This is a genomic window from Wolbachia endosymbiont (group A) of Andrena fulva (assembly GCF_964026815.1).
Taxonomy (GTDB): domain Bacteria; phylum Pseudomonadota; class Alphaproteobacteria; order Rickettsiales; family Anaplasmataceae; genus Wolbachia; species Wolbachia pipientis.
Map to the genome: position 1 here is coordinate 1,207,801 of NZ_OZ034701.1, position 57,671 is coordinate 1,265,471.

Annotated in this window: 52 protein-coding genes and 3 pseudogenes (2 of these 55 only partly in view); 27 read left to right on the forward strand and 28 right to left on the reverse strand. The window is 36.1% G+C overall.

Annotation, left to right across the window (positions count from 1 at the left end):
* A protein-coding gene (locus AAGD84_RS06125; RefSeq protein WP_022626354.1) for a hypothetical protein crosses the window boundary here: on the forward strand, window positions 1-696 show its 3' portion. Its footprint begins 99 nt before the window's first position; the window shows 696 of its 795 coding nt (coding positions 100-795); its start codon lies off the left edge, out of view; its stop codon occupies window positions 694-696.
* A gap of 68 nt (window positions 697-764) precedes the next feature.
* A complete protein-coding gene (locus AAGD84_RS06130) occupies window positions 765-1,427 on the forward strand; it encodes a hypothetical protein (protein WP_010082435.1) in 663 nt (220 codons plus the stop codon).
* Here AAGD84_RS06130 and AAGD84_RS06135 read toward each other — a convergent pair.
* Entirely contained in the window at window positions 1,424-2,920 is a 1,497-nt protein-coding gene (locus AAGD84_RS06135; protein ID WP_341817954.1) for a proton-conducting transporter membrane subunit, read from the reverse strand. The genes AAGD84_RS06130 and AAGD84_RS06135 overlap by 4 nt on opposite strands.
* 89 nt (window positions 2,921-3,009) lie before the next feature.
* Between AAGD84_RS06135 and AAGD84_RS06140 the strand changes: the two genes are divergently transcribed.
* Window positions 3,010-3,144, forward strand: coding sequence for a hypothetical protein (locus AAGD84_RS06140; RefSeq protein ID WP_341810678.1), 135 nt, complete (start codon window positions 3,010-3,012; stop codon window positions 3,142-3,144).
* 156 nt (window positions 3,145-3,300) lie between these two features.
* Here AAGD84_RS06140 and AAGD84_RS06145 read toward each other — a convergent pair whose 3' ends face one another.
* From AAGD84_RS06145 to AAGD84_RS06165, 5 genes are all read right to left on the reverse strand, one after another.
* Window positions 3,301-3,672 (reverse strand): holo-[acyl-carrier-protein] synthase, encoded by a 372-nt coding sequence (locus AAGD84_RS06145; protein ID WP_010082456.1) that lies wholly within the window; start codon window positions 3,670-3,672, stop codon window positions 3,301-3,303.
* Complete coding sequence (gene proS / locus AAGD84_RS06150; protein ID WP_022626352.1) at window positions 3,669-4,937, reverse strand: proline--tRNA ligase; 1,269 nt, start codon at window positions 4,935-4,937, stop codon at window positions 3,669-3,671. The genes AAGD84_RS06145 and proS overlap by 4 nt, the downstream gene beginning before the upstream one ends.
* Before the next feature lie 102 nt (window positions 4,938-5,039).
* A complete protein-coding gene (locus AAGD84_RS06155; RefSeq protein ID WP_265038383.1) occupies window positions 5,040-5,585 on the reverse strand; it encodes a hypothetical protein in 546 nt (181 codons plus the stop codon).
* On the reverse strand, window positions 5,582-6,193 hold the full coding sequence (locus tag AAGD84_RS06160) for a hypothetical protein (RefSeq protein WP_341817955.1): 612 nt from the start codon (window positions 6,191-6,193) through the stop codon (window positions 5,582-5,584). Before AAGD84_RS06160 ends, AAGD84_RS06155 begins: the two co-directional genes overlap by 4 nt.
* Window positions 6,194-6,605: 412 nt before the next feature.
* Entirely contained in the window at window positions 6,606-6,743 is a 138-nt protein-coding gene (locus AAGD84_RS06165; protein ID WP_341817956.1) for a hypothetical protein, read from the reverse strand.
* A 208-nt stretch (window positions 6,744-6,951) separates the two neighbouring features.
* On the opposite strand from AAGD84_RS06165, the pseudogene AAGD84_RS06170 reads away from it, so the two are divergent.
* The 4 genes and pseudogenes from AAGD84_RS06170 (at window position 6,952) to AAGD84_RS06185 (ending at window position 10,890) form a co-directional block, all read left to right on the forward strand.
* Window positions 6,952-8,207 (forward strand): annotated as a pseudogene (locus AAGD84_RS06170) (IS4 family transposase).
* Between the two features lie 155 nt (window positions 8,208-8,362).
* Window positions 8,363-9,222 (forward strand): IS630 family transposase gene (locus AAGD84_RS06175; RefSeq protein ID WP_341817957.1). Its coding sequence is split into 2 segments (ribosomal slippage): window positions 8,363-8,687 and window positions 8,687-9,222, totalling 861 coding nucleotides; the frame shifts between segments, so codons are not numbered across the junction.
* Between the two features lie 377 nt (window positions 9,223-9,599).
* Window positions 9,600-10,127: a c-type cytochrome gene (locus tag AAGD84_RS06180; RefSeq protein WP_264722921.1), complete on the forward strand. Its 528-nt coding sequence runs from the start codon at window positions 9,600-9,602 to the stop codon at window positions 10,125-10,127.
* Window position 10,128: 1 nt separating this feature from the next.
* Window positions 10,129-10,890, forward strand: a complete 762-nt coding sequence (locus AAGD84_RS06185; RefSeq protein ID WP_264722922.1) for an alpha/beta hydrolase — start codon at window positions 10,129-10,131, stop codon at window positions 10,888-10,890.
* Window positions 10,891-11,065: 175 nt separating this feature from the next.
* Here the strand turns inward: AAGD84_RS06185 and trpS are convergent, their stop codons facing one another.
* From trpS to AAGD84_RS06210, 5 genes are all read right to left on the reverse strand, one after another.
* A complete protein-coding gene (trpS, locus tag AAGD84_RS06190) occupies window positions 11,066-12,064 on the reverse strand; it encodes a tryptophan--tRNA ligase (protein WP_006280207.1) in 999 nt (332 codons plus the stop codon).
* A gap of 17 nt (window positions 12,065-12,081) precedes the next feature.
* Entirely contained in the window at window positions 12,082-12,651 is a 570-nt protein-coding gene (locus AAGD84_RS06195; RefSeq protein ID WP_264722924.1) for a nucleotide exchange factor GrpE, read from the reverse strand.
* A gap of 61 nt (window positions 12,652-12,712) precedes the next feature.
* Window positions 12,713-13,699 carry a polyprenyl synthetase family protein gene (locus AAGD84_RS06200; RefSeq protein WP_010962840.1) on the reverse strand — a complete coding sequence of 329 codons (987 nt, stop codon included), beginning with the start codon at window positions 13,697-13,699 and terminating at the stop codon, window positions 12,713-12,715.
* A 10-nt stretch (window positions 13,700-13,709) separates the two neighbouring features.
* Window positions 13,710-14,030, reverse strand: coding sequence for a 30S ribosomal protein S16 (gene rpsP / locus AAGD84_RS06205; RefSeq protein ID WP_006279266.1), 321 nt, complete (start codon window positions 14,028-14,030; stop codon window positions 13,710-13,712).
* Window positions 14,031-14,431: 401 nt separating this feature from the next.
* On the reverse strand, window positions 14,432-16,240 hold the full coding sequence (locus AAGD84_RS06210; protein WP_265038007.1) for a peptidylprolyl isomerase: 1,809 nt from the start codon (window positions 16,238-16,240) through the stop codon (window positions 14,432-14,434).
* Between the two features lie 331 nt (window positions 16,241-16,571).
* Between AAGD84_RS06210 and AAGD84_RS06215 the strand changes: the two genes are divergently transcribed.
* Complete coding sequence (locus AAGD84_RS06215; RefSeq protein ID WP_010082495.1) at window positions 16,572-17,174, forward strand: cell cycle transcriptional regulator TrcR; 603 nt, start codon at window positions 16,572-16,574, stop codon at window positions 17,172-17,174.
* A gap of 199 nt (window positions 17,175-17,373) precedes the next feature.
* Window positions 17,374-18,777: a transcription termination factor Rho gene (rho, locus tag AAGD84_RS06220; RefSeq protein ID WP_007549497.1), complete on the forward strand. Its 1,404-nt coding sequence runs from the start codon at window positions 17,374-17,376 to the stop codon at window positions 18,775-18,777.
* A 166-nt stretch (window positions 18,778-18,943) separates the two neighbouring features.
* Here the strand turns inward: rho and AAGD84_RS06225 are convergent, their stop codons facing one another.
* Window positions 18,944-19,420: an RDD family protein gene (locus AAGD84_RS06225; RefSeq protein ID WP_006279800.1), complete on the reverse strand. Its 477-nt coding sequence runs from the start codon at window positions 19,418-19,420 to the stop codon at window positions 18,944-18,946.
* 22 nt (window positions 19,421-19,442) lie between these two features.
* Entirely contained in the window at window positions 19,443-19,973 is a 531-nt protein-coding gene (locus tag AAGD84_RS06230; protein ID WP_341817958.1) for an RDD family protein, read from the reverse strand.
* Between the two features lie 145 nt (window positions 19,974-20,118).
* On the opposite strand from AAGD84_RS06230, the gene icd reads away from it, so the two are divergent.
* The 5 genes from icd to AAGD84_RS06255 all read left to right on the forward strand — a co-directional run bounded on the left by icd (window position 20,119) and on the right by AAGD84_RS06255 (window position 24,864).
* Window positions 20,119-21,537, forward strand: a complete 1,419-nt coding sequence (icd, locus tag AAGD84_RS06235) for an isocitrate dehydrogenase (protein ID WP_010082497.1) — start codon at window positions 20,119-20,121, stop codon at window positions 21,535-21,537.
* Window positions 21,538-21,606: 69 nt separating this feature from the next.
* Window positions 21,607-22,152 (forward strand): hypothetical protein, encoded by a 546-nt coding sequence (locus AAGD84_RS06240; RefSeq protein WP_341817959.1) that lies wholly within the window; start codon window positions 21,607-21,609, stop codon window positions 22,150-22,152.
* Window positions 22,137-23,438: a group II intron reverse transcriptase/maturase gene (gene ltrA / locus AAGD84_RS06245; protein ID WP_338476458.1), complete on the forward strand. Its 1,302-nt coding sequence runs from the start codon at window positions 22,137-22,139 to the stop codon at window positions 23,436-23,438. Before AAGD84_RS06240 ends, ltrA (AAGD84_RS06245) begins: the two co-directional genes overlap by 16 nt.
* An 11-nt stretch (window positions 23,439-23,449) precedes the next feature.
* Window positions 23,450-24,484, forward strand: a complete 1,035-nt coding sequence (locus AAGD84_RS06250; RefSeq protein WP_341817960.1) for an ankyrin repeat domain-containing protein — start codon at window positions 23,450-23,452, stop codon at window positions 24,482-24,484.
* Window positions 24,485-24,567: 83 nt separating this feature from the next.
* Window positions 24,568-24,864 carry a hypothetical protein gene (locus AAGD84_RS06255; protein WP_341817961.1) on the forward strand — a complete coding sequence of 99 codons (297 nt, stop codon included), beginning with the start codon at window positions 24,568-24,570 and terminating at the stop codon, window positions 24,862-24,864.
* 85 nt (window positions 24,865-24,949) lie between these two features.
* On the opposite strand, the gene ppdK is transcribed toward AAGD84_RS06255, so the two are convergent.
* Window positions 24,950-27,676, reverse strand: coding sequence for a pyruvate, phosphate dikinase (gene ppdK / locus AAGD84_RS06260; RefSeq protein WP_341818173.1), 2,727 nt, complete (start codon window positions 27,674-27,676; stop codon window positions 24,950-24,952).
* Window positions 27,677-28,547: 871 nt separating this feature from the next.
* Here ppdK and ltrA (AAGD84_RS06265) point away from each other — a divergent pair.
* Window positions 28,548-30,023 (forward strand): group II intron reverse transcriptase/maturase, encoded by a 1,476-nt coding sequence (gene ltrA, locus AAGD84_RS06265; protein ID WP_264707109.1) that lies wholly within the window; start codon window positions 28,548-28,550, stop codon window positions 30,021-30,023.
* A gap of 145 nt (window positions 30,024-30,168) precedes the next feature.
* Window positions 30,169-31,014, forward strand: coding sequence for an Rpn family recombination-promoting nuclease/putative transposase (locus AAGD84_RS06270; RefSeq protein ID WP_341818174.1), 846 nt, complete (start codon window positions 30,169-30,171; stop codon window positions 31,012-31,014).
* 106 nt (window positions 31,015-31,120) lie between these two features.
* Here AAGD84_RS06270 and AAGD84_RS06275 read toward each other — a convergent pair whose 3' ends face one another.
* Window positions 31,121-32,476, reverse strand: coding sequence for a phosphomannomutase/phosphoglucomutase (locus AAGD84_RS06275; protein WP_264339459.1), 1,356 nt, complete (start codon window positions 32,474-32,476; stop codon window positions 31,121-31,123).
* Between the two features lie 127 nt (window positions 32,477-32,603).
* Between AAGD84_RS06275 and AAGD84_RS06280 the strand changes: the two genes are divergently transcribed.
* The 3 genes from AAGD84_RS06280 (at window position 32,604) to AAGD84_RS06290 (ending at window position 35,966) form a co-directional block, all read left to right on the forward strand.
* Complete coding sequence (locus tag AAGD84_RS06280; RefSeq protein ID WP_341817962.1) at window positions 32,604-34,688, forward strand: hypothetical protein; 2,085 nt, start codon at window positions 32,604-32,606, stop codon at window positions 34,686-34,688.
* Window positions 34,689-35,197: 509 nt separating this feature from the next.
* Window positions 35,198-35,461, forward strand: a complete 264-nt coding sequence (locus AAGD84_RS06285) for a hypothetical protein (RefSeq protein WP_007552904.1) — start codon at window positions 35,198-35,200, stop codon at window positions 35,459-35,461.
* Window positions 35,451-35,966, forward strand: coding sequence for an IS110 family transposase (locus AAGD84_RS06290; protein WP_065095460.1), 516 nt, complete (start codon window positions 35,451-35,453; stop codon window positions 35,964-35,966). Before AAGD84_RS06285 ends, AAGD84_RS06290 begins: the two co-directional genes overlap by 11 nt.
* Window positions 35,967-36,318: 352 nt before the next feature.
* On the opposite strand, the gene tsaD is transcribed toward AAGD84_RS06290, so the two are convergent.
* The 4 genes from tsaD to AAGD84_RS06310 all read right to left on the reverse strand — a co-directional run bounded on the left by tsaD (window position 36,319) and on the right by AAGD84_RS06310 (window position 40,545).
* Window positions 36,319-37,326, reverse strand: coding sequence for a tRNA (adenosine(37)-N6)-threonylcarbamoyltransferase complex transferase subunit TsaD (gene tsaD / locus AAGD84_RS06295; protein WP_006280520.1), 1,008 nt, complete (start codon window positions 37,324-37,326; stop codon window positions 36,319-36,321).
* A 140-nt stretch (window positions 37,327-37,466) separates the two neighbouring features.
* Window positions 37,467-37,598 carry a hypothetical protein gene (locus tag AAGD84_RS06300; RefSeq protein WP_255407355.1) on the reverse strand — a complete coding sequence of 44 codons (132 nt, stop codon included), beginning with the start codon at window positions 37,596-37,598 and terminating at the stop codon, window positions 37,467-37,469.
* Between the two features lie 203 nt (window positions 37,599-37,801).
* Window positions 37,802-38,257 carry a hypothetical protein gene (locus AAGD84_RS06305; RefSeq protein ID WP_264722837.1) on the reverse strand — a complete coding sequence of 152 codons (456 nt, stop codon included), beginning with the start codon at window positions 38,255-38,257 and terminating at the stop codon, window positions 37,802-37,804.
* A gap of 1,151 nt (window positions 38,258-39,408) precedes the next feature.
* A complete protein-coding gene (locus AAGD84_RS06310) occupies window positions 39,409-40,545 on the reverse strand; it encodes a cysteine desulfurase family protein (RefSeq protein ID WP_264722838.1) in 1,137 nt (378 codons plus the stop codon).
* 155 nt (window positions 40,546-40,700) lie between these two features.
* On the opposite strand from AAGD84_RS06310, the gene AAGD84_RS06315 reads away from it, so the two are divergent.
* Window positions 40,701-41,399 carry an alpha/beta hydrolase gene (locus AAGD84_RS06315; RefSeq protein ID WP_182319401.1) on the forward strand — a complete coding sequence of 233 codons (699 nt, stop codon included), beginning with the start codon at window positions 40,701-40,703 and terminating at the stop codon, window positions 41,397-41,399.
* Window positions 41,400-41,637: 238 nt separating this feature from the next.
* On the opposite strand, the gene AAGD84_RS06325 is transcribed toward AAGD84_RS06315, so the two are convergent.
* On the reverse strand, window positions 41,638-42,312 hold the full coding sequence (locus tag AAGD84_RS06325; protein ID WP_065106727.1) for an ABC transporter ATP-binding protein: 675 nt from the start codon (window positions 42,310-42,312) through the stop codon (window positions 41,638-41,640).
* Window positions 42,313-42,351: 39 nt separating this feature from the next.
* Complete coding sequence (locus tag AAGD84_RS06330; protein WP_012673221.1) at window positions 42,352-42,819, reverse strand: HesB/IscA family protein; 468 nt, start codon at window positions 42,817-42,819, stop codon at window positions 42,352-42,354.
* Window positions 42,820-42,866: 47 nt separating this feature from the next.
* Here AAGD84_RS06330 and AAGD84_RS06335 point away from each other — a divergent pair, with 47 nt between their 5' ends.
* The 3 genes and pseudogenes from AAGD84_RS06335 to tnpC all read left to right on the forward strand — a co-directional run bounded on the left by AAGD84_RS06335 (window position 42,867) and on the right by tnpC (window position 46,608).
* Window positions 42,867-44,066, forward strand: a complete 1,200-nt coding sequence (locus AAGD84_RS06335; RefSeq protein ID WP_065106726.1) for a deoxyguanosinetriphosphate triphosphohydrolase — start codon at window positions 42,867-42,869, stop codon at window positions 44,064-44,066.
* On the forward strand, window positions 44,066-45,148 hold the full coding sequence (gene ribD, locus AAGD84_RS06340; RefSeq protein WP_015589162.1) for a bifunctional diaminohydroxyphosphoribosylaminopyrimidine deaminase/5-amino-6-(5-phosphoribosylamino)uracil reductase RibD: 1,083 nt from the start codon (window positions 44,066-44,068) through the stop codon (window positions 45,146-45,148). Before AAGD84_RS06335 ends, ribD begins: the two co-directional genes overlap by 1 nt.
* 112 nt (window positions 45,149-45,260) lie before the next feature.
* Window positions 45,261-46,608, forward strand: a pseudogene (gene tnpC, locus AAGD84_RS06345) (IS66 family transposase).
* 143 nt (window positions 46,609-46,751) lie between these two features.
* Here tnpC and rpe read toward each other — a convergent pair.
* Entirely contained in the window at window positions 46,752-47,432 is a 681-nt protein-coding gene (gene rpe, locus AAGD84_RS06350; protein WP_264722842.1) for a ribulose-phosphate 3-epimerase, read from the reverse strand.
* Window positions 47,433-47,534: 102 nt separating this feature from the next.
* Window positions 47,535-47,963 carry a zinc-ribbon domain-containing protein gene (locus AAGD84_RS06355; RefSeq protein ID WP_007549510.1) on the reverse strand — a complete coding sequence of 143 codons (429 nt, stop codon included), beginning with the start codon at window positions 47,961-47,963 and terminating at the stop codon, window positions 47,535-47,537.
* A 75-nt stretch (window positions 47,964-48,038) separates the two neighbouring features.
* Between AAGD84_RS06355 and dapD the strand changes: the two genes are divergently transcribed.
* Entirely contained in the window at window positions 48,039-48,869 is an 831-nt protein-coding gene (gene dapD, locus AAGD84_RS06360) for a 2,3,4,5-tetrahydropyridine-2,6-dicarboxylate N-succinyltransferase (protein WP_264722843.1), read from the forward strand.
* Between the two features lie 6 nt (window positions 48,870-48,875).
* On the opposite strand, the gene AAGD84_RS06365 is transcribed toward dapD, so the two are convergent.
* Together AAGD84_RS06365 and AAGD84_RS06370 are read right to left on the reverse strand one after the other, a co-directional pair.
* Window positions 48,876-49,160 carry a DUF2610 domain-containing protein gene (locus AAGD84_RS06365; RefSeq protein ID WP_007549418.1) on the reverse strand — a complete coding sequence of 95 codons (285 nt, stop codon included), beginning with the start codon at window positions 49,158-49,160 and terminating at the stop codon, window positions 48,876-48,878.
* Entirely contained in the window at window positions 49,161-49,532 is a 372-nt protein-coding gene (locus AAGD84_RS06370; protein WP_077188297.1) for a hypothetical protein, read from the reverse strand.
* Between the two features lie 101 nt (window positions 49,533-49,633).
* Here AAGD84_RS06370 and AAGD84_RS06375 point away from each other — a divergent pair, with 101 nt between their 5' ends.
* Window positions 49,634-50,683: a class I SAM-dependent methyltransferase gene (locus AAGD84_RS06375; protein ID WP_007549412.1), complete on the forward strand. Its 1,050-nt coding sequence runs from the start codon at window positions 49,634-49,636 to the stop codon at window positions 50,681-50,683.
* Window positions 50,684-51,140: 457 nt separating this feature from the next.
* Here the strand turns inward: AAGD84_RS06375 and terL are convergent.
* The 3 genes and pseudogenes from terL to AAGD84_RS06390 form a co-directional block, all read right to left on the reverse strand.
* Window positions 51,141-52,591: pseudogene (gene terL, locus AAGD84_RS06380) on the reverse strand (phage terminase large subunit).
* Between the two features lie 637 nt (window positions 52,592-53,228).
* Complete coding sequence (locus AAGD84_RS06385) at window positions 53,229-54,803, reverse strand: penicillin-binding transpeptidase domain-containing protein (protein WP_341817963.1); 1,575 nt, start codon at window positions 54,801-54,803, stop codon at window positions 53,229-53,231.
* Window positions 54,758-55,597, reverse strand: a complete 840-nt coding sequence (locus AAGD84_RS06390) for a polysaccharide deacetylase family protein (protein WP_010962787.1) — start codon at window positions 55,595-55,597, stop codon at window positions 54,758-54,760. The genes AAGD84_RS06385 and AAGD84_RS06390 overlap by 46 nt, the downstream gene beginning before the upstream one ends.
* 122 nt (window positions 55,598-55,719) lie before the next feature.
* Here AAGD84_RS06390 and AAGD84_RS06395 point away from each other — a divergent pair, with 122 nt between their 5' ends.
* Window positions 55,720-57,228, forward strand: coding sequence for a YifB family Mg chelatase-like AAA ATPase (locus AAGD84_RS06395; RefSeq protein WP_213863007.1), 1,509 nt, complete (start codon window positions 55,720-55,722; stop codon window positions 57,226-57,228).
* Window positions 57,229-57,311: 83 nt separating this feature from the next.
* Window positions 57,312-57,671: the 5' portion of a hypothetical protein gene (locus AAGD84_RS06400; RefSeq protein ID WP_265038075.1), read on the forward strand. 105 nt of this gene lie beyond the right edge of the window; only the first 360 of its 465 coding nucleotides appear in the window; its start codon is at window positions 57,312-57,314; the stop codon falls past the right edge of the window.

Below are 57,671 nucleotides of genomic sequence, written 5' to 3' on the forward strand. Positions count from 1 at the left end.
TCAGATCAAGACATAACCCTAGAAAAAGGAAAGGAGTTGTTAAGTGGCATTTATGAAGCAAATTTTAAGCTAAACAAGACAATCAATATAGCTACTTTGCCAAAAATTGGCTATCATATGCTAAATGGTGAGCTTGTTGTACGTAATCATATTACGGAAGAGGAAGTAAAGATTCCTGGAGATTTTCATTACCTTAAAGTCGTAAAATCCGATCATGATAATTATAAATTAACGTTTTGTAATTTTTTAGGTAATGAGTTTTTTGAATATAAAAAGTATGATCCACAATATTCTGGTATTTCAGATGAATATAAATTTGTGGATTTTGGTAGTGTAAAAAAGACTCATAATCTAAAATTTAAGGAATACATTGGTCATGCACCTAAATTTTTTGCTGCAGAAGGGCCTATTGAGCCTGGATCCCAAAACCATGTAATTGATCTATTTGAGCTAGTCAAAAGTGGTAAAGGTAGAAAAGTGGGAACCTTTGCTGATGAATTTGGTTATTTTGATGATCAAAATAAATTACATTATTATAATTATCACAAAAGTGTAGAAAGTAATACTTATGATCCTGAAAATTTCAGTGTAAAAATGATAAATATAGATGTGAGCAAAATCGATAAATTCTACCTCATTGCAGAACAAGGTGATATAATCATTCATCCTATTTGGGAAAATTTAGACATATTTTAAAGTTTTTTTTAGAGTATCTAAGCTTATTGTTATTATAATGATCCGATTAGGTCTGGTAGTATTGTGTTATGGAAGATAAATTGCTTGAATCAGTAAAAAACAAAAGTTATTTCAGTAAAGCAGTCGAATGGTACTGCCATAGGTATCTGTTTTGTGTAGCAGAAAGATCTTGGATGGCATTAATAGTATCGCTTCTCCTAGTATGCTTATGTTTATTAACATTAAACATATACCTGTTATTTCCTATTAAAAAAGATTTAAATTTTGTGAAGTATATGAACCACACAGAAGATGAGTTCTCTGCAATGCATAAGCTTAGTTTCAGTAAAAAGGAAGATGAATACACTTCCACAGCGAGGTACTTAATAAGTAAATACATTGAAATATACGAGTCCATTAAGATCGTTGAACCGAAGTACCAAGAAAATTTTATAAGAAACAATTCTATACATAAAATCTATCAAGGCTTTCAGGAAAAAACGAATAATGAAGCTGGTAATTTGTCTTTATCTAAAAGAAAAATCGCCAACATAAATGTAATAACATTATCTATTGATCGATCGACCAAGGACTTAGTTACATTTGCTGGAAATGCTACTGTAGTTTTTACAACCGAGCAAAATAAGGAGGATACTGTGGAGATTAGCTTCACTTTGTCGAATATAAAAGCAACTCTGGCTGGTATAATACCATTTAAATTTATTGTTAATGGTTATAAATACAGATTTTAAAATATTACTTGGTAGCTAAAAAAAATAACCAAAGTGCACATAGCAGTAATAACTGGAGGTAAAACTAGAAGAATTGGTGTTTTTTTAATAAAGTAATTCTGAGAAGGTTTTAAGAAAAAGGCGTTGTAAATTATCGGTAAAAAGTACAGAGCGTTGAGTATAGTACTAACAATTAACACTAGAGTTACAAACACAGAAAGTATTACATTGCCAGAGTTGAAAACAGCTTGAAAAATGAGAAATTTACCCCAAAAAGTCGGAGCAGGCGGCACCCCTATCATAGACAATGCACCTATAGCAAATGCTGTCATGCTAATTGGCATACTGCGTCCTATACCGTAAATCTTATCTATATATTTCTCACCTGCTCTCGTTATTATTGCTCCGGCAACGAAAAACAAAGTGATTTTTGCAAATGCGTGGCAAACTAATTGAAAAATTGCAACCCTCATGCTGAGATCACTAAAAATTGAAGCGAATAATATAATATACGACAATTGAGAGATGGTAGAGTAAGCAAGCAATTTCTTTAATTCTTTTTGCTTTAGTGCAATCAATGATGCAGTAATAATAGTAAATCCAGCAGTGTACGGAAGCCACCCTCCAGCAAACCAATTTTGCTGCACAAAACGTTGCATGTTATCGACGCCGAAAGTGTATAATATAACTTTTATGATGATGAAAACTCCGGATTTCACAACAGCAACAGCATGCAGTAGTGCGCTTACAGGAGTTGGTGCAACCATTGCTTTTGGTAACCAAAAATGCATTGGCATTAATGCAGCTTTTCCTATTCCGTAAATCAGCATAGCAAAACACACTGCAATGAAAGTGATGAGTGAAGTATCAAATTTGAATATTCCACCGCTTACAAAGTCTAAAGTATGAAATTCATTATATAAAAGGCCTATTGCAGGAAAAAACAATACCAAAGAAGAGAAAAATAGCACGCCAAAGTAATAGCGTCCTGCAATCATTGATTCATTTGTTGAGTTGTAAGTAACCAGAGGGCATGTACTAATAGTTAGAAGCTCATAAAAGACAAATGTAGTGAGCAAGTCTCCAGAAAAAGCAATAAACATTGCACAGCTAATCGATATTGAAAAAAAGCATAGAAAACTTGAGTGATTGCTATCAGCATAGTTATTCTGCATATAACATATTGCATATACACTGGTTAGTATCCATAAAAACGATATTAATAAACTGAATACTACTCCAGTAGACTCTAGCTTTAAACTAATGTGCAAATTATTACCAAAATCCATGAGAATAAATTGAGAATGATCACCATATACCCAATATAAAGTGCACAGACACGTATACGTAAACAGAAGTACAGAAGAAGTGACAGTAATACTATTGTTCACTCCGGGCCATTTACCAGTAAAAAAAATAGCTAACCCACTCAAAAGTGGAATCAATGCAGTAATTAATAAATAATTCTCGGTAATTGAAAATGGTAAGGAAAGAGACGTTAAAACACAGTCCATTAAATAATTCATCTTTTTGTTTAGGTAAAGCTAGAATTATACTAAAATCATAGAAAAACCGCTATGTTTTTTTGGCAAACTAGTTGTTTGTGTATGCTATAGCTATACTGCGATTCATTCCACAACTGTACGAACATTTGTTTTTGTTAAACACAACAAAGATGTCATCCCAGTGCCCTGACTACTTGGATCCAGGAAAGTTTGCTTGTGAGCAAGCAAACTAGCATAGAAAAACGTTTTCGATGAGATTGCAGAAAACCAGTGTCTGGGCACTGGGATGACAAAGGAGGACAGTGTCAAGCACTGACCATTTGCTGTGCAGTTTACCTTTAAAAATGAATGTTCATACAGTAAGCCATAAGATGACAAAAGAGTAAACTTTATCTGTGTGAGCTATAGACGCAAATTACAACAAATGCAGTAGCGTAATCTCCATCGTCACTTAAAGAAAGATGAATTTTGGAGATAAAATCCTTGCTAACGGTAAGATATGGCTTGCCTCTTACATCATTGTATATTTCTATATCTTTCATTGTAATACCCTGACCACTACCTCGTGCTTTAACAAAAGCTTCTTTTGCTGCAAAGCGTTTAGCAAAATACCTTGCTCGCATTTCTTGACTATTATACTTTCTACTTAGCTCTATTTCCTTTTCAGTGTAGATTCTATTGAGAAATTTTTCCCCGTATTTTTGTAATATTCTCAATATTCTTGGTATATATACTATGTCAGTGCCGATACCGTGTATCATTTTGCGCTAAAGTGATTTATTGCTTCCTCAATCTGCATTTCCTTTACCTCTCCAGTTGCTCTATTTTTTACTTCAACTATATTTTCACTTACTGCTTTCTTTCCGACAATTATTTGCCACGGCAAGCCTATCAGATCCATTCTAGAAAATTTTACTCCTACACTCCCTTCCGTATCATCGTAAAGCACTTCATCGCTCTTCAAAGCTTTGTATATTTTATCTGCAGCCTCCGTTACTTTCGTTTGTAAATTGATTAAACCAATTCTGAAAGGAGCTACCTCCTCCGGCCAGATAATTCCCTTATCATCATGAAAAGCTTCTATTATCGCACCAACAAGTCTTGAAACCCCAATGCCATACGAACCCATATGTATATTGACATTTTTTCCATCTTGAGAAGTAACACTTGCCTTCATAGGCTTTGAATATTTGTCGCCAAAATAAAAAATATGCCCTATTTCAATACCTTTACTAACATTTAACTGCTCTTGTGATATGGGGCAAGTCTCAGGATCATGCATATCATCTGCAACTGCGTATATACTCTTTAAACTTTCAATATCTTCACTCTCTAGTAGTTCAGAAAATTTATTGTCATAATATAAAGTGCTCTCACCAGTGTTTGCCAATATATGAAACTCGTGGCTCAAATTTCCTCCAATTGGCCCCGTATCAGCTCGAACTCCAATTGGAGTAAATCCCATGCGTTTGAAGATTTTTATGTAAGTTTTGTACATCAAATTATATGAATTCAGTGCACCTTCGTAATCTACATCAAAACTGTATGCATCCTTCATCAAAAATTCCCTGCCCCTCATAACACCATAACGTGGTCTTACCTCATCACGGAATTTCCATTGAATTTGGTATAAACAAAGTGGCAAATCTTTGTAACTTTTTACCACATCTCTAATTAAATCAGTTGCTATCTCCTCATGCGTTGGACCAAAAAGCATATCTTCCTCATGCCTATCCTTTATGCGTAGCATTTCCTTACCGTAATCATCGTAACGCCCTGATTCTCGCCAAAGACTTGCTGGTTGCACACAAGGCATTAATGCTTCAATAGCACCGGATTTGTTCATTTCATCTCTGATAATATCTTCAATATTCTTAAGCACTAAGAGACCAAGTGGTAACCACGTATAGATGCCAGATGCTATCTGCTTTATTAAACCTGCACGCAAAGAATATTGATGGGAGATAATTTTAGCATGGGCAGGCTTTTCCTTTAGAGTTGGCAGGTAATATTTGGATAAACGCATATAATAGATCTGATTGTATTAAGTAATCTTAATACAATCAGACCTGTAGGTAAACTTATTTTGAAAAGGAAGGGAAGTGCATGGCTGACCATTTCATAGTTATCATAGTCCTTGTACAACATTTTCCTTTTGGCATCGTAACGCTTTTCCACCAAACTGTGCTATGCGATCCTCAACAGAAAGAGGAGGTGAATCTTGCACCTCATTATCCACTGAGTCAACATTATTTACTTGTGGTGAATCAACACACGAACTTGGCGGTACCGGTGACTCCTCTGTTTCTTGTTCAGGATGTATCGGAGATGTGGCTCTAGATCCTATACCACTGTCAAGACCCCCGCTTCCTTCTTCCTTGCTTGATGGGGAATTTGTGTGTTTTGTCTGCTCCTCTTTTTCCTGCTCTATCTCTTTCTGTTTGTCTTTGCTTTCATCTGTAGTCCAATCTGAATCGCTAATAGAATCAGAATGCTCACTTTCACTATCTGAGAATCGCATGACTGTTACTCTCTCCTTAAGTCTCTTTGTCCAATCTGAATCATTATCATCCGACTTCTTTCTCTCTGCTTGCTCCCTATCTATTCTTGCAGCAAACTCTTCTGGTGTTTCTTTTTTGTCAGTGCCCCCACTACTTTCTAATTTTGCTTTCAATTCATTTGTAAAATTTTGTTGCTGCTCACTCTTTTTAACGTAGTACCTCCTCTTATCTGTTCAAACAGAGTAGAATGATTATTATTCTCAGGTTCACCAGCCTTCTTCGGTGCATCATTCTTAGGTTGCTCCGTACGCTTGGAAGCTGTAAAAAAATGCGGAGGCGGAGGTGGTAGTGCAGCATCTTGTGGCAATGGAGGAGGTGGCGGCGGTGGTACACTGACACTTGGATTTGGTTGTGTACCCAATGTTACTGGAGGCGGTGTAGGAGTAGGCACACTTGATTTATTCTCCAGATTAGTACAATTTTCACACACAAGTTTTTGTGGTTCTTCTTTCTTATTGTCAGCTCTAGAAACGGCCAGTCTAATGAGATATATTTTTGAAATCAATGCAACAGCCGTAGAAACAGCAAAAATTGCTAAAGGAACTGCTGCAATAGGACCAGAACCAGAAACTGCTATAATAACATAAGGAAGATATTGACCAGATATGAAACTAAATATAGATAATAATGAAACAGCAATTAAAGGTTTCCATATAGTCTGCTTAGTTTTAGTAAGCTCCTGACTATCTTTTAGCAATGAAGAATTATTGGATATCATCATTTCTTTGCCTCACTTGTTAACGATAATTTAATAATAACCCAATTAATAATTTCTGTCAATAATTAATTATGAAAAACAAAGTTGCAATTTGAATAGATAAGCTATAAGTAATATACGACCAGCAATAGCCATACAATAGACTTCTTGTATAACCCACACTAAGTAGAAAAAAGGTGTCATCCAAGTAGCTGACACTGCTCTCCTTTGTCATTCCAGTGCTTGACACTGGAATGACACCGAAGGGGCTACTGCCGTCTTGGATGGAAACCAGTGTCAGAACTAGTTAACCATGGGGCTTCTTTTGCCTTTTTTTCCATTTGGTAAATTTCTTAAATATTTATGGCTAACATGAAGCTAAGTACGAACTTTGTTAAACATAACAAATGGTGCCATTCCAGTGCTCCTTTTTTTGTCATCCCAGTGCTTGACACTGGGATCCAGTTTTCCATATAATCTCATCGAAAATGTTGTAACCACTTTCTGTGCTAGTTTGCTTGCTTACAAGCAAACTTTCCTGGATCTCAGTGTCTGGGCACTGGGATGACATCATAGGGACACTGGGATTACACCCTGACAATCGTCATCCAGCTACTTGTTAGCGGCTAAGAGATACCGCGAATGAATCGCGGTATGACGGTTCGTGGCGGCATGACGATAACCTCGTCTCACTGCCATTAAGTTAAGGAAAAAAGATAGATTTTATGGGATAATGATGTATACCAATAAGTTTAAAGGTAGTATGAGTAAAAAAGGCAGTAATAAAATTTATTCAAAATGAATTGGCAAGTCTAGAATTTATAGAATCCCATAAATCATCTTCAAAAGATTTTATGAGAAAGAGGAAGTTATCTTTTATTGACATATTTATCTTAATTTTAAGAAAAAGTGTAAAGTCGCTGCAAGTAATACTAAACGAATTTATTTTATATAGGAAAAAAGACTATACCGTTACTGCTAGTGCTTTTAGTCAAGCAAGAAAAAAAATGAAACACAGTGCATTTTCAGAAATTAACGAAGGTGTGGTTTCCTTGTACTACCAAGACCAAAAATTTAAAACTTGTTTTGGCTTTAGAGTGTTAGCTCTTGATGCCTCCAAAATCATTTTACCAACAAGCGTTGAAATAAAAAATGAATTTGGCTCAAGAAAAATACGTAACCAAAAACCAAAAGATTTAGGTGATTATGCAAGTGCAACCTTTGCGGTTTGTTAAGATGTGCTAAATAATGTTGCCATAAGGTCAGTGTTAGATAGAGGTAACACTCATGAAATTAACTTAGCAGATGAAATGCTTAAAGTTGTAAATACTAATGACTTACTGATTTGTATATTTATCTTATAAATTTCTTTCTAGCCTTACAAAAAGAAAAATTGCTTATGTCATTCGATGTCCCAGATCATCTTTTAATGAAGTGAATGCTATGTTTGAAGAAAAAAGCCCATCTAGTGTTGAGGTTACCATATGTGCTCAGCGTAAGATAAAACAAGAAAATAGTGGAATAACGCTTCAAAGTGGTACTGCCATCTGGTGAAATTGAAGTGTTAGCTACATCATTAATGGATGAACAAAAGTTTCAAACTGGAGGATTTAAGGAGTTATATTTTTTACGCTGGGGAGTTGAGACATTTTTTGCAAAACTCAAAGGAAGACTAAGTCTAGAAAATTTTACAGGAAAAAGTGTTGAGTCTGTTAAACAGGATTTTTGGTCAGCTATCTTTATTAGCAACCTAGAAAGTGTTATGACAGAAGATGTAGAAGAAGCGTTGAATATGGACTTAACCGATGATAAGCTTAAGAGGAGCATTAACAAATCTGTCTCATTTAACGCGATCAAAAACTTGGCTTTCGACATTTTTGCTACGGAATCAGATACTGACTGCATTATGGATCAATTATCAAAGCTATTTTTGATGAACACTTTGGCGGTAAGAAAGGGAAGGAAAGTTGATCGTCATAAGGTACCTTATCTTCGTTCGTTCAATTACCAAAAAAGGGTTAGAAAACACATATTTTGACTAGAGGTAGTATTCATATCTTCTGATAATAACTGGGTAGCTTATTGCCATAGCTCCTGTAAAATGACTTCTAAACAAACTATTTCTTAAGTATAGCTCTTTCCATAAAAGTCTGGATGTGATAGGATAAGGGTAGATGATGATAAGGAGGTTGAATGCCAGCAGCATATAGTTATGATTTAAGAAAAAAAGCAATGGAAGCGCTAGACGAAGGAGAAAGCAGAGAAACAGTGGCAGCAAGATTTAAGATTGGACGAACTACTTTATGGGAGTGGCAGCAAAGAAGAAAAGAAACAGGAGACTTTCAATCAAAAAAACTTGGAAATGGGGGTTACAATCACAAAATTACCGACTGGGATACCTTTGCCAAATTTGCCAGAGAACACGGAGGAAAGACTCTATCGGAAATGGCTAAACTTTGGAACAACATTAGTATCCAAACGATCTATCGAGCCCTTAAAAAAATTGGATTTACGCGCAAAAAAAGACATATGGATACAAGGAAAGAAACGAAGAAAAACGTGCTGAATTTTTGAAAATTATAGCGACAAAAGAACCTAAAAACTTAGTGTATATAGATGAGTCTGGCATTGATAACACCGAAGACTACCCCTACGGATATTGCCAGAAAGGACAGCGGTTTTATGCCTTAAAATCTGGAAAGAAAACTCAACGAATCAGTATGGTTGCAGCCTTAAGTGGAAGAAAGATAGTTGTTCCGTTAACCTTTGAAGGCCACTGTAATATGGATGTTTTTAATGGATGGTTTGAGCAATTTTTGACACCGATCTTGGAACCTGGACAGACTGTCATTCTTGACAATGCTACTTTTCATAAGTCTGATAAGATTATCGAGCTTGCTAAAGGGGTTGGTGCAGAAATTTTGTATCTGCCGCCTTATTCTCCAGATTTCAACAAAATTGAGCATCATTGGTTTGCTATAAAAAACAGAGCCAGGAAAAACATTCCTCTATTCGAATCCTTTCGTCGTGCTGTTGATTCTGCCTTCCTATGACCTGTTCGGACTATTATGAGAAATGCTATAATTTACACTTCAGAGTTTATCTGCTTTAAAGTTTACTCTATTCTGTTTCAGTATTTGTCATAAATCCTTAATTATTTCTGACTTTTTAGTTCAGTTTTTAACCATTCTTTCCTTAACTTAATGGCAGTGAACCTCGTCATCCCGCTACTTGTTAGCGGGATCTCTTGTTAGCGGCTGAGATACCGCGAATGAATCGCGGTATGACGGTTCGCGGCGGTATGGACGTAGGAAAACCTTTCTTGGGTCAGCTATAGAGACTCTCATCTTTAGCGAGCTTCAAGGTAATTGTTTGCTGTTTGCGAAAATATTTGCATAATTTAAGTAACATTACTTAATAAAAATTAACTATGGAGCTTAATAAGATTGCAGCATCGATTTTACTTTCTGGGCTAATCATTATGATAGTCAGTAATGTAGTTGATATGCTTTACAGTCCGGAGGAATATAAGATTGAACACCAAACGATAGTAGCTGCTGGCAGCAATGAATCTCAGCAAAAAATCGAGCAAGTGGCGCTCGATATTGGAGCGCTCATGCAGAATGCTAACTTTGAGAAAGGTAAATCAGCAGCGAAAAAATGTATAGCTTGCCATAGTTTTGAGAAAGGTGGAATGAATAAAGTAGGACCAAACTTATGGAACGTAGTTGGAAATAAAAAGGCCCATCTTGGCAACTCATTCAATTACTCAAAAGCATTGCTTGAAAAAGGTGAAAAATGGGGATATGAGGAGTTATTTGCCTTTTTAAAGAACCCAAAAGCCTATATAAAAGGTACACGTATGGCATTTGCAGGTATTTCCAATCCACAAGAGATTGCAGATCTAGTCAGCTATTTGTGTTCGATGAGCGATAGTCCGGTTGCTTTGCCAAAGTAGTATGAATTATTGTAAATTGTTTGATGGAAATAATGGTCACATAGCATATCGAAAGCTACAAGGGAAGAAAGCTTCTGTAGTTTTTTTCGGTGGATTTGCATCTAATATGGATGGAACTAAAGCAACTGCTATTTACAAATTTTGCCAAGAAAATGACGTAGCACTTGTGCTATTTGATTATTTTGGTCACGGTCATTCAAGTGGTAATTTTATTGATTACACGATAAGTGATTGGCAAAAAAATTGTGCTAAAGTAATGAGTGAATTAACTAGCGATAAACAAATAATTATAGGTTCAAGTATGGGAGGATGGCTGATGTTGCTCACTGCCCTTCAATTTCCAGAAAAAATTGCAGCACTAATTGGTATATCGTCTGCTCCCGATTTTACTGAAGATTTGATATTCAAGCAATTGTCAGGCAAGCAAAAAGAAGAACTAGATTCTAAAGGTGTAATAGATTTTACTTCAGAGCATTGTACATACAAAATAACTAAAAATTTGATCGAAGATGGCAGAAAGAACCTTCTTTTAAACAAAAAGACAATAGATATAAACTGTCCTGTGCGCTTGCTGCATAGCATTAATGATAAAGATGTTCCTTATCAAACTTCATTGAATTTAGCTGAAAAAATTAAGTCAACCGATGTTGAAGTACACTTAATAAAATCAGCAGAGCACAATATGTCTGACAATCATTCACTGGAAGTTTTATTTAAGACCATTAGAGAATTTTGTAACCAGACTGCATTCTGTGATTTTTAGCAAAACACGATTTTTCATTTGAGCTTTCTTCAACTTAAAATAAATACAGAAAATTGCTGCCTATAGCTAAACTGACTTAGATTTACCGACAATTTGAAAAACCGTCATCCCGCTACGTGTTAGCGGCTGAGATACCGCGGCGGTATGACGGTTCGCACCATCACACTTTGGAACCTTACAGATATTGAGCAAATCCAATAATATCCTTGATTTCTTTTATATTATGGGTTGCAATTTCTGCTGCTTTCTTTGTGCCTTTTTTTAATATTTCATGTAAATGGAATTGGTCTTTTAAAAGATCATTCATTTTCTCACGTATGGGTGATATAACACTGATAATTAAATCAGCTAACTCTTTTTTGAAGTGCTTCATGTCATGTTTGTTCACTTCTTCACATACTTTTTCCGCATTTACATTACTAAGCACTGAATAAATGTTTATCAAATTGCTTATTTCTGGTCGGCACTTTAAAGTAGCAAAGCCTAGAATTGAATCTGTTTTTGCTTTTTCTATTTTTTTGACAATTAAGTCATCCGTATCATCAAGGTTAATGCACGAATGTTCTGAAGGATCAGATTTACTCATCTTGCTTGTGCCATCCCTTAAGCTCATTATCCTTGATGTGCAATCCAAAGTTAAGATTTCAGGTACGATGAAATAATCCAGCTTATAATGATTGTTAAAAGCTGATGCAATATCACGTGCAAGCTCCAAATGCTGTTTTTGATCATCACCAACAGGAACGTATTTAGTTTGATACAACAATATATCTGCAGCCATAAGTACTGGATAACTATATAATCCAAGAGAGGCTTTTTGTTTATCGCTGCCAGCTTTATCTTTAAATTGAGTCATGCGATTAAGCCAACCAATTGGTGTATAGCATCCAAGCAGCCAGCCCAGTTCTGCATGACCACTAACTGTGGACTGACTAAAAATAATGGACTTTTCTGTATCTATTCCGCATGCAATATAAGCTGCTGCTGTTTTGAAAATATTACTTTTTAATTCACTTGCGGGAAGCTTATTTGCTGTGATTGCGTGTAGGTCGACAATACAAAAAAGAGATTTGTATTTATCCTGTAAGTCTATCCACTGTTTGATTGCACCAAGATAATTACCTAAATGTAGTACGCCACTTGGCTGGATACCTGAAAAGACAATACTTGTCATTATACATTTACCTCATGCTAATCGCTTCCACAATCAGCAGATTTCTTAGAAAGAATAACCATTGCAGGACGGAGCAACCTATTTTTGATAGTATAACCAGTTTGTGGTACTTCTACAATGGTGCCAGGCTTTTTTTCATTGTCTTCTCTTTCCACAACAGCTTGGTGTAAATTACTATCAAAAAGCTCACCAAGTGGATCTACTTCCTCTATTCCATGTTTTTTTAGATCATTTATAATTTTTTGATAAGCTACTTTAATCCCCTCATGAACAGGATCACCGTCTTTCAAAATTTCCATTACTCTTTTTAAATTGTCGCACGAGTCGATCATATCACGTGCAAGTTTTGTGACTGCGTAGTCACTTGCATCGCTAATTTGCTTTTGCATTATACGTTTGACGTTTTCATTATCTGCAACAGCACGGCGTAAATGATCTTCAAGCTGAACTGCACGTTCTTTTAATGTATTGAGATCTTCATTTAAATCATCAGTTTGCTTATGGTTATCACTTTGTTGGTCGTCACCTTTCTGCCTACTTACCATATCAGCAAACTTCTTCTTTTTCTCCTTACTGCTATCTGACATATCATTACCCTTAAGAATCTAATAAATATATAACAATTAATCTGAAAATATCAAGCGCCAGCTACATTCGTCTTTCTATGCTCGCATTTAAAAAGTTAATTAAAGTAGTTTTATAAAAAGAATCAGAAAAAGTACTAATATCATTTTGTGCCATATTAATGTAGTGTCTAGCTTTTTCCATAGAAAGCTGAATGGCATTATGGTGATTAATATAGTGTAATGCTTGGTCAAAATTGTGTCTAGCTGAAGAAAAGCATTTTTCCCAGAATTTTTGCTCTGCTGGACTGCCCTTTTCGTATGCTATAATAGCAGGTAAGGTGACTTTACCTTCGAAAAAGTCTTTTCCGACTTGCTTTCCAGAAGTGCCTTGATTAGCAGTATAATCGAGCATATCATCAACTATTTGAAATGCCATACCAAAATTAAAACCAAAATTCTTTAGCCTCTCTGTTTCGTCATTTGTTGCACCAGATACTGTTGATGCAGCTTCACAGCATGCAGAAAATAAAGATGCTGTCTTTTCTCCAATGATATCAAAATAATTTTCCCTGACTGTGTGGGGGTCAAAGCGTGCTGTCATCTGCTTTATTTCACCCTTCACAAGTAAATGCGATGCTTTAGATAAAATAGAGAGAATATTTAAATTTCCACACTCTATAAGCCATCTAAATGCTAGAGTCAACAATAGATCACCAACTAAAATGCTTGATTTATTTCCCCAAATCTTATTCGCTGTTTTAACTCCATGGCGTGCCTCACTTTCATCGAGCACATCATCATGAAGTAAAGTAGCATTGTGTATAAACTCTACCGATGCAGCAACGTTGATCCTATTCTCCCCAGAATAGTTTAGCATTTTACATATAATAAAAACTAGTTTAGGCCTTATTTTTTTTCCACCTGACCTAACAAGATGAGATATAATATCAGTAGCAAGCTTAGCATCTTCATCATTGACATTTTTGAAGACAAAGTCATTCATAGCTGACAAATCAGAAGATACAATATCGTCTAATTTATCGCTGTTTGTTAAATCAGTATTTAGCATTTTAAGAGACTTATGCCTCTTGCCCTTGTGCTTTCTCGTTCTCTACTTTCTTCTTTTCTGTTTTCTTTGGTTCTGTTTCTAAAGTTACTATGCCTTTTTTGATAAACCACAGTACTCTTTCAGTTGCCTGCGCGCCTACACTTAGCCAATGTTTTAATCTATCAGCTTTCACCACAACACGATTTTTATTGTCTTTTGGTAACATTGGATCATATTGTCCTATTTTCTCAATAAAACGCCCATCTCTTGGTGCTCGTGAATCAGCTACAACTATCCTATAAAAAGGGCGTTTCTTTGCGCCAAACCTCGCCAACCTTATTTTAACTGCCATGTTAACCTTTATTCATATATTAGCCACAATTTTATACAATGAGCCGTTTTAAGTCAAATGAATTATACAACTTTTGCACCTTATAATATAATTACCAATAATGTAGGGCAGTGCCGGGCGCACAGCTATACGAACATTCATTTTTGAAGGTAAATTGCACAGCAAATGGTGTCATTCCAGTGCTTGACACTGGAATCCAGCCTTTTTTTAATCATTAAAACGTTGTATTTTAACATAAAACGGCTACTTTTATGCTTACCAACTTAATAAAATTCCTGGATCCCAGTGTCTGGGCACTGGGATGACATCCTTTCTAGTGAAGATTGCTCTCAAATCGCAATGTTCGTACAGTTGTGTGTCTGGGCACTGGATGCGTTTGAAGCAGCTTATAAGATTTTTGATTATATATCATCAAGTATAGCGTGATTAACTTCGACTTTATACTTTGATTCCAGATAGCTAATTAATTGCTCTTTTAGCGATATCATCACACGTTTTCCGGTGTCAAGCGTGTTTAATTTGCCATTTGATGAATGCATTTCTTTTAGAACACCTATTATAATTTCATTATTGTATTGAATAGGATCTGTCACTGAACCAGTTGTTTTCATATTGAAAATCTCTTCTACAAAAGAAAAGGGGTAGTTTTGTTGATCCACTTTATTGCGGTGCATCTGCTGACCTTTAACTAATTCCACACCTTGAATTTCTTCCAAATCTGTTTTTTCTCTTAGTTGAACTGCAACCTCTTGCCCGAATTTAAACATTCTTTCTTTTATAAACTCACTACGCCAAAGCTCTACCGCTAATGCCTTGCCTTCTTCAAAACTTTGCAATTTGGGTGGAAAGATATCGACGATTTTTACACTAACAACGGTGTCCCCAACGCCCTTAAAATAACCTTTCTGATCCTTTTCTCGCGAAAAAATGAAAGAAATCAAATCACCAGAATCTCCTACGTTATTACCGCTTTGATCTTTTCCACTCGCATCTACTGGACCAATAGTTTGTATAGGTAAATTATATTCACTCAATATTTCTTCAATTTCTGAACCATTGTATATCTTATAGTTCACTTGGTTTATGAAATCATTGACTCTTTCAAAAGACTTTTGGTTAGTTAGAACTGACTTTATGTCTTTTTTTAAATCAACTAAGTCTTCATCAGAGATTTGATGCGCACTTTCCACTTTTACTATGTGCCAACCAAAACTGCTTGCTAAAACTTCACTTACTTCACCTACTTTAAGAGCAAATACCTTCTCTCTCACGTCTTCTGGTAAAAAATCCTTAGTTATATTATTTACTCTAGTTTCCTCAAGTTTTGCTTTGCCAAACTCTTCTACTATCTGTTCAAAGCTTGTTTTACCCTCCTCAAATGCTCTTCTTGCTGTCTCAGCTTCTTCTTTGGTAGAAAATATTGCATTGAATATATCTCTTTGATTTTTAAGTTCTTGTTGTTCTATTATACCATCAACTTCTTCATCTGAGATCTTGATTTGATCTTCAAAATACTTTTGGCCTAGGGAAATATATTGCGCAGTTCGATACTCAGGATAATAAAAATGGGATTTATTTCTTTCGTACAAATCAAGTAAGGCTTGATCATCTGGTTCAGGAATGTTTGTAACTGCATCTTCAGTTATTTTAACAATATCAACTACTCTAGTTTGGTAGCGACTTTTGTATATCTGCTCATCAATTTTCTCGCCAAAAGTTACTGGATAATTATCTTTAAATAATGAAGTCATGAACATCATTGCAGGCAGGACTTTCTCTAGCTTTGCTATATACTCTTTCTCTGTCATATGCAGGTCATTTAGCGTTTCATAGAATTTATTTTTGTCAAATTCACCTTTATCATTTTGAAAGTATTTGGTGTTTTTAATATGGTTTTTTATAGATTCTTCTCCAACTGTCAACCCCAGCTCACTAGTTAGGTTAAACAATAGTTTTTGCTCTATAAGTGCGTTAAGCAAATCATATTTCAGCTTTTTTACTTGTTCTCTACTCGCATCAGATCCAGAAATTTGCTTTTCATAATTTTGATATAGTGATTTATACTCATCTGACGTTATAACTTCTTTTCCAACCCTAGCTACCTCTTCTTTTTCATCATCACCTGATAAAAGGTTGCCAATTCCCATGAAGATTAACAAGCAAGCTAAAAGGACAACGGTTACTTTAGTGAAAAAATTTTTAACATTCATTTTAAACCCAGTTAATTAATGATTAATTATAGAATAGTGATAATTTAATGCTTGTAAACCTGTTGCTTTATTAGCTAATATATATAATATTACAATATATTAACTTAAAATTTAACTCTCTAATCTTAAATAGGAACATATGTTTAACTGAGTTATACTATACCTTAGGAAGGGGAAATATTTTGTTTGAAATATGCTTAAAGGTAAGCGCATTTAATTAACTTAAGAGGTGGGAAGTGACAAACAAAAAGTTATTGAATGACAAAATTAATGCTTTTTTAGTTTTAATAGTTTATATTTTAGCTCTGTATAACAGTAAGGGATACTTTAAATGGGAGATGCTTTTTTGATGTCAATGGAATCTTCTAAGGGCAATAACGATAGAAATAAACAGTTTCTAGTGCAAATAGCTGCTTGGTTAGTAGACAACACTGGTTTAACTTTTAATCAAATAGCACAATGTTGCAGATTGGCCCTTGAAGAAGTACAAGACATAGCTGATGAGGAAATAGAAGTAGAAAAATATAACCCTATTATTTCTGGAATAATTACTGAAAAAGAAATCGATGATTGCAAAAAAAATCCAAATCGTGTACCAAATTTGATTATAAAAAATATAAAAAAAAGGAGTAAAGCGATTGGTAGCATTCTTGGCTTTGCCTCTACGGCAAGACGTAGAGATAAACCTGATGCGATTTATTATTTAGTAAAAAAATTTCCTATCTTGGACAATAACGTTATAGCTAAATTAATTAGTACAACAAATTACACAGTTGAGCAGGTAAGAGATGGATCTCATCATAACATGCAAAATATAAAACCCCAAGATCCTGTACTACTCGGCTTATGTAGTCAAGAAAATTTAGAAGCAGAAGTGGAAAAAGCAAAAGTAGAAGAGGAGAAGCAAGAAAGGTTAAAAAAATATAAAGAATAGCTATTGAAAATCCTCAAATTTTTGTGCTTTGTTAACATTAAATTAACTTGACTTGCTAGTGTTTATTAGTATAATGTAAGTAAAGTACGGGGTTTAATGATAATTAAGCTTAATACGCACTGAAACTAACTCAGCCTAATTTATTATCTTATAGTCACATTTTAGGTTAGTAAGCATCAATTAAAATTTTTGGAGGATTATGACAACAATCAATGAAGATGTTTTGGCAAAAGGAAAGGTTACAGCTCAACCTGAAAAAAGTGAGCAAATTTACAATAACGATACAGTAAAACAGATGGTCAATGAAGGTACTGAGAAAAACAGAAAAACATTAGATCTGAGCGAATTAAAAGAGAAAACAGCAGAAGAATTGTTAGAGTTAGCTGAAGAAAGAAAAATTTCAACTAACGGTAAAAGCAATGGTAGAATGCTAAAGCAGGAAATAATATTCAGCTTAATGAAAAAAATGAGTGAAGAAGGAGGCATAACCACAGGGAGTGGAATAGTGGAAATATTGCCTGATGGTTTTGGTTTCTTACGTTCAGCAAGTGCAAATTATGCCCCAAGTACCGATGATGTTTATATTTCTAACGGGCAAATAAAGAAGTTTAATTTACGTACAGGAGATATGGCATATGGAGAAATAAGGCCACCTGGTGATAAAGAGAGATATTTTACTTTAACTAAGGTTCAAAGTATAAACTCTACTGAAGTAAGTGAATTAAGAAAGTACGTCCATTTTGATAATTTGCTTCCTCTTTATCCTGAGGAAAGCATAGTACTTGAGTGTAATAATGGTGATGATAAAAAAGGCTTAAGCATGCGTGCTATAGATATAGTAGCTCCTCTTGGAAAAGGGCAAAGAGCGTTAGTAGTTGCTCCACCTCGCACAGGAAAAACTGTATTGCTTCAGCAAATGGCTAACTCTATAGCTATAAATCACCCTGAAGTAGAATTAATAGTGTTACTTATAGATGAAAGACCTGAAGAAGTAACAGATATGATACGTTCTGTAAAAGGTGAGGTAGTAAGTTCTACGTTCGATGAGCCTGCTTACCGTCACGTACAGCTTGCTGAAATAGTAATAGAAAAAGCTAAAAGAATGGTTGAGCATAAAAAAGATGTGGTAATTCTACTTGACAATATTACTAGACTTGCACGTGCTTATAATGCGGTTATTCCTTCGTCTGGGAAAGTTCTAACTGGTGGTGTAGATTCAAACGCACTGCAGAGACCAAAACGCTTTTTTGGAGCAGCTCGTAATATTGAGAATGGGGGTTCTTTAACTATAATCGCCACAGCTCTTATAGAGACTGGTTCAAAAATGGATGAAGTTATTTTTGAAGAGTTTAAAGGTACAGGAAATGCTGAGATCATACTTGATAGAAAACTTTCTGATAAACGTATATTTCCAGCTATTGATATTACAAAATCCGGAACAAGGAAGGAAGAGCTATTAGTTGATAAGGCTATACTAAATAAAATATGGGTGGTGCGTAGGATACTCAATCCTATGGGACCCGTTGAAGCAATGGAATTTTTACGTGACAAACTACTTTTAACAAAGAGCAATGCTGACTTTTTTAACTCCATGAATCACTAAAAGTAAGCCAGTTATGATGGATATGCTGAGCAAAAAGTAAAACGCTCTTATAGCTAAAATAATTTGGATTTACCAAAATATATTTATAGTTAAGTTGGCAATTTACCTTAAGTTAGCGCGTGACACTGGAATGACACCCTTGGTGGCAGACAGCTAAAGGAAAATATCAACTAGGTTTATAATCTATCACTACCGTGTTTGCAATTTTGTCGTGAAAAGCTTGTTTATGTTCATCACCTACTGCACATACTAAAACTAAGATTAGTATAGCTAAGAATAAAATGGGATTACAAAGTGATATGCAATAAATTATAAAAAGAGCTATAGTCCTTTTCATTGCTTGCATTGTAGTGATTGACTCAAATGTATCTTTGTCTTTTACACGCATGCTAAATAACAAGTGTCCTGGAGTGCCGCCAAATTTTACTAGCATGAATATATGAAATATACATGGTATCATTAAAAATAAAGAAAATACAATCGTGGTGATTACAATTATTGCACCCATGATCCCTTGTATTGCGTGTGTAAGTGAGAAACCCACCGCCATTAAACCAAATGGTATTGCGATAAATAAAATACAATCAACTATAAATGCTAGAGTACGTCTTGTCATCGTTGAGTAGTTTACTTTTTTATCCATGTACTACCTATAAAGAAAAATATCAACTAGATTTATAGTCTATCACTACTGTTTTTGCAATTTTATCGTAAAAAGTCTGTTTGCGTTGATCAAATACTGCAAACAAAAATAAAATTAGCACAATTAAAAGATATAGAAAAGTATAACCATGATAATGCAGATGAAGCAAAAAGCGAAAAATAATCCAGATGCTTCCCTTAGAAATACATCTTATTGTTGCTTGCATAAGGGTAACATTTGTAAATGTATTAGCATCTTTAATATGCATACCACACAATAGTTTTCCTGGGGTACCACCAAGTTTTGTTACCATTAATATTTTGGATATTGTTAGTACTAATGTTGCGACCACTGTAGAAACTATAAATGGTATTTCTGTTGCTAGTTGTGCAAGTTCCTGAAAAGAGTCTTTATCTTGTAATGATACGATGAATACACCATAGATAAAACCGAAGATAAAATGAGGGGAAAATATTATGAGGTCAAGTATTTCTGCTACAATACGCCTTGTAAATCCTACATAATTTACTTTAACATTTATTTCAGTATTCATAACCCCACCTATATTTCATAATATCATCATATGATATAAAAATACGTTATTAAATAATCGTAAATATACTAACTTGGGTAATATTAGCTACTTGTGCCACTCTATTATTTAAATTAATATTAAATCATTTATAACTAGGGAAGTTATGTCAACACTAATCACAGTTGCATATGGCGACGGTATCGGACCAGAAATCATGGAAGCGGTGCTGTCGATATTGCGCGAAGCAGAAGCGGAAATCTCAATAGATATTATTGAAATAGGGGAGCGTGTTTACAGTAAAGAATGGTCTCACGGAATTTCTCCAAGTGGTTGGGAATCAATTGAAAGGACAAAAATATTATTAAAATCTCCGACAACAACTCCTCAAGGTAAAGGGCACAAAAGCTTAAACGTTGCACTCAGAAAAAATCTAGGGTTGTATGCAAATATCAGACCATGCATTTCATATCATCCTGTTATAGAAAATAAATTCGATAAGTTTGATATCGTAGTGATACGTGAAAATGAAGAGGACGTTTACACCGGAATAGAGCATAGGCTCACTGGTGACTCTTACCAATGCACTAAAATTATTACTAGATCTGGCTCAGAGAAGATATGCAGGTACGCTTTTGAATATGCAAAAAAACACAACAGAAAAAAAGTAACTTGCCTGACTAAAGATAACATCATGAAAATGACTGACGGAACTTTCCATGCCGCGTTTGATCGCATTGCAAAGGAATACCCAGATATAAAGGCAGAACATTATATAGTTGATATTGGAATGGCGCGTGTTGCAACAGAACCGGAGAATTTTGATGTTATAGTAACCGAGAACTTATATGGCGACATATTATCAGATATAGTCGCACAAACCTCTGGATCTGTGGGGCTTGCCGGAAGTAGCAACATCGGGAATGAATACGCAATGTTTGAAGCAGTGCACGGTTCTGCCCCTGATATTGCAGGAAAAAACATAGCTAATCCTTCTGGTCTTTTAAATGCTGCAGTGCATATGCTAATTTACATAGGTCAAGTGGGTACTGCAAAACTAATCTACGATGCATGGCTCAAGACTTTGGAGGATGGAATACACACTGCCGATTTATATAAGGAGAAAAGAAGTAAACAGAAAGTTGGTACAAAAGAATTTGCAGAAGCTGTTATAGACAATCTAGGAAAAAAACCGAAAACATTATCTGAGCTTATAATTGGCAGTGATCCAAATAGTAAAGTGGATAAAATACAGGATAATTATGAACAGGATTATAAGATTAAAAAACTAGTGGGTAGCGATATAACGCTTGCCTGGAGTAAGCCGGCTGACTTTGACCAAATAGTGAAGTTGTTTGAAACAAGTAATCCGCAGATTATAGCAATATATTCAAAAGGCCTTGCGATTTGGCCAGGAAGTTCAAAGTCTTCAAGTGACCAAATAACCTGCAGGTTCATTGCAAATAATGAAATTACAAATAGTGATGTGAATAACTTGCTAATCAAATTTGAGGAACATAATTTTGATGTGGTGAGAATGGATAAGTTGTATTTGTATGATGGGAAAGAGGGTTTCTTCTCTTAGTGGTTGCTTGATATTTTTATGCTTGTGTGAAACATTAAATATATTATACTAATAGTATCGTGTATTTATGTGAGGTGTAGTAATGGTGCACCAAGGTGCGCCAAGGTGCGCCAAGAAGTGCTTGGAGAACAGTTGGTGAAAATCCAACACAAACAAAGTCTAGCCAACAGTTTGGAACAGACCACTATGTTGCATGAGGTAACGAGTGTAATAGAGCTAGTGGGATGGACAATGCAGGGCACAACGGAAGTGAAGGAGTGGAGTCCCGAAATACCTGAAGACATAGAGGTCGACATGTTCATGGCCATGGAAGACAGCATGAAGGATAACGTAAAGGCAAGTTATCACTCACTCTATCGGGATCTGAGACCGTGCCATGTATTGAAATGGACTTCAAGTGAACTTGGGAGATCCCATGCATTCCTATTAAGGTACGTTGGAACAAGTCAACAAAGGCAAGAACTAGCGGAAGATGCAGGGGAAGTCGGACTGATTGATAGTACTCAGAATGTGGGAAAGCCACGTACAAGGGGAAGCGATCAGCAATATAGTAACTGGAATAGGGATTGCTATGCCAATACAACGGAGGTAGGAATAACATGCGATATAAACTAAACCAGATAGCAGTAAGAGCAAAGCAAGATAAGCGACTAAAATTCACATCGTTAGTCCATCTGATAAATACAGAGAATCTTGCGAGATGTTATAAAGAACTGAAGCGTAACAAGGCTTGTGGAGTAGACCAGATAACAGTGGAATCATACGGAGAAAATCTGAATGAGAAACTCGAAGTGCTAGTAGAAAGTATGAAGAGGAAGCAATATCAACCACAACCAGTAAAGAGGGTATATATACCGAAAGCTGGAAGTAAAGAGAAACGCGGACTCGGAATACCATCGACCGAGGATAAATTAGTACAGATTATGCTGAAGAAGATATTAGAAAATATTTACGAGGCAAACTTTCTGGACAGCTCATATGGATTTCGACCAGGAAGAAACTGTCATCAAGCGGTAAATGCACTAGATAAAGCAGTTATGTACAAGCCAATAAACTACATTGTAGAAGTGGATATCAAGAAGTTCTACGATAATATACAGCATAAATGGCTAATGAGGTGTCTAAGGGAACGAATAACTGACCCAAATTTGCTGTGGTTAGTAAAGCGGTTTCTCAAGGCAGGGATAGTCGAAGCTGGAAATTATGAAGCAACAAAACAAGGTACACCACAAGGCGGTATAGTAAGTCCTGTATTAGCAAATATATACTTACATTATGTGTTGGATTTATGGATAGAAAAGAAATTTAAACCAAGATCCAGAGGATATATACAAGTAATAAGGTTTTGCGATGATTTTGTGGTTTGTTGCGAAAGTAAGGTAGACGCGGAAGAATTTCTGGAATTACTGAAACAAAGGCTAAATAAATTTGGGTTGGAAGTATCTGAAAACAAGACCAGAGTAGTAAAGTTTGGCAAGAGGGAGTGGCAACGAGCGATAAGAGAGAAACGAAGGACGGAAAGTTTCAATTTTCTGGGGTTTACGCACTATGGTGCAAAAAGTCGTCGTGGTAGATTAATGATGGGACATAAAACCTCTAAGTTAAATCTAGCCAGAAAACTAAAAGAAATCAAGGAGTGGTTGAAAATAGTCCGCGGAAGTATTCGACTTAAAGATTGGTGGCAAGTACTGAAGGCTAAATTAACAGGACACTATAACTACTTTGGTATTAGCGGAAATTATTGGTGTTTGAAACAATTTTACACATCAGTAAGAAAGCTAGCATTTAAATGGATAAATCGGCGTAGTCAGAAAAAGAGTATGACCTGGGAACAGTTTGTACACTACGTAGAAGTAAATCCATTACCAAAGCCAAAAATACATTTTTCTTTATATGCATAAGAGGGACGACTGTGAAAACTAATATTGATGAGCCGTGTGCGGGAAATCTGCAAGCACGGTTCTTTAGGGGGAGTTGTAGTAATAAAACTCAAACGAGAGGAGTAAAGCTACAGCTTCTACCGAACATATATAGTAATGATGATATTAGAGAGTTGTATCTAAATATAAATGAGACTGTAAAACAGAAGCCTCAAGCAAGTCTTGAAGAATTAAGTAAAGAGCTAAATGCAAGAATTGATCTAAAGCAAAAATTTCATAATGGCTGTGTGTTGGGAGATTTACTATTAGCACTTGCAATTGAAAAAAGTAATCTAGATTTTATAAAATTTCTCTTTAAAAATGAGCTAAAAATTATTAGTATCATTTCCCAACAAGAAGAAACATGCCATATTCCCAAAACTATAAATGGTCAATCTATATTAAATTATGCTGTCCATTTTGGTAATACCGAAATTTTAGATCTACTCTTACAAAATGTTAACGCAGAACAATCAAAGCTAATACCTAAAAGCAAGCTGTACAAGTTGTGTCAACAATTAAAGAGTAATGCGTTAGATAAGGCTATAGACAAAAACAATGAAAAACTTGTTACGTTACTCGTGTCAGCGATAGAGGAGAAACAAGAAAAGCAAAAAATATCTAATGAGGAAATTAAAGTAGGATCTGGCAGTAATAGTAATGCCACTAGTAAATCTATAGCAACATCAACAAAAAAAACAAATCCAACTACTGTACCAAATAGTGGTAACGGTAGGAGTGTTATTAATAAACCAGTATCTCCTGTAGTATCAACAAACGCCGGCACATCCGCTATGTCAAGCGGTAATGATAAGTCTAGTAATATAAGAACTCACGGCGATGGTCTATCAAATCATACTACTACACCAAATAGTGGTAACGGTCAGCATCATAATAACAAAAATGAAACGCCTGTAGTAACAGTGCCTTCTATATTAACAAAGAAGACAAATACCAATCAAACTGTTACACCAAATAGTGGTAACGGTCAGCATCATATCATAATAACAAAAATAAAACGCCTGTAATACCAGAGGAAACAAATACTAAGCAAACTGCCACACCAAATAATGATAATAAAGCTAACGGCTTTGTAGATGCTCAATTTTCTATGCCAAATGAACAAGAAACTAAATATAAAGAGAGCAAAAAGGATTTTTACACCTCATTGACAAAAGATGTTGTTGGAGTTGTTATTACAGGATTATTCATTACTGCTGCTGTGATGGTTCCATTTGTAGCTGGTGCAGTAGTTTGCAGTGTCATAGCTGCTTTGATTGCAATATATACCGGGTTGCATGTAAAAAATTCTACATTACCAAGTTATAGGGAGATGAGAGAGAATGAAGTTGAACGTGTAACAGGATGTCATCCCAGTGCCCAGACACTGGGATCCAGAAGGTCATAATAAAAACTAGATTCCAGCGTCACGCGCTGGAATGACACCCTCTGGTGGGCTCAAACCATATGAGTAGCCAACACTGCCACTATACTTACCTAGCAAATTTAGATCTAACACTAAACTGTGCTGCCACTAACTTTGCAATCGGTACTCTATAGGGTGAGCATGAAACATAATCTACCCCTGATTCGATGAGAAACTCTATAGATTTTGGATCTGCTCCATGCTCTCCACATATACCCAGTTTTATTTCTTTTCGGGTTTTTTTGCCTCTTTCAATGGCTATCTTGATTAACTCCCCTACCCCTTCGATGTCCAGCACTTCAAATGGATCATTGTCAAATATGTTGTTTTTCTTATAGGAATCGAGGAAATTAACTGAATCATCTCTTGAAAGTCCCATGGTTGTTTGCGTTAAATCATTAGTGCCAAAACTAAAGAACTCTGCATGTTTTGCTAACTTATCAGCAATCAGTGCCGCTCGTGGTAGCTCTATCATTGTTCCAATTGAGTACGCCTTGTCTGATGTCATTCCAGCGCGTGACGCTGGAATCTGCGTCTGTGAGATGACAGAGGATTCTTTCTTTGCTAGCTCGCATATCAGAACAAACTCTTTCTCATTCATTATAAAAGGAATCATGATTTCAGGCTCCACTTCTATCTTCTTTTCTTTCTTTAATTCACTTGCAGCACTAAGTATTGCCCTAATCTGCATGCTATATATTTCAGGATGAGAAATAGCAAGTCTACAACCTCGATGGCCAAGCATTGGGTTCTTTTCTGATAACTGTGCTATTTTATTTTTTACTGACTCAACTGACTTACTAAGTGATTTGGCAATTTTTTCTATAGTAGACTGATCATTGGGTAAAAATTCATGCAAAGGTGGATCAAGCAACCGTATAGTGACTTCCCTGCCCTCCATAATAGAAAATATTTCTTTGAAATCAGACTTTTGCATTTCTTCTAGTTTAATGAGCGCATTTGCCCTTTCATTTTCATCGTCAGCTATTATCAACTTTTGAATGAATTCGATTCTATCACTAGCGAAAAACATATGTTCTGTGCGACATAAGCCTATACCTTCTGCACCGAATTCTTTTGCAATTTTTGCGTCTTTTGGAGTATCAGCGTTCGCTCTCACTTTGACCGTTTTGATTTCATCTATCCAGTTGATTACCGTTTTGAATTCTTGCGATAATTCAGGTGAAATTGTAGGGAGAATGCCAAGCATAACCTCCCCTGTTCCTCCGTTGATGGTAATTGGTTCACCTTTATTTACTTTTGTATCCCCTACAGAAAAGAAAGTTCCATCTTTATCGATATAAAGTCCACTCACACTGCAAATGCATGGCTTACCCATTCCACGGGTTACAACAGCAGCATGCGAGGTCATCCCTCCCCGTGCTGTTACTATGCCACTTGCAGCATTCATTCCATTAATATCTTCAGGACTCGTTTCTGACCTTACTAAAATCACTTTTTTACCCTGCTCTGCAGCTTTTTCAGCATCACTTGCACTAAACACTACATATCCAGAAGCAACACCTGGAGAAGCAGGTAGCCCCTTCCCTATTACTTTTTGGTCACTCTCAACGTCAAGAACTGGATGCAATAAATTGTCAAAGGTTTTTGGATCAATTCTCAATATTCCTTCTTCTTTTGTAATCGTTCCTTCGTTTACCATATCAACTATTATGCGAATAGCAGCTTCAGCCGTGCGCTTGCCAGACCTAGTCTGCAAAATCCATAATTTACCGTCCTGTACAGTAAATTCGATATCCTGCATGTCTTTATAATGCCTTTCAAGTTTTTCACATACCACACATAATTCTCGGTAGACACTTGGCAGCAACTTCTCCATGGTGTTTTTTTGCTCTCCGTCAATTGGCATAGGAGTATAAACACCAGAAACCACATCCTCACCCTGAGCATTAATCAGAAATTCACCAAAGTATTTTTTTTCTCCAGTTGAAGGATTTCGTGTAAATATCACACCAGTTGCAGAATTATCATTTAAATTACCAAAAACCATTGCTTGCACGTTGACCGCTGTTCCAAGGTTTTCAGGAATATTATGTATTCTTCTATAGGAAACAGCCCTATCATTTTTCCAAGAGGCAAATACTGCATTAACTGAGTTTAACAATTGCTCTTCAACGTTCTGCGGAAAATGTTTTCCTGTTTTTTCATGTACTATCCTTTTGAAATTGTTAACAATTTCTTTTAAAACATCAACATCAAGATCAGCTAAGCTTTTTGCTCCACTCTTTTGCTGCTTATTATCAATAACATCTTGAAATAGGTGATGATCAAGCTGTAGTACAACATTGGAGTACATCATGATGAAACGGCAGTAGCTATCGTAAGCAAAACGTTCGCCACTTTTTTTTGCAAGCCCAACAACGGTTTCATCATTTAGACCAACATTTAAAATAGTATCAAGCATGCCCGGCATTGAACTAACACTACCAGAGCGTATGGAAACTAATAAGGGATTATTTAAATCCCCAAATTTACAACCGATGTCATTTTCGAGCATCGTCATGTAGTTTTTAATTCCACTACATATGTCATTCCAGTGCGTGACCACATTTTTTTCTGGATCCGAGTAGTCAGCTACTTGGATGACAGAAGATCTATTGTCTTGATAATAGACTTTGCAAGCAGAGGTGGAAATTGTGAAACCAGGTGGAACAGGAATGCCAACATTGCACATTTCTGCTAAATTTGCCCCCTTTCCTCCCAGCAGATTTTTCATTTCTGCATTGCCTTCGCATTTACCCTGGCTAAAGTAATGTATTAACTTTTCCCCCATCATTTTCTCCGGATTTTCACTGATAAACACATTGTACATATAGTTCCAATAAACCTGTGAGGACTTGAAACCTTAGGATAATAAATTTTACAAAATTTTGCAACAACGTTCCCTCTAGCAACATCAGTAAAGTTAACAAAAAAGATGACAAATTATTGAATTATTATCAATAAGAATATATAATATAAAGATACATTTAAAAATTTTTTTATGGCTCTTTCTAAGTTTCTCGACCCCAAGAATGATGTTGCGTTTGTGCGACGTGAAAAGTCGCTTATTAAATTGTTTAGCAGGTCACCCTGACTAAACCGAGTGTTTTGCCGCTCGTACCCTACTAGACTGTACAAAAGCAGTAATGCTTTGTGCAAAGCGTTTAGGACAATGAACCCGCCTGAAAAGGAGAAGTTCGGTCTGCGAAGAAAGAACAATGCTATAAGTGTCGAGTTGGCACGGGGGCTAGGGTTAATGGTATGGATAGCGCAAGCAAATGATCCTAAGCATCGTTACGTCGAACAAGCCAAAGACACTGATAGGCTTGAACCAAAAGGTAAGTAGACTGGTTATCAAACTGAACGCATTTGATACGCAAACATCAAGGTCACCGGTGTAGAGATCAATCCTAACCCGTTGTTGTTTAATAGGTGGAACACGGAAACCCCATATATCTCTGGGTACCAATATTGGATATTCAGTAAGGTCGATCGTGAGAAAGGCTTATGGGTATGTGGGATTGGGAGTGTGGAAAAAGTGAACGCTCATCTGTAATGGATGTGATACAGGTTTAACGTTACCTGGCTCGAAAGAGAACTGACGTCCACAATGGTCATCTTGGATAAGATTGTTTGTAAAACTTTTAAAGAGAGGAAAGTAGATGGTTACAGGTAAAATTGTAAGTGCACCTTTCGGTACTGCCGAGCACTGGAACCAAATTAATTGGTCTCAATGTAAGAAAAAAACCAGGAAGCTACAAGCTCGTATTGTTCAGGCAACAAAAGATGGGAGATGGAATAAAGTGAAAACTTTACAACATCTTCTCACACGTAGTTTTAGTGCTAAAGCATTAGCAGTGAAACGCGTAACTTCGAACAAAGGAAAATACACGGCTGGTGTTGATAATCAGTTGTGGCAAAGTCCTTCAGCTAAATCTCAAGGAATTGCTAGCCTAAAGCGACGTGGATATCGCTCTCAACCTATGAGACGCATTTATCTAATCAAGCCTGAGGGCGGCAAGCGGCCGATTAGTATTCCAACTATAAAAGATCGTGCGATACAAGCCTTATACCTTATGGGCTTGGACCCTGTTGCAGAAACAATAGGAGACACTCACTCATATGGATTCAGGGTGCATCGTTCAGCAGCAGATGCGGTAAGTCAAATTTTCATAACATTGGCAAGACGTGATGCTCCGCAATGGATTTTAGAGGGGGATATTAAGAAGTGTTTCGATGAAATAGACCACCACTGGTTGAAAAACTCAATTCCAATGGAAAAGAGTATCCTAAATAAATGGTTAAGGTCTGGATTCGTAGAAAGACGAATGCTACATCCCACAATAGCAGGAACTCCACAAGGTGGAATTATATCTCCTGTACTTGCTAATTTAACTCTCGACGGTCTTGATGATGTTTTCAATAAACATTTCGGAAAAAAGGGAACCAAAAAACGCAAGAAATATGGTGTACACATGATCCGCTATGCGGATGATTTTATAGTAACTGGAAAATCGAAAGAAATTCTAGAGACTAAAGTCAAACGGCTTGTAGAGGATTTCCTGAGCCAAAGAGGGCTATCTTTATCGGCAGGAAAGACAAAGATCACACACATAGAACAGGGATTCGATTTTCTCGGTCAGACAGTACGCAAGTACAAAACAAAACTAATCATCAAACCTTCAGAAAAAAGTGTAAACAGACTTCTGAAGCGCATCCGGTACCTAATTCGCAAGAAGAACGCAGAAACCCAAGAAAAAGTAATTGATATGCTTACACCTCAAATTCGAGGATGGGCCAATTACCATCGAGGAATATGTGCGAGAAAAGCTTACGAAAAAGTGGACCATGAGATCTTCAAAGCCTTATGGCACTGGTCAAAACGCAGACATCCTAATAAAGGATTACGTTGGATTAAAGGTAAATACTTTAAAGTCAAGGAGTCTCGAAAATGGTGTTTTGCAGTACTGGCTAAGAATAAAAACATAATTGAATGGAAAGAACTCTTCCAAGCGACAAGTGTACCAATTCGCCGCCATAAGAAAATTAGAGCAGTAGCTAACCCCTATGATAAAGAGTGGTATGCTTACTTTAAAGAACGTCAATCAAAAAAACTCTTCTCTTTGCAAAAATGGTAAGGTATGATTAATGTTAGTTCTAAGAAGGAATTTGATATGTCCAAATATTCGATAAAAACTGTTGCCGGTTCTAAAGAAAAGGACTTAAGGTGGCTCGAGCCGTATGAAGGGAAACTTTCACGTACGGTTCCTAGAGGAGGGTTCGATGGGTAAATATCTTAGTCCATTGAACTCTTACTCTTTCCGGCGTATTTTTGGTACTGAAAAAAATAAAGACATCCTCATTCACTTTCTCAATGATATTTTGGGGTTCACTGGCAAAGATGAAATAAAAGAAATAGAATTCCTCAGCACTATTCAAGATGCTGAAATTGCCTCTAAAAAACAAAGTATCGTTGATGTTCTTTGCAGGGATGAAAATGGGGTGCAAGTAATAGTCGAAATGCAAGTTGCCAAAACTAAAGGCTTTGAAAAACGCGCTCAATATTACGCTGCTAAAGCTTATTCAAGGCAAGCTGATAAAGGTGATCAATATCAGGATCTTAAAGAAATCATTTTTATAGCTATTGCTGATTGTATTCTCTTTCCTAATAAATCTGAGTATAAGTCAGATCATGTAATGTTAGACAAAGATAGCTATGAACATGATTTAAAAGATTTTTATTTTACATTTATTGAGTTACCAAAATTTCCTAAAACTAAAGAAGACCAATTGGAGAGTATAGTTGAAAAATGGATCTATTATTTTAAATATGCAGATGAAACTAGCGAAGAAGAATTGGAAAAGATAATAGGTAGTGATGTAATAATTAAAAAGGCATATGAAGAACTAAATAGATTCAACTGGTCAGAGAAAGAATTTATTGCCTACGAACAGGAAATAAAACGTATTCGTGATGAACGGGCTGTTCTTGAACAAAAACTTGATGATGCTAAAAAGGAAGGAAAAGTTGAAGTTGCAAAAACAATGCTAGCTAATAATGTTGATGTCACCACTATTGTTAAGTTTACTGGCCTCTCCATGAGTGAGATCAAAGAATTGCAGAATTAAGTTGACCCGCAAACGGTTACACGAAATAATGCTGCAGCCTGACCAGATGATAAGTACATTTAGCCTATTTATCTTTATACTTTCATGCCAATTTTATAAATCAAATTTATTTCTGTGAGTAGCTACAATTTAAAGACCTTGCTTCATCAATGTAATGGAACAAAACCTTTTTAGTAAGTTCAAAACCTTCTAAAGTCTCTCCTTCGCATCTTGCTGTAATGCAGTTTTGCGTATTTGATACCCTAAGAAGCCACCAACCTTTATTATCGGTTACCTTAACACCATCAAGATCTGAAAATACAATATTTTGCTTCTCCAGTGTTTTCTTTATTGATTCAATTATTTGAAATTTTTTCTCATCTTTCACTACAATCTTTACTTCATGAGTGATATATAACTTCGGTAAATCCTCAATTACCTGAGATAGGCTTTGGTTTTTCTTAAGCAAAATGTCAACTGCTTTAACAGCAGAATATAGCCCATCATCAAAACCTAGCTCAGAAAAGAAGAAGTGCCCGCTTAATTCACCAGCAAACTTTGCCTCTTCCTCTACCATCTTCTTCTTAACTAGTGAATGTCCAGTAGCGCAGGTAATAACTTGCCCTCCTAACTTACTAACAAAATCATGCACTTTCATACTCATTTTTACGTTAGCAATAACTTTGCTTTCTGGATATTCCTCCAACACTTCACGTGCAAAAATTATAAATAAATGGTCATTGGAAACAACGTTGCCTTTATTATCAATTAAGCGCACCCTATCGCTATCGCCATCTAGCGCAATGCCAAGATCACATTCACATTCCTTCACAATGTCAATTAATTGAGCGAGGTTCTTTTCCTCTATGGGATCTGGATCATGCAGTGGAAATGCCCCATCTATAGAGTTATTGGTTACGATATGCGTATGACCAGGCAAGATCTTTTCAATATACCTTATAATTCCACTTGCTGGACTATTTCCACAATCCCAGGCTATTTTTAATTTCTGTGTAGTATTATTCTTCACTGCACTTTTCAATATGCTAATGTACTCACTATATATATTTATGTTAATTAAGCTTCCAATTCTTGTGCTGTTTTTAATTGGACTGCTTATAATTTCCTTCATTTCTTGATCTGAGAAGACTTTTTTATTACTAAAAAATTTAAAGCCATTATATTCGCTGGGGTTATGAGAGGCAGTTATTATGATACCAAGATCCGCCTGTGTGATTTGTGTTGCAGCGTAAAGCATAGGTGAAGAGCATAGTCCAACGCGTATAACATTTGCACCGGATAAAGTTAAGCCCCTAATTAATTCTCTTTCTATACCTGGTGAATCTATTCTGCTGTCGTAGCCGACACAAACACTAACTACGGTTTGGCCAAACTTTCTACCTATCTCGTACCCATCATTAATCTGCAAGTCTTTGCCTATTATACCTCTAATATCGTATTTTCTTATAATGGTATTGTCCATACTGTACTTCTTGAAGTGACTACTATATAACATTTTGGCCAAATGCTCAAGTTTATTTATCCAACAATTAGTTGACTTTTTAAAGAAATCTGTTAATATTATAGTATATTTTTTAAAATGTAAAATTATGCCACAGGAAAACGAAAATGTATTTATAGCTGAAAGTCAAAGTTTAGATGTAGATGAACAGAAGAAAAAGGATATTTTAGATGTGATTGAATCTTGTAGCAGCTTTCAAGAGACTATAAAACAATTGGAGGAAAAAAATTTAATCTGGTATTTTATTGGCCCTTTACGCAAAGATGAGAACATTACAGGACAGATAAATTTAAAGTGGGAAAAGGAGTTCCAAAAATTTGAGCAATCAATAAATAAAACACATAGAGAATTTGAAGCATCTTTACCAAATCAAAATTTCTTAGCGTATTCAACAAAAGATGATGACTTCAAAATTAGATTTGAAAATGAAGAAAAACCAATAGAAATTAGCAATATTTTAAGAGCTAGCAGTGAAGGTAAGGTTTATAACATATCTTTAGGGAAAGATAGTCAAATAACTGCAACCAAAAAAGGCAGCGAAAGGCACTATGATTTTACTGGTTCAAGCTCATGTGAAATGACCATTAATTGGCAGGCTAAGGATTCTGAAGGTAACAGCATAGACTGTAGCATGACCGTAAAATTGGATTCTGGTGGTATACAGAGTGTTATTGGTGAGCCAAAATTCGGAGGAATAACGAGTTCAGAAGAAGTATTAAAGTTAGTTGGACAAAATAAAGAAGTTTTTATCAACGGAAAAACTCTGTATCAAGCTTTTACTGGCATATCCAAGAGTGTAGACGATCAGCAAGTACCAGCAGAGGAAATATTTACAAAAGATCTACATATATCACCACAGTCACCTACACCAAGCAGCAGTGGGTATTCCTCTCCTAGCACACCTTCTTCACGTAGAAGTTCTATATCCACCAGCAGTGAATTTAGTGATGAAGATGAAATATTTGAGGATGATATGTCTGGTGATGAAGAAGAGTATGAGCAAGAAGGATTAAAAGATGAAGTTGAGGAATTAGAGGAAGAAAAAGAAACATTTGCTAAATATTTTGCAGTGCAGGCAAAGCAGCTTGAGGATCTAAGATTAGAACGTGACTCCTTGAGAGATAAAGTCAATGAACAACAGCGAGCGATATTTGAAAGAGGTCAAAGAATAAAGGAACAAGAGGAAGAACTACAGGATAAAAATGATGTAATAAAGAACTTAAATGATCAGTTGAAAGATAAGGAAGGTGAAACAAATGAGGCAAATAAAGAATTACAGAGAAAATTGAAGCAAAGTGAAGCTAATTTAACTGTACTAAAGGAAAAGAATGCAAATTTGGAGAATGACCTGAAGAAAATAGTGGAAGGTTTAAACGATGATCATAAAAAGCAGTTGGCAGAACAGTTAATGGAAACAAAAAAGGAAAACAATACATTGGCTGAAACGGCGAACCAATTGTCTAAAGAATTAAATGAATTACAGAGAGAAAAGGAAGACTTAGAGAGGAAAATTCGACAACTTGAACCTGGAAGATCACTTGCAGATGAGCTAAGCGAAGAAAATACGAAGGGGGAAATAGAAAAGCTTCAACGTCAGCTTAAGGAAAAGGAAGATATGTTACAAGAAGAGTTGAAATCTGCCAAAGAGAGTCTAGAGCAACTGCAGAACATATTACAGCAGGAAAAAGGTCTGGCAGCTACATCAACTCAAACTGAAGTTGAATATGAAAGTAGAGGAACAAGCATGCAGCAGCAAGACCAAGGTATACAAGCTGTAAACAACAACTCAAGCAGAACAGCTAGTGGGTTAAGACAAGAAAACAAAAAATTGACTAGAGACAAACTAACTATATCTGAACAATTAAAACAAAAAATAAGAGAGATTGACGAGTTAAAGAAAAATTTAAAGCAATTACAAGAAGAAAATAAACAACTCAAACAAGAAGTTACTAAAAATGCAGGAGTTGATGCATCATCTTCAACAGGTCAAAAAGAAGCTAAAGAAGCAGAAGTTATACCGCAAAACATTATGGATTGGCCTGTTCCAATTCCAGATGATAAACCGGAAGAGCAGAAAACTCCATTAGAGCCAATCAAGGTAAATACAGAATTATCAGATCCAAAATCAATCCCTGCTGAGGGTCCGGAAAAATCTCCTCCTCTTTCAAAATGATGAGTTTTGCTTCTATAGCTGACCCAAGCAACACGTCATCCCGCGATTTATTCGCGTTATCTCAGCCGCTAACACGTAGCGGGATACTTAACCGTCATACCGTGATTTATTCACAGTATCTCTTAGCCACTAACAAGCAGCGGGATGACAGCAATCCTACGTCATGCCGCCGCGGTACCTCTAGATCCCGCTAACTAGTAGCGGAATGACGAATTTTTGTTTTTCAAATTATAGCTAAACATACTGTAATTGCTATTGAATGATGGAGAGACATACTCCATTATTTTAGTACGAAGTAACAAATTCAATGAATTGGTTCTTCAAAAATAATTTAAACTTTTACAGTAGGTCATGAAATATTATAGCGATCTCATTAAAAGAAACTTTTATAAGTATCGTTGATGAGAAAGGAAAAGTTGTTAAGGAAGAAGTTGTTGCAAGCGAAAGTAAGGCAATAGCAGATTAGCCAAGGCAAAAAATACGAACCCATAGGAATAGAAAGTGGATAGTTGTCAATATCAATGTGCAAAGAGTTAAGGAGTTTTGGATTACCAGTAATTTGTGTAGATGCAAGGCATATGGCAGCAGCGTTGTCTGCAAGAATCAATAAGAATGATAAAAACGATGCGAGGGGTATAGCGCAGATGATGAGAAGTGTTAGTAAAATCAGTTGTCAAATTAAAATAGCGCTTGGAAGCAGAAGACAGCTAATGTGTAGCAAACAGCAGGTTATTGGAACAATAAGAGGGTTGTTGAAGATACATGGTCGATAAAGGATCAAAATTTGAAACTTTCGCTTTAAGAATACAAGAGGCAATAAATAATTTGGATGAAATCAGTAGGAGTTCAATTGAAGCGTTAGTTTGTAGTTTGGAAGCAATAGAAAAGTCATTAAGAAAGCTTGACAAAATGCTTTCAGAACAAGGTGAAAAAGACGATGATTGTAAATTGTTAACTACTGTTCCAGGAGTGGGGATTATAGTAGCAATGACGTATAAAGCTGCAATTGATAACCCACATAGGTTTGAGAAATCTGATACAGTTGGAGCATATATAGGGTTGACACCAAGGCAATATTCTTCTGGAGAAGTTGATCGGCATGGCAGCATATCAAAGATGGGACCAGCGGAATGTAGAAGTATGTTATATGAAGCTGCACAAACAATGCTTACAGTTACCAAGAGGACATTTAAATTAAAAAACTGGGGTTGCGAAGAAAAAAGGAATGAAAAAAGCAATTGTAGCAGTAGCAAGAAAATTAGCTGTAATTATGCATAGGATGTTGGTTGATAAAACAGAATTTTATTATCAATAAACATCAAAAGAGCATAGGACAATAATTTTATTGAAAATAAAGATAGCAATGCCGATGGAAGGGACAAGCAAGAACTTAGTTAGACTTCGTGGTAAATATGTTGCCGTCCACTTCCGCCTAACAAGTATAATGCGGCTTGACAAATTTATTGTCATCTCAGACCGCGGAGAGAACCATATGCTACTTTTAACTTATGTAAAATTACCAAGGATTATGGAGAAGATATGCTGTTTTGATTTGTGTGAAAATTATTGTTGACTTATGTGCAATTAGAGAACCTAAGTCACTTTAGCTATAATTCAGAATTGAGAGCTTTTAATAACTCTCTAACTCCCACTTAGGTCTTGGTGCAAAATTAAGTGGATCTATATAATTTTTCTGTAACCTTTCAATTCCTGTCCATCCAACCATAATTGCATTGTCTGTACATAGGTCGTTAGGGGGAAAAAATATGTTTAAGTTTATGTGTTGTTTTAATTTTTCTCTCAAGAAATTATTTGCTGCAACTCCGCCGGTAATCACAAAGTCATTGATTTTGATATTTAAAGATTCGGCCATAATAATCGCATTACTAACCCTGTCCAGCAGTATGTCACTAATACACTCTTGAAACGAAGCACATACATCACACACATCTTGCTCGCTCATTTTAAGTTCTTGCACTAAGTTTTTTACTGCTGTTTTAATTCCAGAAAACGAAAAGTTACATCCATAACGTTTTATCATTGCCCTTGGCAATTTAAATCTTGCACCATTGCCTTTTTTAGCTAACTTTTCAATTAATGGCCCTCCGGGATAGCTTAAACCCAGCATCTTAGCAACTTTATCAAATGCTTCTCCTAGTGAATCATCGAGCGTTTCTCCAAGTTTAATGTATTTACCTACATCCTGTGCAATTAAAAATTGACAGTGACCACCTGATATTAGTAGGACTAAAAATGGAAATTTTACCTCATGCAGTAACCTAATAACCAATGCATGCGCTTCTAAGTGATTCACTGCAATGAATGGTTTTTGTGCTACATGCGCAATTGCTTTAGCCATCATTGTACCAACTATTAATCCACCTATGAGTCCTGGTCCTGATGTTGCTGCAATTGCATTGAGGTCACAAAAGTTAAGGTTAGATTTTTCCACGGCGCTTTTTATTAGACCACTTAAATGCTCCATATGAGCACGTGAAGCTATTTCAGGGATCACCCCACCACGTTTTTTGTGTTCTGCTTGGGAGAGAATTTCGTGAGCAAGGACTTGCTTGTCACTATTTACAATCGCTACTGCAGTTTCGTCGCAGCTTGTTTCAACAGCTAAAATGGTTTTCATGTATATTCGAGCACTTTATTATCAAAACTATATCTTGAAACGCTGTAGAAGTTAACTGCAAAGTTAACTTCTACAGCTAAAAGATTTACCGACAACCGTCATCCCGCTACGTGTTAGCGGGATCTATACCGCGAATGAATCTACAATCGTATGAACATTGCGCTATTGAGATGGAGCACTTTCTTGTTATTCCAGGTCTCCTCTCTCGTCATCCCAGTGCCCTGACTACTTGGATCAAGAAAAAAGAATGGTGTCATGAAAGTAGCTGACACTGATTCCTTTATGATGGTGTCATCCCAGTGTCACGCACTGGGATGACAGGAAGAGGAGACTGAGATGACAAATGTGAGTGCTGATGTAACAAATGTAAATGCTCGAATGACATCAATAGTTATATACATTTTATCACTAAACTAGACGTTCGTACAGTCGTGGAATGAATCGCGGGATGACGTAGGAAAACCTGCACTATAAGCTAATCATCATCTCCAAATATAGAGCTAATTTTTTTGCCCCCAGGAGAAAATTTATTAGTCCAACTGCTTTGCACTTTGGTTACGTCTTTAGTGGCAGTTTTATTGCTGTATTCCTTGATTTCCTTATCTATTCTCTCCATCATTTGTGAATCAAGGTAGCTCTTTTTCCATTGGCCAGTAGCAAGGAACACTTTGTTTAAGTCTTGAGTGCGGATTAAGTATTCTTTATCTTTAGGGTAAACCTCCTGCGCCCAAGCAAACAGCTCAAAATAGCGTGCAAATAATTCAGATGCACGTGATTTTGCAGTTTGATAAGCCTGTATCTCCTTAAATATAACTTGGCCGATAATTTTCTGCACAAGAATATTTGCTTGCTTTAGGTTCTGCTCAATATCCTGGTAAACTTTATGGAGAAATTCCTGTTCCAAACTTAAGTTCAGTTCATTTTCAACCATGTGTGAAAGTTCATGCACTATAATGTATGGGTTTGACTTCCTCAGTACAATAACATATCTATTTACACTGGAAGACCTGATTGTCTTACACACTCCCTCTTCCATATCCACTAATCCCTCTTGGTATATTTCAAATGAGAGCCTGTTTTGCTTTATTAGTGATAAAGTGAGGTTTAATGTGTTTCTAAACTTCTCAAATTGATAGAGATATTCGACATACCGTATTGCATTTTCACTGCTTCCTACTTGAGTTGCTTGTTTTATTAAATTCCTGATTAGCATACCTTATTATTAAAGGAATTCTTTTTATACTCAAGAATTGATTGGCTACAAAGTGTTTTTAGGAAGCCTGATTGCATAGCTAAAGTAATTCATGTTTACTGATAACCGTCATACCGCGATTCATTCCATAGCTGTACGAACATTGTGATTTGAGAGCAATTTCCATAAGGGAGGATGTCATTCCAGTGCTTGGCACTGGAATCCAGCCTTTCCATAATCATCAAAATATTGTATTTTAACGTAAAACAGCTATTTTTATGCTCACCAACTTAATAAAATTCCTGGATCCAAGTAGTCAGGGCACTGGGATGACATTACAGGGGCACTGAAATGACACCATTTTCGGTCTCTTAAATTGCTTTAGCCATAAATATTTAAGAAATTTACTAAATAAAAAAAAGGCAAAAGAAGCCCCGTGGTGGTTGGCTATTTACTATGTACTAAAATATCGGCGTTTTTTTTATTCTAAAACGCTTGATTAAGAGCGATTTAGCTGCTTTTAACTTGCAACTAACCTACACCGCAAGTGTTTAAGAAATTTACTAAGCAGGAAAAAAGGCAAAGAAACCCCGTAGTAGCTAGCATTCAAATTCTCCCTTGTCAATTTGACGTTTTTTGCTGTCTTAAACGCTTTGTAAGCGCGTTTCGGCTTATATAGGTAAAAACCTAAAAATTTTTAAAGACATGCGATGCACGTAGTGCGAAAAATTAAACATGAGACGCCAAATACCCTAAGTTTTTTGTCATTAACCTGCACAGATTGCGAAGATAAATAAATAGCTTCACTGTTATGATAAGGGGGCTGGCGAAACTTGTAAAGGAATTTTTTACATCTAATTTATAGCTCCCTGCATGATATCACGTATTATCTATACCAAGGAGTTCTGCTTGTAGATATTATACCAACAATCCACTATTTTTTTTATGTCTTGTGGTTTAGTTTCTGGACCTATACTGATTCTAATTGAACACTCTGCTTGCTCTTTTGTTGCCCCCATTGCAAGCAAAACATGGGAAGGCTCAACTTTTCCAGAAGAACATGCGGAGCCATTACTAACTGCAATATGATTCAAGTCAAAATGCATAAGCTGCACATCACTCTTTACTCCTGGCATATAAATAAAACTTGTGTTTGGCAGCCTCTTAGAGTTTTTACCGAAGATTCTTATGTCACTGGCAAGATTTAATAATTCACACTCTAATTGATCACGTAGCTCCTTTACTTCATCCATTTTTGATAGAAGGTCTGGAATATTTTGCAGTGCAGCAGAAAGGCCTGCAATCGCAACAATATTTTCCGTACCACCACGAAATCCCTTCTCTTGTCCACCACCTATTATAATAGGTTCTATCGCAAGTTCTTTATTGAATATTAAAACTCCACTGCCTGCTACACCGCCAAATTTATGGGCGGATAAAGTGAGTAAATCCACTCCTAAATCTTCCATATTAACTTTAATTTTCCCAACACTTTGAGCAGTGTCAGTGTGGCAAATTGCTCCAAACTTGTGTACTATTTTAGCTATTTCCTCAATAGGTTGAATAACTCCGGTTTCGTTATTTGCCATCATAACTGAAACTATTGCTTTGTTTCCTTTAAGTTCGCTTAGAATTTTTTCTAGCTCTAAAAAGTCAACAATGCCCTCCTGATTAACAGGTATTATATATGGATTACATGCAGAATTAAGAATTGAAGGATGCTCTATAGCTGAAATTATATGCAGGTAGCCTGCTATTCCTCTCATAACAAGGTTATTCGCTTCAGTTGCACCAGACGTAAAAACTATTTCTTTATCACTTGAAACGCCAATAGCACCACGTACGTTATCTCTTGCATCCTGAAGAATCTTCCTCGCTTCTTGTCCTCTCTTATGTAGTGATGATGGATTGAGCGTTTGTTTTGACAAGACCTCAAATATACTTTTTTTTACATTTTCACTAATTGGAGCAGTTGCATTGTAATCAGCATATACGCAACCACTATTTTCTAAAGAGAATGGACTCATCTGTCACTTAAATAAGTTTACCATCAACTATAGCCATAACTATGTACGTTAGCTTTAACACGATAAAAAATTTATTGCAAAAACAGCGAAATTAATACATAATTAATAACTCACGTCATCAATACCTGTCAAGCGGGTTCTTATTAGGAGTTACCATGGTTGAAGTTTTTTTAAATAATGCAACAAGAAAGATAGAAGGTGAATACCACCAAAGCAAAGATGCCAACGCGCCGGTTGTGCTGGTTTTACATCATCATCCTCAATATGGTGGTAATATGGATAGTAAAATTGTACATAGTACATATACGTCTTTTATCGATAACAATTTTTCTGCATTGAAGATTAACTTTCGTGGTGTGGGAAAATCTACCGGAACTTTTGATAAGGGTATAGGAGAATTAACTGACGCTGCGGTAGCCATTGATTGGCTTCAGGAACATAATCCTAGCAATGTTCCAATTTGGATCGCTGGTTTTTCTTTTGGAGCATGGGTGGCTATGCAGCTAACAATGCGCCGCCCTGAGATAGTGGGTTTTATTGCTCTTTCTCTTCCGGTAACTAAGTACGATTTTTCTTTTCTTTCTCCCTGTCCAGTTTCTGGGCTTATAATACAAAGCAGTAATGATACAATCTCAGAAGAAAGCGATGTAACAGAATTAGCAAAAAGGTTGATAAATTCAGTAAGAAGTGATCACATGAAATACCATATAATAGATGATACTAATCACTTTCTAAAGGATAAAGAAGAGGAAGTGACTCAAATCGTGGACAATTATATAAAACTGCGCTTGAATAGTGCAACTATTTCTTCTCAAAAGGTCAAAAAAGAGGTAAGGGTAAAAGAATATGCCTAATCTTTACAAACAAGAGAAATGAGTGTAGTAATATAAATGAAAAGGTTTTGTTATGTTTAAAAAGCTATTATTTTTTGTTTTAGCTGTGTTTATGTTATCGGGGTGTTCCCTAAGTAAACAGCGTAAGTTAAAAAGTCCGTGTATAAAAAGCAATGAAAGCATTTCATGCGAGTTGTACTCTGTTAATGATCATTGGTTAGATAAGTATAAGGCATAGAAATTGTGCTATTTTTCCTATTCACAACTTCACTAATGATCGATCTCTCAATTGGAAAATGCAGTCTGCCTTTTCTGCAAGGAGATGATTGTGTGTTACTATAAGCATAGAGCTGTTATTTTCCTTTACGTATGAATGTAGCAGTAAAAACACGTTAAAAGAATTTGTTGGATCTAAGTTTCCTGTTGGCTCATCTGCAAGTAAAAGCTTTGGAGAATTTACAATGCTTCTTGCAATTGCAACTCTCTGCCTTTCCCCACCCGAAACTTCAGATACCATGCTACTTGCTTTGTTTTCCAGACCAAATTTTTCCAACATTGCTTGCGAATTTTTTTTTGCTTCAGCTTTGCTTTTTCCTGCAATGAGTTGAGGAAGCATAATATTTTCCAACACCGATAACTCTTGTAACAAATAGTGAAATTGATAAACAAAACTAAGAAAATTTCTTCTTACATGAGTTTTATGCTTATTACTGGCTTGTGTGCAATTTATTCCATCTATCGTAACTATACCTGAAGTTGGCTTATCCAATAAGCCTGCGATTTGCAATATAGTTGTTTTCCCTGCACCTGAATTGCCAATCAGCGCTACTACTTGCCCTCTTGTAACACTTAAGTTGATATCCTTTACAACAGCAGAATTGTCCTTGAAGCTTTTATCTACAGAAGTTAGTTCTAGTGCTACATTACCACCCATGTTTAAAAGATCCAGAAGGCATCTAAGTTTTAGTAATAATTAAACCGAAAAACTGTTACCACAACCACATTGAGACTTAGCAAAGGCATTCTTTATTTGAAAACCAGAACCACTGAGATCCTCAGTATAATCTATAACTGAGTTATTTAAAAATTTTGCTGAACAATTATCAACCATTAATACAGGGTTTCCATTTTCATCATTAATTACTATATCTTTACCTTTTTCGCTAAAACTGGAGTGGCTTCTATAGTCCTCACTTTCTTCATAGTCATAGTCATCATCTTCGTCTTCGTCATCAAACTCATCATCGTAATCATCGTCTTCATCATCCAAAGATAGATTTTTATTCATTTGATCCATAAGAAAATTGTATTTGAAGCCAGAACATCCACCACCTGAAACTGCAACCCGTAAAATGGAACTCTTATCCCCTTCCTGCTCTGCAAGAGAGTGGATTTTTTTTAGTGCATTATCAGTTAAGTTGATGTTGTAATTTGTTGACATAGTAACCACCGTTTATTATTGATAACTTATTATAGTAGAAATTTTACATGTCAAACAATAATTTTCTATTAAATTATGCATGTTTTCCAAGCAAAACAAAAGGGAGATACTTCAAAGAGCCAGAAGATGAGAATCGCAGCTGCTTTCAGCGTGATAGGGACCGTATCATTCACTCTAATGCGTTTAGAAAATTGGAGTACAAAACACAAGTTTTTATCAATTATGAGCACGACTACTATCGCACTCGGCTTACTCATAGCCTTGAAGTTGCACAAATTGCAAGGTCCATTGCGCGTAGACTTGGCTTAAATGAGGATATCACTGAATGCATAGCGCTCGCACATGATCTTGGTCATCCTCCATTTGGTCATGCAGGTGAAGATGCTCTAAAGAAATCAGTTCAAGATTTGAATCTTGATAACGAGAAGTATGAGTTTGATCATAATGTTCAAGCTATAAGGATTTTAACTTATCTTGAACAAAAACATGCTGATTTTGATGGTATGAATCTAAGTTGGGAGGTGATTGAAGGAGTTGCAAAACATAACGGTCCCTTGCTTGGTCAAAACGCGGAGTCTTCTACAAGTAATCAGCTGTTATTAGAATACAACAAAAAATATGATCTAAAACTTGAAGAATTTTCAAGCATTGAAGCGCAAGTTGCTTCAATTGCCGATGATATTGCTTACAGTGTTCACGATCTTGATGATGCACTCAGGGCGAATTTAGTAACCATCGAAGATTTGCTGAATGTTCCTTTAATTGAAAAAATGTTTAAAGACATAAGGAGCAGATATTCAGAATTGCCTCAGAGCAAACTCATACATGAATCACTGAGTGGAACTATAGGAACTATGATAAGTGATGTTGTTTCTCAGACTGAAAGAAATATTGAAGATCACAAAATAAAAAGCGTAGAAGACGTAAGAAGTCTAAATAAAATGCTAGTCACATTTTCACCAGAAGTTGCGAATGCTACAAAAGAAATGAAAAGATTCAACATGGAGAAAATATACAGAAGCTATAAACTGAGTAGAACGATGAACAAAGCAAAACGCATAATACAGGAACTCTTTCAATGTTTTTATGAAAACCCAGGATTACTTCCCACAGAGTGGAGCAAACTCGCTTGTGAATCTCAGCGTTCAGTAATAATATGTGACTATATCTCAGGTATGACAGATAGATTTGCTATACACGAGCACAGAAGAATTTTTGATACCTCATACGAAATGACTTCTTTCTAATGACTGATGATCATTTCATGTCAATTGCATTAAGGCTTGCAGAAAAAAATCTTGGAAATGTTGCACCAAATCCTGCTGTCGGGTGTGTTATTGTAAAAGATGGTACAATTGTTAGTGAGGGATATACAGGGATTGGTGGGCGTCCGCATGCGGAGGTAGTCGCTTTGCAAAACGCTAAAGATTCAACTCATGGCGCAACTATATATATCACTCTTGAGCCATGTTGTCATCACGGAGTCACGGGGCCTTGCACTGCAAAAATCATAAAAGCTAGCATAAAAAGAGTAGTAATTGCAACTATTGACCCAGATAGTAGAGTTTCAGGCAGAGGCATGAAAGCTCTGAAAGAAGCAGGAATTGAAGTTGAGCAAGGTATTATGCAAAAAGAGGCAAAAGAACTGAATGTCGGTTTTTTCACCACTAAAGAATTACATAGACCATTTATAGCTTGCAAAGTCGCAACAACTCTTGACGGAAAAATCGCAACATTTACAGGCGATAGCAAATGGATAACAAGTGAAAATACGAGAAATTGGGTGCATGAGCTTAGAGCAAAATATGATGCAATTATGATTGGCAGCAATACTCTTATTAATGATGATCCACTCTTAACTTGCAGATTACCAGGACTTGGAAGTAGATCGCCAATAAGGCTAATTATAGATAGCCAAGGGAGATTAAAGGAAGAGCATAACATTGCAAAGACTGCAGACAAAGTAATAACTTGGGTCATCACAAATAAAGAAGTAGAGAAAAAAATAAAAAACATTAACTACTTAGTAGTTAATTCAAGCAACGCAGGTAAGGTTTGCCTAAAGGACATGGCATTAAAACTTGTTTCAGAAATTGGTATAACAAGATTATTAGTTGAAGGTGGAGGAGTGTTAATCACAGAACTATTAAAGTGTAATTTAATCGACAGGTTGATAATATGCCGCAGTGGTAAAATTTTAGGCAATGATGCCACTCCTTTTGTAGGAGATTTAGGGATTCAATTCATTAACAACTGTTATCAGTTTAAAAAAACAAAGATAATAGAGTTTAGTGAGGATATAGTTGAGGTTTGGGATAGGTCGTCATAATCCTTACATACTCAAACAGTAAAAAAAAGGTATCCGTTCAGCGGAGCGGTAAAATAAAAAGTAGACAAGGAGTGCTAAAAACATAATATCACAAGTAGTATGTGTGGTAAATATGTCTGATCTACTAGCTAGTCTTCTCAAGCTCTGTGAAAGCTTTAAAATAGAGATAGAGCAACTAAAAGCAGAGATAAAGAGGTTAGAGATAGAAAACGAAAATTTTAGATCTGAGAATAAGGCGCTAAGAATCGAAAATGCTGAATTGAAAGAAAGACTAGGTCTGAATTCACAAAATTCATCGATACCGAGCTCAAAAGAGTTATACAAGCTAAAGAAGAAAAAGAAAAAAAGTGACAGGAAAATAGGGGCACAGATTGGGCATGAAGGAAAGTATCGCCCTAAAATGGAAGCAGATGAAGTGGTGAAAATAGAGTTCTTGCGAGTGCGGAGGAGAAATTGCGATATCGAAAGAGCCATACATTCATCAAAAAGTTGATTTGCCAGAAATTAAGCCTTATGTTGTGGAATACCAATGGCCGCTGTTGCAAGTGTGGAAAAAGAAAAAGTAGCAGGCTACCAGAAGGTGTTACTGCGGATACATTTGGTCCAAAAGTTAAGTCAACAATTGCGGCGCTGAGCGGATTTTACAAGAACTCGAAAAGAGAAGTAGCAAATATTATAAAAAATATTTTCAACCTGGACATCAGTGTTGGTAGCGTGTCAAATAGCGAGGCTAGAGTTGCAGAAAAATGCCAAGAAGCATATGAGCAAATCGAGCAAGAAGTAAGTAAAAGTGAAGTTCTGCATATCGATGAAACGAGCCATTATAACAAAGGTAAACTTGGTTGGTGCTGGATGTTTGCCAGTAATACAGCAAGTTTTATAAAATTGACAGAGTCAAGAGGAATGAAGGTTTTACAAAATAGTAAGTTCTGCAATCGCAATAGCTTACAACAGGTACGCAGCATACAACTACTTTGCCGATAAGAACAGGCAAATCTGTTGGGCACATTTATCAAGAGATTTTGAAAGATTAGCACATAGTTGAAGTTAAAGTTCTGGGCTGTTACTTAAGAAACGTAGCCACTGAATTATTTGCACTAAAAAAGGCCTTGCTAAAAAATGAGATAGATGTTTTTAGATTTACCAGACGTGCCAGAAAATTGCGAAAACGTACAAGGTATTACTTGAAGCCGTTTACCTGAAGCAATTGGAGCTTCTCGAGTTGCAAAAAATATTTTGAAATCTGAAAGAATAATGTGGAATTTTTTAGATGACCCAGAAAACATTCCGCTGACAAACAACCATGCTGAACAGCAGATACGGCATTATGTCGTTTATCGCAAAAATTCATATTTTACCCAATCGAAGTGGGGAACTTGAACGGATAATTTCATTATACTTGACATGGAAACAAATGGGCTTTCCAAAACCTCTTATCTATCATCTCTCACACCGCTTAGCTGAACGGATACAACCCAAGAAAGGTTTTTCTACGTCATACCGCCGCGGTATCTCAGCATAGATTCCGCTAACGAGTAGCGGAATGACGAATTTGTTGTTTTTCAAATTGTAGGTAAACCTAAGCCACTTTAGCTATATAGGGTCACAACAATAGATTTTTAAGATCGTTTACGGCCTTCTTAATATCTTCAGCCTTGAATATCGCCGATCCCGCAACTAAAATATCTGCACCTGCTTTTATTATATCAGCTGCGTTAGAAAAGTTAATTCCACCATCTACTGAAATTTGTGTTTTAAGGTTACGCTCTTGTATCATTTTTTTTATAGTAGATATCTTGTTCAACTGTGAATGAATGAATTCCTGCCCTCCAAAGCCAGGGTTGACTGTCATAATCAGCACAATATCTAGCTCATGTATTATGTATTCAAGCACACTTGGAGAAGTTGAAGGAACAATTGAAACTCCAACTTGAATCGGTTTTTTTGCGTCGTTTACATTTTTGTATGACTTTATCTTTCTTATCAACCTCTCAAGATGTATCTCTGCTTCTGCATGTACAGTGATAATATCAGCACCAGCATTTATAAAGCTTTCAATGTGGTTACTAGGAGATTTGACCATTAAATGCACATCAAAAGGAAGATTGCTGTATTTACGTATTGCAGAGACAACGCTAGAACCAATTGTAATATTTGGAACGAAATTCCCATCCATAACGTCTATGTGTATGTAATCTACACCTAAATCGCTAATTTTTCTTACTTCTTCTCCTAATTTTGCAAAGTCTGCTGAAAGTATAGAAGGTGCAATTTTAATACTCATGAGCTGCCTTTTTTACTAAAAAATAACTTATTTTTAAACTCTGTCACCCTAAACACCATCTAAGTAGCTAGAGAAGCTGGATACCGATATCGGTATGCCTATTTAACTAGATCTTAAATTAGATAAAAAAAGGTAGTCTTGATAAAACTTATTTACAGCAAGTTTTTTTACATTTGGACTTTCCGTTTGTTCTTTTTTGTACCCTAATTTATAGCTTATTGAATCCTTATATGAACTGATCGTTTTGTATGCTTTGTTCATCTCTCTAGGAAAGATGCCATTAGCAATTACAATGCATAACCCTGTAGCTGTTGCAAAAGCTAGAGTGGTAAATGCTAGATTTTGTAAAAAATTCCTTCCACTAACTTTTTTTTCCTGTATATTAGCAGAGTGCGATTTGTTTGACACTTCTTCTAGATATTCATGCCATATGTGATTGCAGTGCGTACATTTTACCTTTCTTCCAGACGCACCAATTTGCTTAGGAGATACTAAGTAAGTCTTAGTACAATTATAACATTGTATTTTCATAGTACTTACGTATAAAGTAGTAACAAGCTTAAATGATACAGAGCTACAAATTTAATATTAATATATATATAACAAATGGAAGGTTTGCAACTAAAAAAAACACAGAGTGAGATAAAAGATATTTGGAAAAATAGAGAAAAATTTAATGACTGTAATCTAAAGAAAACAGCAAGAATAGCAATTAAAGAGGTAATTGAGCTCCTTGATAGTGGCAAAATTAGAGTAGCAGAAAAGCTATCAAGTGGAGAATGGGTAGTACATAAGTGGATAAAGCAGGCAATATTATTACATTTTCTCACCGAAGAAAATAAAATAATAGATAATACTAATTGCTGGTTTGATAAGATCGGTAACAAGTTTAGTGAATGGAATGAGGAGAAATTTCGCCGGTTAAAAATTAGAGCAGTTCCTGGGTGTTTTGTTCGCCGATCTGCTTATATAGGTACAAATGTTGTTCTAATGCCAAGTTTTATCAACGTTGGTGCATATGTTGATTCAGGAACAATGATAGATACCTGGTCAACGATTGGTAGCTGTGCGCAAATAGGAAAAAACTGTCATATTTCCGGTGGAGTGGGAATAGGTGGAGTTCTTGAGCCTATTCAAGCTTCACCTGTCATTATAGAAGATAATTGCTTTATTGGAGCACGTAGCGAAGTGGCCGAGGGTGTGGTAGTGAGAGAAGGATCAGTCCTTGGCATAGGCGTGTTTATTGGGGCATCAACAAAGATTATTGATAGAGAAACTAGCAAGGTATTTTACGGCGAAGTGCCACCTTATTCTGTAGTGGTACCAGGGTCTATTCCATCTAAAAATAATATTTTAACCTATTGTGCAGTCATAGTAAAAAAAGTGGATGAAAAGACGAGATCGAAAATCTCTATAAATGAAATATTGAGGGATTAAACTATCTCACTGCTTGTCGTCACTTTTTTTATCATTGTTACTAACCACAGTAATGGCATACGCGCATAACTCTGAGAAAGAGACTCCATTTTCTTGAGATAGTTTATATAATTTTTGTAGACTTTCTTTTACTTTATTAGGAATATTCCCTCCACGTTCTTTTACAAGCCAGGAATCTTGATGATGAATTGGATGAGCATCACTTTTTGGATTTCCTATGTATATTGCAAAAGGTGAACTTTGTCCTTTGAAGTCACATTGTACAGTAAATTTTTTTATAGATTCAGCCATCTAAAGACCTCTACTTTTCTTTTTGGTCGATTTTATAGCAGGTGGAAGAGGTGGTTTCTTTATAAAATCTTGTCTATTGACAACACTTTCTCTACCTTCCAAAGCTCGGCGAACATCAGCTCTGCTTAATTGCGACTCTTTTGCTACCTTCATTCCATGCTTTGCCATAATATTAGCATATGCTAGTACTTTTTTTACCAATGCTAGATCACCATCTAGCATTTGAACTAGCACTTGAAACACTTCCGCTAAAGTTAGCCCATCAGCATTTATAACCTTGTTTTCTATAAAATTGACAGCTTCTTCAAATTTGTATTCAATACTATCATCTTGAGCTATAAGGGCAACATAATCGGTGTTTTTGTCGTCCATAACTGAAGCACTATTACTCACAAACTTAAGTGTATACTATATATATAAATACTCTACTATTTTATATTATGGCACGCTATAGTTAAACATTTATTAATAACATGCTCACTTATATACACGAATTAATTGACAAAAGTCAAGGATCAATATCCATCAGTGATTTCATGAATGCCGTTTTGTACCATGAAAAATACGGCTATTATACAAGTAAATTACCGCTTGGTAAGGATGGTGATTTTACTACCGCACCTGAGATCAGCCAATTATTTGGTGAAGTAATTGCAGTTTGGATAATGCATACATGGGAAAAATTAGGAAAGCCATCAAAATTTTCTCTAGTTGAACTTGGGCCAGGCAAAGGAACACTCATTCACGATATAATAAGAGTCACTAAAAAATACAGCAGCTTTTTTAATTCGATGTTGATCCACTTAGTTGAAATAAGCCCTACTTTACGGAAGATACAAAAGGAAAAATTAAAAAGCTTAGATGTTAATTGGCACAAAAATATTGACAACCTACCAGAACAACCAACCATTTTTTTAGCAAATGAGTTCTTTGACGCTCTTCCGATAGATCAGTTTGTATATCATGATGAGGGGTGGTATGAAAATATGGTGACAAAACAAGATGATGGCAGTCTCTTGGTGTCATGCCAGTGCGTGACACTGGAATCCAGAAAAAAAGAATCATGGATTCCAGTGTCAGCTACTCAGATGACAAATGGAAAATTTTTTAATGGTGCAGTGGTGGAAATATGTTCAGTTGGGGTTGAAATATTAAAAAAACTTGAGAAGAAGATATATAATAATAAAGGAGCTGCTTTGATTGTAGATTACGGTTATGTATACCCCGCATATAAGAGCACTTTGCAATCGATAAAACAACATAAGTATGCTAATTTTCTTGAGAATGTTGGTAATAGTGATATTACCGCACTTGTGAACTTTCAAGCGTTAAGAGATTCATTAAAGCATGTAGATTGTGAGATTTTAACTCAAAGGGAATTTTTATATCTTTTTGGCATAAAAGAAAGAACCCAGGCTTTAATGAAAAGCGCAAGTGATGAACAAAAGAATAGGATCTTTAGTGAATTCTTAAGGTTGACTGAAAATATGGGCACTCTTTTTAAAGCAATGCTATTGATATAGCTAACCCAAGAAAGGTTTCCCTACATCATACCGCCGCAGCGCTAACGAGTAGCGGAATGACGAATTTGTTGTTTTTCAAATTGTAAGTAAACCTAAGCCACTTTAGCTATAGCATAGCTAAAGTAATTTATGTTATTGGGTAAGTTAAAAATATGATATAAATAAGATAGGAGGGAGCTACTCACTATAGGAATAGAGTTGTGCACGACCCACAACTGTACGAACATTTGTTTGCGAAGAAATGTTATAGCTGGTTTTGCCTCAAACACAAAGATGTCATACGAGTAGCTGACTACTTGGATCCAGCCTTTCCATCCAAGACGGCAGTGCCCAGACACTGGAATAACAGCAGTCCTACGTCATACCGCGATTCATTCGCGGTATCTCTAGATCCCGCTAACAAGAAGCGGGATGACGGTTGTCTCCTAGCTGTCATCCCAGTACTGGTAGACTCAAATCACAATGCTCGTATAGCTGCAACCCTGGAGGTACTGTTTCTCACCCACTGGAGATATTGCACGGTACTATCTACTTGATCATCGTGTCGAGTTTCAGGAAACATTAAAATCTCATACTCAAAATCGTTCAGCCATACTGCTTGATGTGGCAGAAAAACCTTGCCAGACTCTATAATCGGAACAATTTGATGAAATCGAGTGAGCTTGTCATCATGTGGCACTATTTCAATAATCGGTAAATCACTGTTTGTCTTTAGCTCTTGCACCAATTGTTGACCACTTGTTTTTGCTTCGATTAAAATTGCGTGTGGCGTCCATCTTGCAGCTAGTGACAAAACCTGTTCTTTAAGCTTTGGATACTCAAGCTTTGCGCGATATACGTCGAGTAAATAGAATTTATTATCTATTTTTGCCCAGGTGGTGCAGACACTAAAGTTGCTCATGTTACTTGTTGAAACCGCAGTATCCCAACTTTGTGTTATATGCGAGAGATTATCAGGAAATTTTTTATAGCGTTTCAACCACTCTGGTTTAATTATACCACTTGAAAGCGGCAGAGGGTTTTGTTGATATTGAGCAGCAAAAGCGTAACTCCCAAGTTCAGCTTTTATTATCTCAACTTCTTCTTTTCCTCCATCGAGGGGATATAACAACTGACCTTCTTCTCTTGAATATAATATCCTTACAGGTGACGCTGGTTTATTATATAATCGCCTGGTCGCACAGTGCTGAGCTACTCGGATGATAGGAACGGGAGGTATTGGCTTTTTGATTGAATAAATAACCTGCTTATTTTCAGAAATCATTGGCAAACAAATATGATGCCATATGTTTTTTGGCTTGGAGAGAAGGTGTCCAGTTAAGTCCTCCTGGTGTAGCCTGTGCATTACAAGAACGATGACTCCTTTTTTTCTATCGTTCAGCCTGGTTACTAAAGTCTGATCAAACCAGTTTGTGGCACGCTTTCTAAGCGTTTCACTCAAAGCTTGAGCAGAACTGAGCGGATCGTCCACAATGATAAAATCACCACCTTCACCAGTTAGTGTTCCACCAACTGATGTTGCGATTCTGTATCCTCTCTGCACTGTTTGAAATTTATATTTGGTATTCTGGTCTTTGGATAGTTCTATCTCTGGAAATAGCGCTCTATACCAACTAGACTGCACACGCACCTGGTGTCGAGCGAGTGCTTTTCGCTGAGCCGCTGAGAATAACTTGCAACTATTATTCTCGCAGTTGGTTGGTTTCCCAGTATCCATGCGGGCCACGCAACACTAGCGCACAGGGATTTCATTGAACGCGGAGGCATATTGAATATTATTCGTTTCACTTCACCAGCGCTCGCTGCTTCCAGCCTGTCTGCTATGACTTTTATATACTGATAATCGTTATACTCACACCCCGGCACTACCGTTTGAAAGCATAACTCAATGAATTTTAGAAAGTTCATGATATAATGTTGAAACCAACGCGTGACGCTGGGATGACAAAAAAAGGAGCACTGAAGGCTATAGGTGAGACGTCGCGGTATCTCTAGATCCCGCTAACAAGCAGCGGGATACTTAGGGATGACGGTTGTTGTTTAGCTATAAATATTAAGAAATTTACTAAATGAAAAAAAAGGCAAAAGAAGCCCTGGGGTTATTATCCGCTTTAAAATATTGGCGTTTTTTATGTTTTAAACGCTTGACAAGCAAGATTAAGCTGCTTTTAATTGCAACTAACTTACGCTGCAAATGTTTAAGAAGTTTACTAAGCAGAAAAAAAGACAAAGAATCCCCGAGTTAGCTAGTCTTTTACTATCTCTGTCAAGTATTGGCATTTTTTGATGTCTTGTAACGCTTTATAAGCGCGTTCAGCTTATTTAGATAAAAATCTAGATGTAGATGAAGTTTTGTAAAGACATACAGTATCTATATACTGCAAAAAATTGAACATAAGACGCCGATACATTAAGTAATCCTTACCTTTTAATCTGCAGATTGGCGAAAGCAAATACAATAGCTTCACTATCATGATAAGGGCGCTGGCGAAGGGTGTCAAGTAAGTTTTTTCGTTTCTATTCCCAATAAAAGTTTGTTATATGGTTATGCAAGAAGTTTAATACTCATAGTTTCAAGCATATACTGAAATATTTCATTAGCTATAGCAACATCTTGGCGTGGGGCTTTGCCGTGTTCTATAAACACAGAGATTGCATAGCGCGGGTTATGGTAAGGGCCATAGGCGATAAATAACTTATGACTTTCGCCCTTAGAGTTTATCTCTGGTGTACCGGTTTTACCGGCAATTTGTATACCGCTTAGCCCTTTCTTATAGGTTCCAGTTTTAGAATTCACCACATCAAACATAGCTTTTCGAACTATGCTAAGATGCTCACAATCCACATCAATATCGGGAAAATCTTGTATCGTTTCATTCATCTTAATGCGGGGAATTACCTCTTTTCCTGTTGCAATCCTCGCTGCAAGAACTGCAAGCTGTAGTGGTGTTGTAAGCATATACCCTTGTCCTATAACTAAGTTGATAGTGTCACCTAAATACCACTGCGAATATAGCTTTCGTGTACGCCAATCTCTATCTGGCAACAACCCTGGAGCTTCTTCTTTAAACGTTCCAATCAGTGGCCCACTTCCAATACCAAATTTTCTGGCCATTTCTACTAGAGAGTCTACACTTATTTTTTTCCCTATATTATAAAAGTAAGTGTTGCATGATAATGCCATTGCCTCATTTAAAGATACATACCCATGGACTTTGCTTTTCAGACAACGAAATTTCCGCTCACCTATTTTCATATAGCCCTTGCACGAGAATTTCTCTTCTGGTGTTATTATCCCGTCTTTTAAACCCGCAAGCGCAACTATTACTTTAAATATTGAACCAGGTGGAATTTGATATGATAACGCACGATTCACAAGCGGTAATGAAGGAGCATTCAAGTTTTCCCAAGTCTCATTTGATAGCTTGCTAGCAAAAAGATTATTATCGTAAGAAGGTGAATTATATAATGCTAAAATTTCTCCATTATTTACATCAATTACCACTGCGGAGCCTTGGTGATCTTTAAATACCTCTGCGGTTTTCTCTTGCAGATTAATATCAATTGTCAGTTGTACATCTTGTCCGTCTTGTTGTGGTATGCTTGATAATTCTTTTATGACGCGTTTTTTAGAATTTATTTCCTGCTCAGATTTTCCTGACTTGCCTTTCAATATATGATCATATGTATATTCAATACCGCTGATTCCTACTTCGCTTATGCCTTGCTGTCTTTTTGTATATCCGATTACATGAGAACACATTGAACCAAACGGGTAATAACGTTTATAAAGAGCAGTTATTTTTTCTGACGATTTTGCTATTTTAGACTCTACTTCTGATAATGTCTGCAAATCAACTTCCTTACCAGAACCATCAAACAAAACAACATACGAAATTTTGTTTACCGCAAGTTCAATGCTATTCCTATCTAAAATTTTGCCCCGCTTAGGCATAATAGTAGCAACTCTTATTCTATTACTATTAGATAGTGCTTCGTACTTTTGTCTGTTTCGTATTTGTAAATTATATAACCTGCAACTAAAAACCGCGGAAATGGTAAGCTGAATACCACCTAATATGAATGCTCTGCGGTTAAAGACTTTGTTTTTTGTCCACATAACATTCCTTCAAAACACACTTTTTTCCCCTCTTTTATTGTTACACTTCTGGCTTTTACCGTATTACAAACCCTTTTTTCCCACTCACTTAAGGTCACAAACTTATAACCTGATTTTTTTAGTATTTTAATAATGTGAGGTAAAGCTTCAATTGTGTTTGACCTGTTATTGTGATCATGAAACAGTATAACTGCTCCATTATGTACATTACTTAAAACTCTTTCAACTAAAGTTTCTGGCTTATCACCTTGCCAATCTAGCGAATCAACTGTCCATAATATTGAATACATATTTAATTGATCAGTATTTTCAATCAGATTATCGTCATAACATCCATATGGCGGACGAAACCATTTTACATCTTGTTTTATTGCATTTTTAATTGCTGTATTTGTCTTTTCCAATTCTTGCAATTGTTCCTCACTTGAAAGTGATGTCAACTTCCTATGCGACCAAGAGTGATTGCCTAACTCATGACCTGATTCATGAATTTTCTTTACTATTTCAGACGTTTTTTCATTTATACGTTCACCAAGCACAAAAAATGTTGCTTTTGCTTCATAGCTTTCCAGAACATTAATAATATCGTTTACTCTATTGTTAGACGGTCCATCATCAAACGTAAGCGCAACAAACTTATCGTCGTTATTCAATAATTTTTTTATATTACTTAAATTTCTATATGATAGATCTAGATTACAACTGAGCCCACAGTATGGTAAATTAAAATTACAATCACTACAAAAAGCCGTACTTGAATATAGTAAGAAAAAAGTGATTATCCTTATAAACATTTGTAATCAGCAAAGTGATAGAATACTACACTTTTTTGCTAAGTTAAGCCATCTTTAATTGCTGTAGCCTTTACTTCATCGCTTCTTTAATATATTGTATTAACAATTTTATATAATATATTATGATTGCAAATATAAATACCGTTGCGCTTCAGGGAATTAGCACAGTAAATGTCAATGCACAAATTCATATGGCAAATGGTATTCCAGCTTTTAATATTGTTGGCTTGCCGGATAAAACTGTTGCAGAATCCAGAGAGCGCATCAGAGCAGCGTTAAATTCAATCAATCTACTACTACCTCCAAAAAGAATTACAGTTAATCTCTCCCCTGCGGATTTGCTGAAAGAAGGCAGTCATTATGACTTGGCTATTGCTATTGGACTACTTGTTGTAATGAATGTGATACCAGTTGAAAAAGTTCAGTCTTATATAATCATGGGTGAACTGGCTCTTGATAGCAGAGTTATTCCAGTTTCAGGTGTGCTGCCAACAGCAATTAATGCAAAAAAGGACAATAAAGGAGTAATTTGCCCGAGAGGAAATGGTGTAGAAGCTGTATGGGTGAAGAATGTTTCAATTCTGGCTATAGAGAAATTAACTGATATTATCAGACACTTTAAGGGTGAGCAATTAATTCAGCCAGTAATTTTTAATTATAGTGATGCACCCAAAGAAAAAAGATTGGTTCCCGATATGAAGGATATCAAAGGCCAAGTTGTTGCAAAAAGAGCAGCTGAAATTGCAGCAGCAGGTGGGCATAATATGCTTCTTGTTGGCCCTCCTGGTACTGGAAAATCAATGCTTGCTAAGCGCTTTATAGGATTGCTGCCTGATTTAACCGAACAGGAGATGATTGATGTTAATATTATTTCCAGCATAACAAAAACTGGTAATGAAATATTCAAAGTAACTCGTCCCTTTCGTGAACCTCATCATTCATGCTCTATGCCAGCGATGATAGGGGGAGGAAAGAATGCAAAACCTGGAGAAATTACCATGGCTCACAATGGCGTGTTATTCCTTGATGAGTTGCCAGAATTTCCAAGACTTGTGCTTGATTCTCTGCGCCAACCACTTGAAGATAGAAAAGTTACCGTTGCAAGGGCAAATGCTCACATAACCTACCCTGCAAATTTTCAACTGATTGCTGCAATGAACCCTTGCAGGTGCGGTTATTTAGGTGATGCAAGCAGATCGTGCAACAAAGCTCCAAAGTGTGGCACAGATTACAAAAACAAAATATCAGGCCCATTGCTTGATAGAATAGACATATGCATTGAAATGCCAAACGTTAGCATACTCTCTCCTGAAATCTCTGTGGAGGGAGAAAGTACTAAAATCATAAGAGAAAGAGTGATAGCAGCAAGAAAAGTTCAAACTGAGCGCTATAGTGAATTAAATATTCGTTGCAATTCAGAAGTAAGCGGTGAAGCATTTAATAAATTTACTGAACCAGATCAGGCAGGGTTAGAATTGCTAAAATACGTACTGAAAGAAAATTACATTTCCAATCGAGGCTACACACGCGTATTAAAAGTTGCAAGAACTATTGCAGATCTTGCAAAAAGTGAAGAAGTAAAAAGAGCACACATTGCTGAAGCGCTCAATTACAGAATAAAGGTATATTAAAAAATTAGTTTACTTGACAGGCAATTTTTTTTACTATATGCTTCCTTAATGAAATTTTAACATTCTATTTAAGGAGTAGAGTTATGGCATTAACAAATTATGAGTATAGAAAAGGGGATGGCATTTTTCATGCTATTTCAGAAGGATATATACGAGCTGAAAAATACTGGGGAATTCCTGGTGCTGCTGGTGGAGCTGGTCAGTACGCTATGCATAATAAAGGGAGAACAGCATTATTTCCGCTTGCAGTTGCAAGTGTTGTCTTTACAGCAATGCATATGAAAGCAGGCTTTGTTAGTGCAGCAGAAGCTTCTGGGTTTCTTGCTAAGACTGCCAGTTACTTTGTTGGAACAAATCAAGCAATAGCTGCTTCATTACCTGGATTTATCGGAACAGGTGTTGCTGGTCAGATAGTTGCGGGTGCCATAATGGCAATTGCTGCA

What these genes read in the sequence shown, in the direction of transcription:
- AAGD84_RS06130 (WP_010082435.1), top strand. Translation starts at nt 765, where the DNA reads ATGGAAGATAAATTGCTTGAATCAGTAAAAAACAAAAGTTATTTCAGT.
- AAGD84_RS06135 (WP_341817954.1), bottom strand. Translation starts at nt 2,920, where the DNA reads ATGGACTGTGTTTTAACGTCTCTTTCCTTACCATTTTCAATTACCGAG.
- AAGD84_RS06145 (WP_010082456.1), bottom strand. Translation starts at nt 3,672, where the DNA reads ATGATACACGGTATCGGCACTGACATAGTATATATACCAAGAATATTG.
- proS (WP_022626352.1), bottom strand. Translation starts at nt 4,937, where the DNA reads ATGCGTTTATCCAAATATTACCTGCCAACTCTAAAGGAAAAGCCTGCC.
- AAGD84_RS06160 (WP_341817955.1), bottom strand. Translation starts at nt 6,193, where the DNA reads ATGATGATATCCAATAATTCTTCATTGCTAAAAGATAGTCAGGAGCTT.
- AAGD84_RS06165 (WP_341817956.1), bottom strand. Translation starts at nt 6,743, where the DNA reads ATGATGTCATCCCAGTGCCCAGACACTGAGATCCAGGAAAGTTTGCTT.
- AAGD84_RS06180 (WP_264722921.1), top strand. Translation starts at nt 9,600, where the DNA reads ATGGAGCTTAATAAGATTGCAGCATCGATTTTACTTTCTGGGCTAATC.
- AAGD84_RS06185 (WP_264722922.1), top strand. Translation starts at nt 10,129, where the DNA reads ATGAATTATTGTAAATTGTTTGATGGAAATAATGGTCACATAGCATAT.
- trpS (WP_006280207.1), bottom strand. Translation starts at nt 12,064, where the DNA reads ATGACAAGTATTGTCTTTTCAGGTATCCAGCCAAGTGGCGTACTACAT.
- AAGD84_RS06195 (WP_264722924.1), bottom strand. Translation starts at nt 12,651, where the DNA reads ATGTCAGATAGCAGTAAGGAGAAAAAGAAGAAGTTTGCTGATATGGTA.
- AAGD84_RS06200 (WP_010962840.1), bottom strand. Translation starts at nt 13,699, where the DNA reads ATGCTAAATACTGATTTAACAAACAGCGATAAATTAGACGATATTGTA.
- rpsP (WP_006279266.1), bottom strand. Translation starts at nt 14,030, where the DNA reads ATGGCAGTTAAAATAAGGTTGGCGAGGTTTGGCGCAAAGAAACGCCCT.
- AAGD84_RS06210 (WP_265038007.1), bottom strand. Translation starts at nt 16,240, where the DNA reads ATGAATGTTAAAAATTTTTTCACTAAAGTAACCGTTGTCCTTTTAGCT.
- AAGD84_RS06215 (WP_010082495.1), top strand. Translation starts at nt 16,572, where the DNA reads ATGGGAGATGCTTTTTTGATGTCAATGGAATCTTCTAAGGGCAATAAC.
- rho (WP_007549497.1), top strand. Translation starts at nt 17,374, where the DNA reads ATGACAACAATCAATGAAGATGTTTTGGCAAAAGGAAAGGTTACAGCT.
- AAGD84_RS06225 (WP_006279800.1), bottom strand. Translation starts at nt 19,420, where the DNA reads ATGGATAAAAAAGTAAACTACTCAACGATGACAAGACGTACTCTAGCA.
- AAGD84_RS06230 (WP_341817958.1), bottom strand. Translation starts at nt 19,973, where the DNA reads ATGAATACTGAAATAAATGTTAAAGTAAATTATGTAGGATTTACAAGG.
- icd (WP_010082497.1), top strand. Translation starts at nt 20,119, where the DNA reads ATGTCAACACTAATCACAGTTGCATATGGCGACGGTATCGGACCAGAA.
- ltrA (WP_338476458.1), top strand. Translation starts at nt 22,137, where the DNA reads ATGCGATATAAACTAAACCAGATAGCAGTAAGAGCAAAGCAAGATAAG.
- AAGD84_RS06255 (WP_341817961.1), top strand. Translation starts at nt 24,568, where the DNA reads ATGCCAAATGAACAAGAAACTAAATATAAAGAGAGCAAAAAGGATTTT.
- ppdK (WP_341818173.1), bottom strand. Translation starts at nt 27,676, where the DNA reads ATGGGGGAAAAGTTAATACATTACTTTAGCCAGGGTAAATGCGAAGGC.
- ltrA (WP_264707109.1), top strand. Translation starts at nt 28,548, where the DNA reads ATGGTTACAGGTAAAATTGTAAGTGCACCTTTCGGTACTGCCGAGCAC.
- AAGD84_RS06270 (WP_341818174.1), top strand. Translation starts at nt 30,169, where the DNA reads ATGGGTAAATATCTTAGTCCATTGAACTCTTACTCTTTCCGGCGTATT.
- AAGD84_RS06275 (WP_264339459.1), bottom strand. Translation starts at nt 32,476, where the DNA reads ATGGACAATACCATTATAAGAAAATACGATATTAGAGGTATAATAGGC.
- AAGD84_RS06280 (WP_341817962.1), top strand. Translation starts at nt 32,604, where the DNA reads ATGCCACAGGAAAACGAAAATGTATTTATAGCTGAAAGTCAAAGTTTA.
- AAGD84_RS06290 (WP_065095460.1), top strand. Translation starts at nt 35,451, where the DNA reads ATGGTCGATAAAGGATCAAAATTTGAAACTTTCGCTTTAAGAATACAA.
- tsaD (WP_006280520.1), bottom strand. Translation starts at nt 37,326, where the DNA reads ATGAAAACCATTTTAGCTGTTGAAACAAGCTGCGACGAAACTGCAGTA.
- AAGD84_RS06305 (WP_264722837.1), bottom strand. Translation starts at nt 38,257, where the DNA reads ATGGTTGAAAATGAACTGAACTTAAGTTTGGAACAGGAATTTCTCCAT.
- AAGD84_RS06310 (WP_264722838.1), bottom strand. Translation starts at nt 40,545, where the DNA reads ATGAGTCCATTCTCTTTAGAAAATAGTGGTTGCGTATATGCTGATTAC.
- AAGD84_RS06315 (WP_182319401.1), top strand. Translation starts at nt 40,701, where the DNA reads ATGGTTGAAGTTTTTTTAAATAATGCAACAAGAAAGATAGAAGGTGAA.
- AAGD84_RS06325 (WP_065106727.1), bottom strand. Translation starts at nt 42,312, where the DNA reads ATGGGTGGTAATGTAGCACTAGAACTAACTTCTGTAGATAAAAGCTTC.
- AAGD84_RS06330 (WP_012673221.1), bottom strand. Translation starts at nt 42,819, where the DNA reads ATGTCAACAAATTACAACATCAACTTAACTGATAATGCACTAAAAAAA.
- AAGD84_RS06335 (WP_065106726.1), top strand. Translation starts at nt 42,867, where the DNA reads ATGTCAAACAATAATTTTCTATTAAATTATGCATGTTTTCCAAGCAAA.
- ribD (WP_015589162.1), top strand. Translation starts at nt 44,066, where the DNA reads ATGACTGATGATCATTTCATGTCAATTGCATTAAGGCTTGCAGAAAAA.
- rpe (WP_264722842.1), bottom strand. Translation starts at nt 47,432, where the DNA reads ATGAGTATTAAAATTGCACCTTCTATACTTTCAGCAGACTTTGCAAAA.
- AAGD84_RS06355 (WP_007549510.1), bottom strand. Translation starts at nt 47,963, where the DNA reads ATGAAAATACAATGTTATAATTGTACTAAGACTTACTTAGTATCTCCT.
- dapD (WP_264722843.1), top strand. Translation starts at nt 48,039, where the DNA reads ATGGAAGGTTTGCAACTAAAAAAAACACAGAGTGAGATAAAAGATATT.
- AAGD84_RS06365 (WP_007549418.1), bottom strand. Translation starts at nt 49,160, where the DNA reads ATGGCTGAATCTATAAAAAAATTTACTGTACAATGTGACTTCAAAGGA.
- AAGD84_RS06370 (WP_077188297.1), bottom strand. Translation starts at nt 49,532, where the DNA reads ATGGACGACAAAAACACCGATTATGTTGCCCTTATAGCTCAAGATGAT.
- AAGD84_RS06375 (WP_007549412.1), top strand. Translation starts at nt 49,634, where the DNA reads ATGCTCACTTATATACACGAATTAATTGACAAAAGTCAAGGATCAATA.
- AAGD84_RS06385 (WP_341817963.1), bottom strand. Translation starts at nt 54,803, where the DNA reads ATGTGGACAAAAAACAAAGTCTTTAACCGCAGAGCATTCATATTAGGT.
- AAGD84_RS06390 (WP_010962787.1), bottom strand. Translation starts at nt 55,597, where the DNA reads ATGTTTATAAGGATAATCACTTTTTTCTTACTATATTCAAGTACGGCT.
- AAGD84_RS06395 (WP_213863007.1), top strand. Translation starts at nt 55,720, where the DNA reads ATGATTGCAAATATAAATACCGTTGCGCTTCAGGGAATTAGCACAGTA.